Here is a 54,327-nt window from a genome sequence, read left to right on the forward strand (position 1 = left end):
GTCTTACTTTTCACCTTTAAAAAATTCATCCGTCCACGGCTCAACTTTTACAACCTCTTCACGTAATCTTTCTGCTAATTCTGTGATTTCATGTTGCGCGCCTTTCCCTTTTCTACGTTTAGAATAAAAGTCTAGTAAGCTACGTAAATTAACCGTTAAGACTAAGTTAGTACAAGCTGCGTTAGGCAGGACTGAGCGAGCATCCTCTTGGGGTACTCCTAAAGCAATTAAGCAATCGTACATATCTTGTATTTCTTGCATCATCTCATAGTAACGACTATTTAACCCCTTAGCTTTCACCTTCTCAGGTACTACACATTCGAAACCTTGGGAGCGGCTATCTAAGTTAAACTTAACGTAACGTTGAGATTGTACTGAGTAAGAGAAACCTACACGGTGACGTGTCAACTGAGCAAGTAAAGCTCTGCTAACTCCTTCTACCGCGAATGTATATGTTAGGTGCTCCAAAGTACTCGTATGGCCCGAACCTATAATATGTCTAATCAACCGATCTACTTCTTTGCCTTCGCCTTCTTTCGCTTTTCTACCGAAATACTTATCTCCTTCAAGCTCCACAATCTCACTAGGTTTATTTGGTGAATAACATGTGCGAATTGCTGATAAAGCAAGCACTTGTCCATCTGTGCAATATGCACTTCCTTCAAAGATTGGTAGTGAAAAGCAAAACTCCTCAGATAACTGTGTATGCGCTAGTAACTTTACATCCATGTTTGATTTCTCCATTTCATAATAAAATTTATAAATTTGATCTTGCTTTCGCTAAACGTTCCGCAGCTTGTTGTCTCTGTTCCTCAGACATCACACGAACTTGTTTCATACTCACTTGTTTTTCTTGCAATACACCTTTTACCGCTATCAGTTGCCCGTCCTCTTCTTCTAAGGTTTGTAATTCACATAGATTACTAAGTTTTCGAATGTGTTTAGGAACAGTAGAGTAAACCATCCACTCCTTTGTACTGTTGTCAAAAACTAGAGTTGTTTCTTGTTCTTCACGAGGATATGCCATTGTTTATTTACCTCCCCTTATTCCTGTTGATCCGAAACCGCCAACACCACGTTCACTTTCTGATAGCTCGTCTACTTCCACAAAATGAGCTGTTTCTACTGGTGCTATGACACCTTGTGCAATCCTGTCACCTTTTTTAATCTCATAATTTATACTCGCACATATTCCGTGTTCATCATTGATTCCTAGCGTAATTGAGTTTCCTAGATATGATGTATCGCTGACTATAACTCCTACCTCGCCCCTAAAACCACTGTCCACTGTGCCAAGAACCACTCTTAAAAACGTTTTTCGTGAAATTCCACTGCGCGGTCTCACTTGTAATTCGTAACCTGGTGGAATCTCAAAAGCTAATCCAGTTTTGATAATTTTAGTTTCTCCAGGTTGTATCAATACATCCTCTGCTGCTACTAAATCAAAACCCGCATCTCCTGGCTTCGCATATTTAGGTAATTGTACCGATTCATTTAATCGCTTGATTTTCACTCTTAATTGCATTTACTTGCCCCTTTCCATCTCATAACTAAAGTTTGTAGTCGTTCGCTTTCTTCTGTGTGATGCTTGTAATGTGATTGCGCCATTCTCAACTGAGCTTGTAAGTTATTAACCTCGCAAAACCATTTATTCGCTTGTCCCTTTTCATGTTCCAGCGCTTGCTCATATAACTCGACATGTTCCGCCTTCATCCAAACACCCCTTTATAGTCCTAATTCGGTTGCAAACTCTCCAAATTCAAATCCTACAAGTACCTTTCCGCTCGGAAATACCGTTACTGGTGCCGCGCTATACCCGTACTTATCAAATTCCGTCTTATACTCTACTTTTTCTTCAATGTTTTTGGTTTCAAATTCTACTCCTGCTGCTTCTAATCCAAATTTCACATGCATGCAGTTGGGGCAATTGTGTTTCGTGTAAACAATAATCTTATTTGCCATTCTTATTACCTCTTTCCGCTTCTTGTTTTTTATAAAACTCTTTTACTGCTGCTTCCCAATATGTGTGCTTGCAATCTGTTACTGTCATCGTTTTTCTCCCTTCGCCTCTGCTAATAGTTGAGTAATTTCATAAACACCGTTTTGTAATTCCATCATTATTCTTCACCCTCCTCGTAATCTGCTAATAAATCTGTTAAATACATCGCTGCGCTCTCCATTACTGTGCTACGTCCTCGATGATAACCAGCAAGTCCTAAGTCACCCATTTCGAATGCTTTATCAGCCTTTTCCTTACTTTCCTTTGACCCTTCAAATAATCCGTTTGTATACGTTTCTAACGCTTTTCTTAAATTACTCATTTATCCCACTCCTTTACGTTTATACAAGGGCAATCCCAACGGTTATCAGAATCTCTAATTTCTTTTGGTACAAAAAACACAAATTGCTGTATTCCTGATCTTATCCATTCAAACGTAGGATCTAATGTATCCAATATATTTTTATGGGTATACCTCATTTCTTTAATCGTTGCGTTTCTTTTATGCATTTCTTTCCAAAAATCCAAGTACCAGTCATATCTACTTTTATTTCCTTTTGTTTTGTATCGATATAATTGCTTATATCTTCTGCATCTCATTTCTTCTCTCCATCCCCTTTTAATAGCTCTGGATTCTCAAACCTATTACCAATCACTTCTGCCCAATTTCTCATTCTAAACAAGTACCAACCACCACAACTCAGTTCCATGTATTCGTTATAGAAAACTTCGTAATTTCCATCTATATCAATTGAGCCTTGAAAAGGATGATTACTTATTTTTACTATGTCCCCTTCATAAATCTCCTTACCATTCTTGTCTTTCAATCCTGTGTATTGCATGACACCATTTTATGTAAGTAAAATTGAAATTGGCGCATACTCTTCAAATGCTAAAGAATCTCCATCAATCATTTCATTATTTTCAAAGTCCCACTTACGAAACTTAATCTCTCTACTCATTCTCCCCATCCCCTTTTATCAAATTGAACAGCTCCTGCTCACTCATCTCATAAAGCTGCCGTCCTGTATCTTCTTCCTTATAAATCCCTTTTGTTAATAACACATCGATGTAAATTTGTTTCCTGTCCATTACCTCATGCCTTTCACGTAGTCTTCCTTTAGATCTCGAATTAACATAATTTCCTGCGGCCCCACTTCATGTCCTAGTGAGTTAACCTTCCTCGCATATACTTCGCTATACATCGTCACACGCGTTACAGCGATATACTGCCCAGTTCGTTTATGTGTCCAAAATCCATGAAGCTGTGCCCGTTCCTTGTGTGTCATGGCTTGTCCTCCTAACTAGATTGCTTGTCTTCCTAACTTGGATCTATATTTCTTGTTAACTTGCTTTGTAGCTGCTAAATCCATATCCCAATTCAGCATAAGAATCCTTGTTTTAAGAGTGCTATTGTTAATCCCGTTCTTTCTTGCTTTTGCATATATTTCTTTAGGGATAATACGTTTGTTTTCATTATTTTTCTCAGCAGCTTCTTTCGCTGTCATAACAGGTTTCGTTGCTGCTTCTTCTGGATTCCAATTATGCGTTTCTACCCTAGCTCTAAATGTGATGAACGAAATTCCATTACTTTCTGCTAACTTCACGTATTTATCATGCTTTTGGCGAAATGTAACTCGTATAGGTTTCGTGATTGCTTCTTCAATCGTCCATCCTAAATCTATACGTTGATTTACATTTACCTTACTAATCCCATTTTTCTCAGCAATTTCGTATTGTTCCCATGTAGGTACTGGCTTGTATTTCATCATTTATCCTCCTAATCTAATGCCATAATTTCTTTTAAAGTTCTATCTGAAATGTAAGTATCTACAATCTGTATATTTCCGTATTTCTTCTTTGCCATTCCCTCAGCTTCGCTCTCTGTCTTCGCTTCAAACCAACGTAACTTTTGCCTTTTATCTTTATCGAAGAAATCAACCGCATACGTTGGTATGACTGGAGTCTTCGCTAGGAATCGCTCTGAAGTGCTTGTAGCTTGGTAATCAAAACTCCCTACCACATCATCAATTGTTAGCTGTTTCATGCTCCCAGCCCCATTGGACGTTTTCGTATTACATTTTTTCTTGCTAGGTCCATAATCAGTAAAGCGACTTCATCGGGATCTCTTTGTAACTTCTCACCGATTGCAAAAACACTCTCGTTGTTCTTCCATGCTTCACGTACCAGCAAAATATCATCTTCATCCCAAAGCATGTCCAACTCCTCTAACGCCACGTATAAGTTACGACGCGAGTTCTTCATGTACTTTCTTTGCTGCGCTGCTATTGTGTAATCCTCCATTTGTAAATCCGTTTCTAATCTCGCCATCCCATTTCCCCTCCATTTGTAATTGATAAGCTATTTCCAAACGTGCCATAACGTCATGACGCCTTCTATCAACTTCCTCAGTACTGCGATTCCCTGCCGAGCAAATACATGACGCAAATTGATAGCAACCGTTCCCCATATCGTTTCTGATTACTCCAGTTCCTTCACATGCACACATCTTAATTTCCCCCTTCTATCTTTGTTATCGCTTCGAATATCGGATATATCTGTTGAGGTACCACCGCGTTTCCCAGAAATCTCAATCTATCTTCGTCCAATCTTGTGGCAGTCCCATCATCCATTCCACAAACTGTGGATTGATTTTCTTCCCAATATGTTCTGGAAAGTGTTCCCCGATGGATCCCGGTAATGTTTTTCCGTGTTTCCCGTTTGCTTCTGAAGGGCACAACTCTCGAATTGGTTTGTAATTTTGGCTTGTCGTTGGAGTGGCCAACAATAAATGTCCGGTATCTTTGATGTGGCGCGCCGACACTGACAGCCAGAAATACGAATGTCCTTGTCGAGTAGTTTTCTTTTTCCAAGTCGGAGAGCACGGTGTCCAAGCCCATTGTGACGTGTCCAGCAACATTTTCTCCAACGAACCAAGTGGGTCTAAGTTCTCTAATGAGTCGGAAGACTTCTGGCCATAACCATCTTTCGTCTTCTGCACCTTTTCTATTTCCGGCCATGCTTTCTCCCTGACAAGGGTATCCGGCTGAAATAACTCCAATTGAATCAACGTCAACACCTCCATCTATTAATGATTGTTTCGTAAGTTTGTATAAATCTGGGAAAATAGGAATGTTAGGATAGTTCTTTCTGAGTACCTTCTGATTGAACTCTTCTATTTCGCAAAAGGCTGCCGTTTCAATTCCAGCCCAATCCGCTGCCATGCTTATTCCTGCTATTCCCGAACACAGATCTAACATTTTCATTTCCTATCCCCCCTTTTAAAACGGTAATGCTTTTCTTCTGAAATCCTTTGTATCTTTGAAAACTATCGCTCTAAAATTATTGAAGATACGTGATACAATCCGCTCATCGTATGCACCCTCTAAACGCTCTCCTGTAAGGTTTGTCGTGAAGATAGTAGATTTACCTTGCCTTCCATCGAAAACATCGAATAATACCCTATTAATGAAGTTTGTCGCCTTTGTATTTGCATCTAGAGCTCCAAGTTCTGCTCCTAAATCATCGACTATTAATACTTCTGCTTGTACTAAGCTTCGAATGATTGAATCCTCGGTTAAGGAGGAATCTTTATTGAACGTACTTTTGATTTTCCGTAGCAATTCGCCAACAGTGACGAAGACAACTGACTTCCCTGCTCCTGCAAGCTTGTCTGCAATGGAGTAAGCAAGATGTGTTTTCCCCGCTCCACAGTTACCTGCCATAATCGTATTGAACACCTTCTCATTGAGATAATCCGTTGCGATAACCTTTGCGAGTTCAAGATTCTTTGCCCCTTCCTCGCTTGTAGGTTCATAGTTTTCAAAGTTAGCTTTCTTAATGTTGGAATCTGCAATCATACTTTGTTGATGAAACAAGAATTTCTTTTCATTTGCTCTATCCGCGTCATATTTTGCTTGCTCTTGTTCCTGGAGCTTCTTATGTTCATTAGCAAGGAAACAGCGGGGACACATGACCTGGCCATTAAATCGCATCATATTCACTCCATGTTCTTCACAAACATCAGAATCCATAGTCATATTCACCTTTTTGGCTATATCGGTTGGTATTGCCAGTGACGCTCTCTGCATTGCTCTTCGCTCCTTTTTTACGTTGGTATTCTGCCTCTAACGATTCCACATCATTTAAAGTTTTCACGTTGTTATTAGCCCACTGTTTCAAGATCCCCTCAGCATAGTTCCATTTTTTCTGTTGTTTTAATGCACGTTCCATAGCAGCCATAACGAGTTCTTCACTTGTATCTTTAATCCACTGATCTATGCTATCTGCCATGAATGGATTTAAAATTCCGATGTTACTTTCATAGAATGAGAAGGGATTCTTACTACTACTACTTATAGTTAAATTAGTATTGTTAAGATTAGTATTGTTAGGGTTCACCTGGTGAACTCCCCCCAGTTCATCTCCTGAACCCCCCCCGTTCATTTGGTGAACTCCCCCGTTCAAATTGTGGACGTCATTTATGTAATAAACGTTGGACATATCACCTTGTTCTTTAGATGAACGTTTCTCTTTTGTTACGTAACCTATCTCAATTAGAGTATTTAATGCTTTAATTACTGTGTTTTTTGACATACCTACTTTCTTGCCGATTGTTGGTAATGAAGGAAAGCAACTTCCTGTTTCTTGGTTGAGATGTCTGCAAAGGACCATATATACAGCCATTTCTTTATGTGTAAGCCTTACATCATCCGCAACTTCGTTATCTATCATGAAAAACCCGCGTCTTCTTCTGTCTATTAATGTCATTTAGTTCACCTTCTTCATCCAACACTCGTAGCTGACATTGTCCACGTATCCGATTGTTCTAAATTCATGCTTACCTTGAAAACTTCTTCCGCTTTGTTCGTAGAATTTTCCGTTCTTATAAACTGGTTTGATTGGTGTTAAGAAATCAAAACCTCGATCTATTAAATCTTTTGTAGCTTTTAATATTTCTTTTTGTGTTCTTCTTCTCACAGGTACTTTAAACATCAACCTCACACCTTTCGCATATGGCCATTCCGTTTTTAACTTCCAAAACCTTATAACCGGGATAACGCTTTGGTATGCGATTGATATACCTGCAAGCGTTCCTCTTAATCTCTTGTTCTGATTTTTCGTCCTCATAAACCCATGCTGGGAGGACGACGTTTGATATAATTTGTTGGTTCAGCATGGGTTTTCATCTCCTTAGTGAGCTGGTTGAGTGTAATAACTTTCCCAGTTGATTAATATTCCAATGGCTTCAGATGCTTTTTTGAATTCCATGTTTTCGAATGAATCAAATTTCGCATCTTCTTTTAATTTCGTTTCAACTGTCTCTTTTGGTTGTTTAGATATCACTGATACATGCGCTATCTTTGCGTGTATCATCTTTATTTGTTTTTCCGTTGCTTTACCATTACTATTGCCATTACCGTTATTCTGTGTCTTTTTTGGAGCTTGTCCGCTATTACTTTTTGGTTTTTCACCTTTCCCATAAGTAGCACTATTACCATCATCATCTTCACCAGTATTCAAGCTAAGGAATGCTGCTAATGAGTACCGTCTTGCATATGTGATACAGCTCCCTACTGCTTGTGGATCGTTTTTTACTGGTTTCATGGTTAGTTCATCTGACTCAAGCCATTCGCCACTCTCGTGTAAGAGAAGTGTTTTTAGTGTCACATTTTGACCGTCACCACTTGGTATTTGCATAATGCTTAATCCGTGTTTAGAAAGGATTGGTCTAATTTCATCTATAATCGTGTCTAGCGTTGCGTAATTGTTTTTAAAGAAAGGATTGTCAGCATCCTTTGCTATTTTGTTAACTTCTAAATTGAACTTCACTAGTGACTTTGCTAGTTCAACAATCGATTCGCTTTTATTCACTTAGATTCAGCTCCCTCTGTCATGATTTCTAATGTCGAAAGTGTTTCTTCTATATCTGCAATGGTTAATTTCACATCTACTATGCCTTCACGAAGTGAAATCTCATGTTCTTTTAAATTTTTCAGCTTATACTCGTAATCACTTAACTTCCTTTTCTCTACTCCTAGTGACTTTTGGAGCTCCTTTATTGCTCGTTTCAAAACGGAATCACCTCTTCTTGTTGACTAACTTCATATACTTCCATAAGTGCTTGTAATCCGTATTCATAAGCCACAACCATAGATAATGCTCCTGGTTCATTACTTTGCTTGTATCGTTCTATTAAACTCATAAGAATTTGAATTTCCATTTCAATTTTGTTTTGTAGGCTCATCTCACTCGCCTGCCTTTCTCGGCATAAACCCTAGTACATCAATTAAGTATTCCAAGGCATTTTCTCGTAAAATCACACTTCCATCTGGACCGACTAAAATATCATCACCTTGTAAGATTTCTACTCCACAATCATCTTCAACTGGAACTGGTTCATACTCTTGTGGATCACTTATTCCGTAACCGTTGTGCATAAACATTGGGTTTTCTATCATTTTCCATTCCTCCTTATTTACTTGGAAGAAACAGCTATGTTATAATAGAAGTAACATTTTTTTGAGCCATTTCTTTCCCAAGAGTCGATTAGGGGTAATCGGCTCTTTTTATTTTGTTTTGATATGGTATGTTAATATTTGTCGAATTATTTTGATTTTTATTTGTTTAATTAGTAGATTTTGAGTGCTATAATTAACGTATCATTGCCAGATCACTTAAAAGCGTCTCGCCCCAACGAGGCGTTTTTCCCTGTTTTCATAGGAATTCAACTACAATTCTGTTAAAATATAGTTACCGATATGTGTTACAACTTGCCTGTGCTTCTGTACGGGCTTTTTTGATGCTAGTTTTTAACTAGCGAATGCATCTTTCTCACTCCTTTCTGATGCTATGCGCATCATCATGACCAGAAGCGCGGTGGAGGGGTGTGGGTGTCCGCTCCCGATCATGATGACAAGCACAGTGCTTGTCTTTTTTTGGTATAATAAGGTTTGTCTGGACGATTATTCTAATTGGAGCTGATAAAAATGAAATTTCAAATTTGGTGCGATTGTAATAATTTATTTTCTGTAGAAATCCCTAGATTACTAAACAAAACGAAATTACAGTGTTCGAACTGCGATAAGATTTACTCCCAAGAATTACTTGATAAATTAAAAACTGTCGGTTCAACATTAGAAGAATATTCTTCTAATACATCTAACTCCGATAATGTCGCAGTAGAAATTAACGGTTACTTACTAACTAGATAAATAATTAATTATTTCGTCCAGACTTTAATTTAAGCGCTTGCTCCAAATCACTTAATATCTCAGTCTTTGATACTTTTTTATTTATTTTCTGATCCAACATATTAACTCGTTCAATTAGTTCTTCGATAGCTGCGTTCAAGTTTTTGATTTGTTCATTCATTTCTCATTTCTCCTTTATCAGTTATTTAGCTAGAGTTATATAGTGATACTTCTCGATGACTGCCACGCTGTTATGTAACCCTTTAGCTTTTAATGTGTTTATGATTCCAATTATTTTCTCTCGTTCGTATTCATCCCGCTGCTGTTTATTCATTGATTTACATCATTTGTCCGCATTTGGATTTCTTCCTTAATATCTTCAAAAAATTCAATTTCACCTTTAGCGGTTTTATGATATTTTATTTCGTTGTCTGAACCGACGCGCAACCTTTTGTTGTAACATTCTAATATAACTTGTGTAGTCGTACTGTGTTTTGAAACCCCTCTTAATCTCTCAGCAATTAAACCTGATTTATCAAATATTCTATTTGGATCAAAAGCTTTTAAACGATATAATGTATACAAAGATCTAGCTAGAGCCCCATTATTTTCAAGAGTTGTTCTTTGAATCAATTCTTCATAAAATTCTAAGAATGATAATAAAAAATCATAATTTACAAATTTCAACTGCCCATGCTTAACTTTTGATTGCGATTCTGTAATGCTAGTCGTATTAAAAGCTAAACAACAAAGCGTTCCAACTTTTACACTGTAGTTTTTAAGCAACTTTTTCATTTTTTCGTATTCCTCAATTCCTTCTTCAGCAAAACTGTTAATAAAGTCTTCCATTGTCCATTTTGCACTTGTAGTATTGATTGAGATAATTTCTTTTTTACCAGCACCTTGTAGGATGATAAATGGAACTTTCATTTTAAGTTTCCTTGCGATTTCTAACCGGTGTTGTCCATCAATAACTTCATATTTCTCATTAACAATAATCGGAACTAAAATTCCAATTGCTTTTATTTCTTCTGCTAGTTTTAAATTCTCTTTAATTTTTCTGTTGTCTCTCTTATAAATAAAAACATCATAATTAGTTGTTTCGAAAACTTGGTTTGCAATATTAAATTCCATATTAATTTCCCCTTTTTTAGTTACATAATTTAAATTGTTCGTTGCTCTTTATTCGTTCTTTGACCACCCTGTTCTCTTATCCCAAACATCTATCCGATAAACTAAGTAACTACCCACTGAAATGATTGTTCCTAAGATTGCTAGTGATGCTGGATTATCTAGCATTTACATCGCTCCTTCCATTGGTCTTTCTGGTGGATACCATCCAGATACGAACTTCATAGCATTCTGATAATATTTGCGTGGAATCTTATCGTATTTAGCCACTCCGAAGTGTTTTTTTAACGCCCCGTATACCGCTTGATATGACGCATTGTCGTAACCTTCTTCTTTTAGTTCGAACACACGACGTTTCACTTTACGCTGTACAGCTTCTTTGTTTTGTTCTGTTAACCAAACCTCGTTATCTACAAGATGTTTTACTTTACTTAGTTCCTCATCTGTTTGTTGCTGATGTTCTTTGATTTGCTTTAATTCCTTCATACTGTGGATCACTGCGTCTTCAATACTGATTGGTTGTTGCTGTATCTTTTTAATGCGTTCTTTCATGCGATTGAATTCAGTAATGTATTTCATTTTGATTAACATAGCCTTTTGTGTTGTATAACTCATTGTTACTAGCATGAATGCATCGAAATTAAGAATGTATTTATGTTGCAATCTATTTCGGCTATCTTGATATTCAATGAGCTCAAATTTGAGCGTATTAAAATCGATGCCTAATTCTTCAATCCCTTCGCTTTCCCTCAACTCATCCAATTTAGAGATTGTTTCAAAAATATCTCGTTTCACATTTTTGTGTTCTTTATCAAACATTCGAGAAATTGATAAGCTATCTGTTACAACCTCATTGCTTTTCATAAAAACAAACTCACTAACTGGATGCTGCATAACTTTTAATTGATTCATTTCCTTTCCTCCTCGTTCACTTTTTAAGACGTCTCGTTTTGAGACTCTTTTGTCAAAAAAATAATTCAATTAATCAACTCATCGATCTTTACATCATATAAATTTGCTAACAGGGATATTCTATGTAGGTTTGGTTCGCGCTTCCCTGTTTCAACTTGAGAATAAGAATTTCTATTTGTATAACCTAATGCCTGAGCTACTTCTAATTGAGTAAACCCTTTTGAATGCCTTAGGTTTTTTATCTTTTCAGTGTTCAATTTCATTTGGTTTCACCCTTTGTTCGTTTCGTTGTTTTGAGTATAACATAGGGAGTCTCATTTTGAGAACCCCTAAATTAAAAAAACTTAAAAATTTTTATGTTCTCTGTTATTTAACTAAAAAGTGTTGTCATTTTGAGAACATTTTTGTTAAATTTAATTATAAGAGAAATTTTTATATTATTAATAAGCTTAAAATTACTAATGACTAATAAGGGGATTAAAAAGATGGATTACAAACTAATTAGTAGACGAGTAAAAGAAATAAGGACGGATATACTTAAACTTAGCCAAAGAGAATTTGCTGAAGCATTAGGAATGCAAAGTAGATCGGCGGTATCAATGTGGGAAAATGAAGAAAGTGAAAAATGCCCATCTAAAAAGATGAGCTTAGAAATTGCCAGAATATCAAATGTTTCTGTATCTTATATATTAGGTGAATCTGATGAGAAAGACCCTAATATTACAGCAAAAGATGAATTAGAAGATCTTATGTCTCAAATAAGAACAAAAAACCCAGAAAAACAAAAAGAACTTTTAGAAATAATAAGAAACCTTGTTAAAATATCAGGCGATTGATAGCTTTAGATGCTACCAATCGCTTCTTTTATTTTTAATAACATTTCATATGAAATTGAATCCCCTTTTTGTGCTACATTCACGATACCACTTAATTCTGCTTTAATTTCCATTTCTACATCCTCAACTTGTACTTTTTCCATCCCCAACATCCTCCAATATCTATAGTAGTTTGTGAATCGTGAAAAGTGGAAAGTTTTTGTCGTTTTCGTCAAAATGTTTCCACTCCCTATAAAGCAGAAATGACAGTGCCGAATTCGACACTGTCATTTTAATATATATTTATTAGCCGCCACCTGGGCCTGGATCAACCATATACTTAGATATTTGTGCTTCATTAGCTTCTCGATCTGTAAACTGGAATGCTGTCACAGAAAGACAAGCTACAGCAGCGATAGATAAAATCGCTTTGATAAGCTTTGTTTTCAAGTGTTTCACCACCTTTTATATATGCCACAATTATAACATTTCAGGGCTTCTTTTGGTAGAGATATATAGAAAAAATCACCTGATTTAGAAAAACTTTCTACGGACATTTCTAAGTATTTTTTCCCTTCTTCTCCTCCAACCGCAAGACCCATATAATACAACTGAAAACTACTAAGACAACCATTTTCATTTTGTAGAGCTTGTAAAATTTCAATAGCTTTTTGATTTTCGCCTAGCTTTACATATAAAAACGCCTTTTCAGCTTTATCTAATTCTTCTGGATTTATAGTATGTAAGTCTTTCTTGTGATGTATTCTTAAAAATGAAAGCGTATTTAAAACTTTCTTTCTTCTTATTTCTAATTTCTTATTTACTGGATCTCCAATAATTTCTAATGATTTCTCCATATATTCTTTCGCTCTTTGATAATCAGAAAAAACATAGCTTTCCCCAGCTTTACAGTACGCCACTGCTTTAGTGCTAACATAACAATTCGTTTCGTCATTTATTATTTCGAAGCATAATTCACGAGCTTTATCTAAATTATTTTCGTGTAATTCCACGAAAATATTCATTTCTTTTATTCTCAATAAAAATGAACCCCTTAAGGTATGGCATTTAATTTTTAGAATGTCAGGTAATAATTGCTGGATATGTTCATTAACCATCTTGTAATTCCCTAAATCAAAAAAAGAGTATATTGTATTTAAAACTGATAATATTACCAATTCATTGTCTGTACACTTTTGCTTTTTTCTCATTTTATCAACTTTCTCAAAGAACATCTTAGGAGTGATTGTATTTTCGCTTCTTTCCCGCAAAGTTTTGTATAATGGAACCAAGTTTAAGTTTATCCGTACAGTTTTTGAATTCCCTTTTTTCTTTTCTTTTTCGTCTTCCTTGTTTTTAGGACTCGTTATCTGTTGCATTACCATATCTTGAAGTTCATATTCCCCAAACATATCTAATACTTCTAACGCTAACTTTAAATTTTTATGTGATAAATGGGGTATCATATTTTTTATCCATCTTCTACGAAACTCAACATCATTCGGATTGTATAATCTTAGCGCGTCTACAAAATGCATGAAATCAAATTTCCCTTTTGTTTTGAAATAACCATTCACCGTAGTATGCGTTACATCAAATCGTTTAGCTAATTTCCTGTTAGTATAACCGTTTGATTTTAATTTCTCATTCATATTAGTTAACAACTCTTGCACAACATTTGTCCTCCCTTTTTGGACAAAAAGACACGTAAACCCCAGTTTCTTACATATAAAGGAAAACGTGTCACTCTCACTCTAAGTTGTGTTATAATAGTTATGCACAAGATCCGCGACAATGTTCCCTAGACTGGTTAGGGGGCAGTGTAAGAGTGCGACCAACACTACTTACACCGTGGGTCTTTTTTCACGTCCGTTTTTTTGTTGTTTTCATAATAACACAAATTTCCCAAAATTCGGTCATGTAGTTATCAGATAAATCTTGAGAAAGTTAGGAAAACGCCATAGTACAACGTTTTCCTTGTGAAAAAATCTTATAAAAAAATAACTCATATGCATATTTTACCACCAAACAAACGTTTGTTCTACACGAATATTCAATTTCATTTAAACCTAACTTTTTATCTCATTTTGTTAGTATATCTGACTTTTGTGGTATATAGATGGTTGAATAACTATACTCGAATTATGAGAACATTAGGACAAACTATTAAATATTTTAGAAAAAAGTTGGGTTTAACCCAAGAAGAGTTTGCTGAGAAGTACGGATTTAGTCATGGACAGATAAAGCATTGGGAAACAGACAGACATCAGCCGGATGTCGGAAGTATTAAAACTCTCGCTTCAATTTTCCGTATCTCAACAGACACCCTTCTCAACTTCGAGAATGAACAAGATGATGCATTGCTCGCTTTACTACTTAGTGACGTCAAAAAAGCTTATGAGGAGCTTGACGGACGTCAGAAAGGGCGTTTCGCAAAGCAAGTTTCATTGTATGTGAAAATGTTGCAAAACAACAAAGACATATTGTGATTTGATTTCATTTTAGAAGAAATCTTTTCCATTATCTAGTGGTAAAATTTTACATAATATTACCAATTATGGCAGGGGAGCAATTTGCTCCCTTTTTTATTTCATTCGACAGAACATGACAAAATAGTTGTAACTACATCTGTTATGATAGTTTCGGAAATCTTACATTTGAGTACTGGAGGAAACAAAATAATGAGTAAAAAACTATTAACTGTATTTGCATGTAGCGCTTTACTTATGGGGTTAACGGCATGTGGATCAGAAGAAAAAGCATCGTCTGAACAAAAGACAACTGAACCGACTTACCAAAAAGAAAAAGAACTACCTAAGAAAAACATCGCTTTGAAAGATATGACTACAGATAAATATCTACAAAACTACAATAAAATAAAAGATGAGTTAGCTAGTCAAGGGATTCAAGTGCTACCTTTTAATCTTGAACTTGAAGAAAGCACTAAAACTCATCGTTTCTATTACACAAAGGCAGAAGACAATACAACAGAAGCTAAATGGGTTAGTGTGAATTTAAGAAGAGATGGTAAAACAATTGACAGTATGTTATACAATGGAGCGCCAGACCTTAATACCATTAAAGCTATGATAAAAGCTACAGGAGTAACATGGTCAGACAAACTAGATAAAATGGTTGAAGGGAAAGAATCCAATAAAGATAGTGAAAATATAGTAGTTGATGCTGTAAGAATATCTATTTCCGGAAGTCCTACCAATATCAATGTTTCAATCGATGCACCACCAAGTATTTAACTTAATTAACATCTAGTTAGGGGAAAGTGTCTTTTTTCTCAATGAACAATATAGATAAATATGGTAAAATGTAATTGGATGGGAGTCCAATACATATTATTAAAAGTAGAGTGGTTCAAGTCGGAGGAAGGCACCTTAGGGTGTCTTTTCTTTATATTCAAAATTGCATAAAAACAATAAAGCATATATAATAGATTAGCACTATTATTTCATGTATTATGTCAAAACCTTAGAGAAATATGAATAACCAACTAAAGATAGGCACTCAATGAGTGTCTTTTCTTTATGAAAAAATCCCCACACCATGTGCATTAGTTCTATTTTTTAATATAGTAATAGTGAAAAATATCTATACTAAACTTTGGGAATGTTTTGCATAAATATTATCAATTTACTGTATATTTCGTTAATGTTAAGATTTAAGTGTACTATGTTTGAACCATGTCCCCTAAAACAAGGTTTGAATAGTCATCTCAATACGCGAGAACAAACAGAGAAAAGGCACCTAAAGGTGCTTTTTCTTTATGAAAAAATCCCCACAAAAAATGCAGAGATTACATCAAATCTTCTATCATAGGGTCATCCTCATAACAAAGAGAACCATCAATTTTCTTCTTACAATCATCACAATAATCCCAAGTTCCAGTACCATCCCAATCAGAATAAACGCCGCTACTATCCTTACAACTACAATAATCTTCTTCTATATGGGATCACCATATCAAAAAAAGAAAATTGTACGTTTAGACACATTTTAACCGACTTCTGTACGTATAGATAGGTGTACGGTCAGCAAATTGGAAAATAACTACGTTAAACAAAATTTAGCATAATTTGATGTGAAAATTATCCCTTTAAGAACATTTTGATACACCACAAAATCATTTGTGTTGCATTAGAAAATGCAAAATTCATTTACAGCTCTAACACAAGTTATGCAAAATATAATGTTTTGAATGCAACGCAATTAAAAATCCTTTAGCGTGGTAAATTTCTAAAATGCTGATGATACTCCTGTTTGCAAGAACAAACCTCTTAATTTCCTGTGAGTAACAATAAAAAATAAATTCCAAACATAAGGAAGGAGTGGTGCTATGAAATCTGAAATCAAGCATATTCATCATGTAGGACATGTTGTAACAGATATGAGAGTTGCACTGGATCTGTACCGAAAGCTGGGTTTCATATGTCCTCCGCCAGCCTATCCGACGATAGCTGAAAAGGAAGACGAAGTGCCTAAACCATTGGGTGCAGCAAATACACATGCTACATTTCTCCATAATTTTATCGAAATCGTTACTATAGTGGAAAATGGAGAACGGATTCCTCAAGATGCGAACTTTGTGCCTCTTCAGGCTCCACCAACTGTACTTCCTCGAATTCTCGAAAATATCAGACGCACTGTTAATACTATTTCTAATTCCCTATCAAGATTCGAAGGAACACACATCTTGTGTTTTTGTACATCTAATGCGAAGGATTCTGCAGTTCAGTTCAATCAAGACGGTGTTGGGCATAGTGGTGTTAATGCTGTGCAACGTCCTATAGAGACAGAAGCCGGAACACAAATAGTCCCTTTGAACTATATAGAAATTGATCGGGAAGATGTGCCTGAAGGTCGTTTGGCTATCGCTGAGAATCCACCTCTAGAGATTTTGCAAACACAAGCCCATATGAATCATCCGAATGGAGCGATTGAGCTTGTTGAAGTAATTCTTTGTGTTGCTGATCCTGAGCTTGATGACTTCATCAAACGTTATCAGCGCTATCTAGGTCGTGATGCACAAACAAAAGGTGTGACAAGCATTTTTGACCTTAATGGTGCGTATCTAACGATTGTTCCTGAATCTCGACTGAACGATATTTTGCCAGGTGAAGTGACGCCTTCTTTGCCAGGATTTATAGGATATGCAGTTGCAGTACATGATATCTCGGCTACACGTAAATTTATCGAAAGAAATGGGTTCCCAGTGGTGGAAACAGCTGAGGGAGATATTTTCGTACCAGCTTTTGCATCACTTGGCACTGCTATAATCTTTAGACAAAATAGAGGATAGAGAAACCAGCCCCGAGAAAAAGATTTGAAAGAAAAATGAATTTAAACAACCGACTGCTTAACGTACAGGGAATCGGCTAAAATGGTTCCAAATTGTGTCTAAACGTACAATTTTCTTTTTTTGATATGGTGACCCCTATATACATAAAGCAATCACCTCAATAAATGTAATTTTTCGAAACTATTTTTTCACTTTCTGTATAAATCTTGTTATTAACGAATCAATGTTTTTCTTCATTACTTTACCATTTTTAGTTAAGAAAACAAATTGAGTGTTAGCATTCTGTACTCTTGTTATATTATAATATCTATTTCCTCTTAATTCCCTAACAGTTCCCTTATTACTAATATCATATTGTTTATCGTAACCAATAATTGGATACCATCTATCACCGTGTGATTTATCACTACACTCTTTACATAAATAACTTCTCTCTTCTCTGCCACTTCTGAATTTAGTGAATCTATAAAGGTAAAAATCATCTTCTTCTTTTTCTACTTTACACCACCAACAACATTCCAAAAGAACCACCTCTATTTTCCATAAATTTTAATTTATAAAATATGATAACATCCTGATATCAATTTTTGTTGACGAAAATATAAAGTTGTTCAAATAAATTTCACGTACTATACCCGTTGTATAAAACCAGATTCCGCAATAAGGCCTATTCTACCATTCGTCCCATTATCCTCTAACCAAGTAAGTTATAATTCCCTTATTTATTCCTCTATCTTAGTGAGTCATTCCCCCAAGAGTTAAACACTCTCAAGTTTTTCATCTTTTCTTCGTAATTAAGCTTGACTGAAGATCTTAAGGGTTTTTATCATGTGGGAACGATTATGGAATACGGCTGGAAGGCAGATTTATCCCCTACTTTGAAAGATCACAAAAAAGTAATCAATCAAAATAGATGGATAAGCGTCTTGTTTTCGCCATGCGGTCACTTATAAGGTATCCGTATGTATAGACCCTGTTCACTCAGCGATTTTCACCGCATACACCCTTTTTCTATGGCTTGTCCTTGTAATATCGTCCCTACACGACAAACTGAATGTACTCCCTAGCACCGTAATGCTAACGATAACCACCCGAACCTTTTAGAGAATCGTCCCTAGGTAAGTTCTCACCTTCCCTCACCAGAAGAACAGGATTTCGATGAGGGGTGCTGTTTTTGTAGGCGTATACTCTGTACCCCCTGCACGACCAACAGCTAGCCACGCCGTAACACGTTCCCCCTATATGTATAGCAGCACGGAATTACGGCTTATCAGTTTTTATTAACGTGGTTTCAGGCAATTCCACGCGAACAAAAAACAAAAAAGGCATCTCCAATACCTAAATGACCTGTACATTCACAAGACTTCTAGGTTTAGAGATGCCCTATATATATCTTTTGACTACAAAAAATACAATTCTAGCATTTACTAGTTGAATTTTAGTCAAATCATAGATAAAATGGGTATATCAAAGAAGCCTCGTGAAAAGGCATAGTTGTTTAAGGATAGTGGTGGTACACTACTTAAACGTTAACACTGTCGGTTAATACAGTTCATTTCTAGCCAAGTGGTGGTACACTAGCTAGAACAAGTCATTCCCGCTAAAGGTTGGTAGCCGTTAGCATATGGGAGTGGCTTTTTGTTTTTTGTTCATATTCAATTGTTTTTAATTTTGCTCGTTTGATTTTCACGATCTTTGTTTATGTAAAATATCAAATTCTGTTTTGTTTTGTAGATTTATGTTTGTTGTTTATTACGTTACAACAAGCTTTTTTGTTTGTAAATACCTCTATGAGCCTGTTACATTCCCCTCTATATAAAATTCTAATTTCATTTTTATACTTTTATAAATTTATACTTTTATAAAAATCTAGTTTTTCAAAAATAGAATGATAGTTTTTTTATACTTTTATATTTTTATAAAATTATAAAAGTATATTTTTATAAAAAATACGCTAATAAAGCTTGATAATATAGCATTTTGAAAAAAGGTTTTAAAAACTATCATCCATTTACAGCTTAATTTTAAACTTTTTATAAAAATATAAAATTATAAATTTATACTTTACCGTTGGTTTGTTGTGTTATAAAATCAAATTATAAATTTATAAAAGTATAAAAAAACTTTTTTTACGAGGTGACGGAAAATGTGCAAGGTTATCACAACTGGGAACTTCAAAGGTGGAGTTGGAAAGACTACCAACGCTGTAATGCTAGCTTATACTTTCGCAAAATATGGAAAGAAAACCTTATTAGTAGATTTAGACCCACAAGCAAATGCAACTGATTTATTATTCAACACGATGAAAAAAGTCCATTCAATTGAACCGGAATTCAAAAGAACATTAGCTATGGCTCTTATAGATGCAAACTTACAAAGTGCTTTGATTAATGTGCTTCCTAACTTAGACTTGCTTCCTTCTTACGAGGATTTACAAACATATGAGAAGTTCCTATTCAGAAATTTTGAGGATGATTTCTCACAAGATACTTATTTCGCAAAACAATTAAGTACAATCAAAGAAAATTACGATTACATATTTATTGATGTGCCGCCACAATTAAATAAATTTGCAGACAGCGCCTTAGTCGCTAGTGACTATGTAATGGTTATTTTGCAAACACAAGAACGGTCATTAAAAGGTGCTAAAAAATATATTGAACATGTTTTTTCACTAGCAGATGATTATGAACTACCATTAGAAATTGTTGGAGCGTTGCCTGTATTAATGCAAAACGGCAATGAGATTGATAAGGATATCCTACAGGAAGCAGAAGAAAGTTTCGGGAAAGCGAATGTATTCAACAATATCATTAAACAAATGGCTCGTTTAAAAAGATTTGATAGAACAGGAATCACTTATAATATAAAAGATGTACATGATAAAAACGTTCATACTGTATATCAAAACATTGCCGGGGAACTTGAAAATAGAATTAGTATTTTGGAAGGAATGAAATAATCAGATGACTAACAATCCGGGTAAGGGAGAATTAGAAATAAACAAAGAAGAACTTGGTTTTAGAAAACAACATCAAGAAAGAAAGAAAAAAACTGAAGCTTCTATCACAGTTACACCAGAGAGCAAAGAAGAGCAAAAACGCAGCTTCCCTGAAAGTGATAAACTTTTCGAAAAACCTAAGAGAAAACTCACTACAAAAGAGTTACCAAAATCTTTCCGTGTTTCATTAGAAACACACACAGCGATATCAACACTTGCTACAATTGAAGATATGAAAATTTACGAAGTAATAAATATGTTAATCGAAGAAAAAGTCGCTTCATTGCCTACGCCAAAACAAAAGTTAGTAAGAAACGCTGTAAAACAAGTGCTTGAAGTAAAGAAAAGTCAAGAATAGGTATAAAGTACAACTTTATGCCTATCTACATAAACGCATTTATAATTTTATAAATTTATAAAATTATAAAATTATAAAATTATAAAAACTAAATCAGGAGTGGTCATTTTGGAAAGTAAAAGTAAATCTTTTGTAGTAACCGTGACACCTATTATCGAAAGTTCAGATTTACCTATGCAAAGCGATCAAACTAACACGAAAAAGGAAATACAAACCTCAGAGAAGCCAGATCAACGTTTAGTCCCATCTAAAACAGCTAAAATTTCACCTGCTGTTTTGTTAAAGTTAAATACCCTTAAGCCGTTTATTCAGGAACAAGAAGGTATGGATAAAACATCAATTAACAACATTATTGATATGTTGATTGGACACTATATAGATGCCAACTTAAAAGATCGGCATTCTGAAGCATATAAAGATATGTACAAGCGTCTTTATGAAGTATTAGATAATAAATAAAACCTTTTAAATAGGAGTGGTCATTTTGGATAAAAAATACTTGGTGACTGTAACACCTGTTCTAGATGATTCTAAGCCACAAAAAATGAATTCATTGTCAGCAGCAGATAGAAAAAATATAAAAGTATCACCAGAAACACTTGATAAAATAAAAACCATTTGCACAATGAAAGACATAAAAAATTATGAACTTATTGATAAAATATTAGATTACTACATTGATAATAAATTGAATGCACATGAGCAGAACATCCTAAATGACATAGTTTCTGATAAAAAATAAGCCCTACATATGTAGGGTCTTTTTCATATTGCTCTCACCAAAACCGCCACCGCGGCTTTTTCTTCTCTCTTGCAGCAGCAACTTCTTCCCGATATTCCTTCATTAATTTCTTCGTTTCCTGAATCTCCCGCAATGTTTTCATGAGGTTCTCGTCTCGTTCTTCTAATCGTTTTTCAACTCGTTCGTTGTGCGCTTCTATGCTTGCTTTAATTTCCTCATTGCTCTGCTTAGCCTGCTCACTCAATCGTTCTTCCATCGCTAACATACTCTGATTCATTTCTTGCGCCATAACGCTGTATTGTTGCTGTAATTGTTGTTGAATATGAAATGGAATTAAGTCTGTTTCCTGCGGCTTCTCATTATTAATGATATCTGGATTGATACTTTCTAGTTGCTGTGCAATCATCTTCGCAGCCTTCTCTAGCGTCATACCGTCATGTTTGTTAAGCTCAATCAGCTTCTCAATCACCATAACATCATGCTCTGTATATTCTCTTCGGCCACGCTTATCCTTTTTGACTGTATATCCCTCTCGTTGCAACACTTCCATGTACTTTCTGAGCGTACTATCACTTATTTCTAGCCTTTTGTATACTTCACTAGCAGAATAAACAATCTCGTCCGTCATAGCGTCACAACACCTCCTAATGAGAGTATTCCATGAGGTTTTATAAATTCCTGCAAAGAAAAAAGCCCTCGAATTACAGGGCTTCTACTTTCTCATTTGCTCTTTACTTTTTAAAACATCCTCTTTAAAAAATAGTCGATCTCGAACCATTTCTTTGATTGGTGTTATTTTTTCTTTCTTTATCATTAAGTTTAAATTCTGCCTTGTACATCCCAGGATATCCAAGGCTTCAGATGTGTTCAAGATCTCATCATTAATAAACTGAATCAATTCTTCTTTTGTTTCAAATTTATACATCTTTTTTCTCCTTGATAAAAGTAGTTATTAAGTTAAAAATCATCGCTGCAAACGCCAGTGTACAAAGTGTAATGTAAATATAATCTAATGTTCGTAAGCTGTTATAATCAATCTGATATAAAATGAATCCTAAAACCACAACAATCGGTAAGTTACTAAAAATGATTTTTTTCATAAGATACAGTGGAATGTGTTATAATAATCTTAGGTACTAGGGAGGTTTCCCTCCCCAGTGATTTAGTTTTCGGAGTCGTCTTCTTGGTGGGAGCGACTCTTTTCTTTTTCTTCCTTGATTTTGTAGTAAATATCTAAGGTGTTTTTAATTCCGGAAGATAGTTGTGAGTAAATGGTTACGAATGCTGTTATGGAACCTAAGATTACTACCCAATCCACTTTGTTCACCTCCTTTTCTTTATACTCTTATTATACACTGTTAATTGACTTAAGTCAATTAAATTCATGAATTAATTGGTATTTTTGTTATTTTTGTTATTTTTTATATTGCTTTCGCTATTTCTACAAGCAGCCTCATAAACAGCGGTATCATTTGGACTACTATATAGCCGATTCCCGCGCGTGAAATCAAGCTAAATCCACGTTCTTGGCTTCCTACCATAATGAACAAGCCACCACATAAAGCCACAACAGATGCAATTGGATACGACACTGCTTTGATTAAAAAGATAACTGGTTCAAATGCATTTACAATTCTGTTGTACAGTTGACCATCTATATAATTCTTTATCTTCCCATCATTTGATTGAACATCTTTAAATACTTCGTTCACATCACTTCCGGGTTCAGCTGCAAAACCATGAGGTATATCTATAACGTTACTGAATATAATAGCACTACCGATTACTAATGATACACGCACTGCGATAGGTGCGTATTTTTTTGCTTTCTTTTTGAACAAGCTCCATTTTTTCTTCGCTCCATAATTTCCGCTCATAAAGTCCTGTATGCTCATTGTCTCAGTTGCCATATGGACCATCCCCCTGTTTTTAATGGAAATCAGTAACCGTAAATATGTTGCAATCTAATCCCTCGCACAGCTTTTTTAATTGATTCCTGCGGTATTCGGTTGTTGTATACCAAGTGAATTGAGGTAGTTTATCAAACACATTACAGTCAATTAACTTTCTATATTTCTGCATCTTCACACGATTTGCACTCATTTTCTGCTCATGATCTATCTCTACAATGTGATACCTTCCATCATCGTTAAATAAAGCATCTGCAATTATAGAAACAACTCCCTTCACATTCATTTTCACTTCTTGTTTCCATGAAGCAGGACAGTTATAGGCGATATAAATATCATTTCTCATGATATAGTGCCGGAATTGATTAGAACGCTTCAAAACCTTCTTACTCCCAATACGCTCACGACCTTCTTTGTTGAGATAATAAACTTTTTCTGAATCTCTAAAGCTAGATACATATTCTTCAAGCTCCTTCATAACACGTGAAGCGTTTCTGTCTCCGCCAAGATTGTGCAACACTTGTATTTGCTTCCTAGTCAAGAATCCCAATTTCCTCAAGCTCGAGAGAATATTGTCCGTTCTTGTTTCCTTCATCGCTAGTTTTTGCATCTTCATGCTCCTTTCTCGCTCTAATATTGACGTGTGGCTTTATAATGATATCTATTTGCTTGTTATCGATATAAACAGTTTGTAAGACCTTCTTTTCATTGGTTTGGTATATAGCTCTTCCCTTTATGTTGGGAAGACACTCTGCGCCGCCCTCATCCAATACGGCACGGCTCCCTGCTTCCGTTTGTAATCTAAAGCAAACACGAGCACCAATGTTTTGTCGTAGTTGTGATGGTAAGGCTTCATTCGTCGGATATTGAGTCGAATATAGCAACCTCATCCCTGCTGCTCTCCCTCGTCTTCCTATATCAACAATGATGTCCCTGCACTCTTGGTATGGCGTCATGTCGGCAGCTTCATCTACAATGACAAAGTATCGCGTCGGATCCTCCGCTTCTTTTATATCTTCGTATCCGTTTTCTAGTAAGTATTCGTTTCTTTCATTCAGTTTGTTTTGCAATTCTCTTAGAGTCTCAAGGGCTTCCTCGGGGTTCTTCGCAATTGATTCGACTTGATTTAAGAATCGGTACCGGTTAAAAGATAGACCACCCTTCAAATCAATAAGGAATAGCTTTGTATTCTCCGGTTGGTTGCGTACAAGAGATGTAATAATAAGCTTGAGTACATTCGATTTCCCCATGTCTGTCATCCCTGCTGAGATCATGTGTGCAATCTTATCGAAGTCGTGTTTTACTAATCCATCTCTTGTAAAACCAATTGGCACTTCCCATCCTCTACACTGCTTTATTATTTCTTCCTCAAATTTCACAAAATCAGGAATTCCTTTCTCATAAACTCGTATTTTTAACAAACCATCGTAGGACAGCTCTATTTCCTTTCTAACGCATTTCTTCTTGTTTATGATGTTTCGTATTTGTTTTAAGAAATCTTTTCTAAAACGAAAAGTTTTGAAGTCTGATAGCTTGAAATCGTAGACTTTGCTCTTATGATTCAGTCCGTCCTCTAAATGCTGCATCTTTTGTTCGAAATCGGAGAAGCTAAGGCCCAAGGGAATCCTATACGCATATTCCACGCCCCAATCATTTCTTGTTTTACGAAGCAGTTGTATTGTTCTGGTATCTTTCCCCTCTTTCACTCGTAAACCACAATTAGCACAAATCCTTTGAATCTTAGAGGCATCATTTGTTGCTCCTTTTTGGTGCATTTTTGAGAATAGAATTACACCACCGACCGCAGCTGAACTTACTAACTCAAATATCAAAGGTCTGCACCACCCCTCAAGTATGTTTTGGTAAAAACAGTCCCTGTAGATTAGAAGAGAGAATAATAGCTATGAATCATTGAAAATAGTAACCTCGCAATGTCCGAAGCATCATTCTGTGAAAGAATTCTATTTCGAATAGGCGAAACGAAGTTTTATAAGGCTATCAAATTAGAACGATGAATCGTAATTTGTTTGGTATGGTAAAAGGTATTCTCTATCGCTTGACCAATATGTAAAAAACTTTTTCCTCTACGCGAATATTTTTTTACGTATGTGTCCACAATGTTGAAAAACATAAGTTTAGGAGTGATAGAGGTGTTTTGGAAATTTGGAGGGAAGCAGAGGACGCGTTTAGGTAAATTTCTTGATTCGAACGGATATAACCAAAACGACTTAGAAAAAATAGCTAAATTGAGTAGGCCTACTGTTTCAAAAGCTTGCAATGATAAAGAATACATACCTAGCCCAACTGTTATGAAGAAAATACTTCAGGCGATCAGGAAAATAAACCCGAATGCTAAGTCTACTGACTTTTGGGACATGTAAAACGATGCTACCGATATTACCGAAAATGACATAAAAAATAGTCCTACTTTTACAGTGGACTTGTTGGTTAGCTATAAGCGCGCGTTACGCTATTAGCTATATGCGGGGGATATGCTTTTGTTGCGTGTACATAAAGAATAATTTAAAAACAAAAAAGCCGACTCCACAAAAGGAATCGGCTGGGCATTACTTAATATCAAAATGCTTTTCTTCCACAAATGTTTGGTTTCCGATATCAATCCATCCGTTTTCACGAGAATAAATATCTAATGGAGCAGCACCATCAACCTGCCCTTTAAAACTTCCATCTGGAGCACCTGGTTTCGAATATGTGTTAATTCCATAACCTGCTGGATATTTAGAGTATGCTTTAAACCATTGCACATCAAAATGTTTTTGTTCTGCCCATTGTTGTCCACCAAGGCAAATCATATTTTGGTCACCACCATACCAAGCGCCAGCAAGAATTAGATATGGTGTTTTATCAGAAATACGTCCGTTATAAAATCCAGATACAGGTTTTGTATATAAATTGACTCCATATCCTTCAGGATATTTAGAAACAGCGATACCGATTCCTGCTGAACGAATCGGTTTGCTCTCCACAGTTGAAGAAGAATTGTTGTTTCCTGCTCCTTCACGTAGTACATGATTGTAGTCGAAGCAAGGACAATCTTTCCACTCATACCCTTTTAGATCACTATGACCTTTTATAGTTTTAAGCTGTGGATATGTCTTTTGTAAATGTGATACCAACCAACATAAACTACGTTTTTGCGCCGATGTTGGTTCCTGTGTACGGAAATCACCGGTTAAGCAAATCCCAACGCAATATTTATTATGATTCCCTACATGATAAGACATAACACCAATACTATGATTTTGCTTAATTGTACCATCTTGTTCAATTACAAAATGATAGCCAATGCCCGGCCAACCTAATGTATCAACATGATAACGTGCATACGCTTCTGCGCTACCTGTTTTTGTTAAACTGTGATGTACAATGATATGTGTTTTACTAGATGCACCGTAATCTTTGTATGAACCATTCGAACGTAACTTACCTCTCATATTTAGAATGTTCATTACTCAACATCTCCTTTTGGGTTTTCGTCATGATCTGACCAAATACCAAGTGCGATACCAACAGATAGTAAATAAGGCGCTAACTCATCTAAGAAACTCTTTGCTTCTGGCATCCCAAATCTCGTAAATAAGAATCCAAGTAAAGAAAAAACCGCAACCCATGTCTTCCAGTTGCGGAATCGTTTTTTGATATTTTCTTTATTCATATTTAATTCGTCTCCTTTTCTACATTATCTAAACGTTTGTGTGCTTGCTTCGCGCTTTCCTCAACCCTTGTAACTCGTTCTCCAAGTGCAATCATTTGTTTTTCACTCGCTTTTAAATCAATTCGAATATCATCCACACCCTTACGGATATATCCTAATTCAGCTCTCATTTCTGCACTCTGTTGCCCATCCGATTTAATTGCTTTTGTTTTATTCAAAGAGTATGCGAAGTAGCTAATAGCAAGGGATAACACCGCGATTAGTACACCAATTTCAATTGTCATTGTTTACCTCCTTTCAAAATAAAAAAGCCTGCTTCTGCACGCTTAGTTGTAGCTAACACCATCTCGTAATAATGTTAATCCTATATTTTGAGCTACATTTTCAAACATCACTCGGTACCCAGTGTCATTTGGGTGTAATCCATCAAAAAGCAATGAATCTACTGTAACACCAGTATTTACTGCATAATCTATAAACCATTTATAGTTTGAAACATAGCTCATGTTAAATTCTTTAGCTATCGAAGCAATCGCTCTGTCTACATCGTCCATTTTAAAGTTCCTAACAGCTTCCATATCATTCGCTACAGAAACAGGGTTAGCGGACATAATTACAATATCTAATCCTAATCCTTGTACATACTTAATAATTTCACGAAGATATGCTTTAGTAACAGCTGTAGTTTTAAAGTTATGTCGGTCATTTGTACCGATTTGCATAATAATTAAATCATCATCAGCTTCAATTAACTGTGTTCTATTTTGATACAAGTATTGTGAATGTTTACCACTGATACCGAAGTTTACAACATCAACTGTTTTTGGTATTTTCAACCCTTGAATATACACAGTATTTGCTGTTGAACTAGCATTCTTCTTATTCGCTTCACGAATTTCAAATGAATGCTTCGTAAGTGTTAATCCTGTAATTTTAAATTCAACATTGTCTGCATAAGCTGCTGCATAAGTGTCTAACTCTCCCCATTTTGCTCCATCAATAAAAATATCCATAATACCTCCACCAGTTAAACTAGCGTACATTACAGATAAGTGATCACCATGAAAATCAAATTTGATTCCATTAGCAGTAGTAGTATTTGTAAAACGCACTTGCCATTTGCAACTAGCGTTGTTATTTTCACTCATTGTATGTGTATTTGAGGAATAGGAAAGACCAGGGTCATTTACCGCAACATCTACATCTTTATTATATTCACTTAATACATGATCTCGTAACATATTTGCCCAACACACAGCGGTCGTTACGTTTGTTTTATATCCAGTATCACCGATTATTTTATCAGTTGCTGAGTATCCAGTGCCACACAATCCAGCTGTGATACTATCTCCAATCAATTTGATTTTTGTTTTTACAAATGGGTTACCTAGATGTTCAGCGATAACTTTTGTCGATTGCACTACAGTTCTTTTATCTTTTTTGCCAAATGTGTTAACTACGTTTATATACTGTGCATTAGGACCATATATTTTATTTTTAAAAATATAAAGTAATATCCGCTTGTTTTGTGTATTAGCAGTCGAAAACTTTTCAATCGATACTGTTACGGGATTAGTTGAAATATCAACAACAAGCATATGAGCTGTTACAGACTGTTCACTTGGAATTAATAATACAAGGTTTTCTTTTGTAGTACTTGAATTTAAGTTCAATGTGCGCTCTTGAATCATTGCATAGCAGGCAGGTTTAATTGTTAGTATTAACTTTTGGAAGTCCACATCTATAAATCCTTCATTGACAATTGTAGCAGTTGCTAATTTTAACTTAGTATAATCAACAGCATCTGTAGCTAATTTTTCTTTTGTTACACCACCATCTTGAGGTGTGGCATTTACAGGCGTTGTTCCAGCCATCATTTGTTTTACTTCGTCTGATAAGTTAATCTGTTTGATTTTATTTGCATCAGAAGATGTATCTAATCTTGTTGCTGGAATCTTCTCTGTTCTTGCTGCATTAACATCATTAGACAAAACTCCAATTTGATTTGTATTTTCTGTTGATTTAGCAAGTGCTGCTTCTGCTGTTTCTTTTGATGCAACAAGAGCAGGTAAATCTACTCCATCTAACTGCTTACCTGCATCAATAGCTTGCTGAATCAATGGGTAATCGTTAGTTGATTGAATTGTTTTATCAGACATTAAGGATTTGTCAACGTAAAAAGCAAACTTTTGCGTTTCTAATCTTTGTGTTTCTCCTGATCTGATAACTAATTGTCCGATTACTTTACCTACGGCTGCAAGTGTTTGACTACGTAAAATTAATTTCACTTTACCTTTCACAGCGTCAATAACCGAAACATTCTCTTGATATACCAGGTTTTTATCTGATTTTTCGAATGCAATTTCTACAGTTTTTCCAGTTAAATTTAAAAGTTCTTTTTTATGAGTTATATTGATTGTTAACTCTGCTGAGTTTAAATCATTTTGCGAAAAGCGAATTTCTTGCAACTCTTGATCTAAGGTTTGATCTTTACTTTCCATCGTGTCTACTGTGAGTTCTCTTGGTTTTAATAAGTCTTCACTCATCTTCTCACTCCTTTTTGCAAAATAAAAAAAAGACCAGCTATTGCTGCCCCGTTTCTGTTGGATTTCCAGTTGTTGGTGTTTCTGTTGAATTTGCATTATTAATTAAGTTTTGAACTAAAGCTTCTAAAGATGCCATTCGACTATTCATTGTTGATATTTCTATGTCTTTGGCTTCCAACTTTTCTTTTAATACTGTTATTTCTGCTTCTTTCGCTTCCAGTCTCTCATTTAATTTTGCAATTTCTTGGTCATGTTTTTCTTCAAGTTCTTGCACTGATTTAACTGTTAATGCCGACGTAGAATATAAATGAGTACCTGTTCCATCTTTATCGATAAATACATCGTCACATTCATCAACAACAAAACCGAAATATGTTTTGATGTCTTTTGTTGTTAAAGGAGGATCATTAGGGTCTTTATTCTCCCTCATCTCATAAAGTAAATTTACATCACCTTTATAATTGAATGCTCTAACCTTAGCGTTTCTGATTTTCTCTAAAGCTGAAAAAGGAACATCACGAATATTTGATTTGTATTCTCGTAATGACGGACTGATTATATGCGCTTTGACACCACCCCAACCATCACCTACAGAGTCAGTCAAAACTTGAACAACATCTCTATAGCCTTCTACCCTGCTGTTTCTCAGTTTTACTGTCGGCAACCTCAATTCTACATCTGAATTACCTCCCCAATCCTTTACAACTAGTGACGTATTGTACAATCCAGTTTTTCCACGTCTGAAATACCATTCGCCAATTCCAGAGTAATAAACTTGCATATCGTTAGCATGCAAAACACTAATCCCATTTCTTTGCATTTCCCAAAAAACAGATTTATAAGTAACTCCATTTATAACTTCGTCAACAATTCCTATATTTGCAGAAGCTGATGGCCATCCTGCGCCCATTTGCGTCATTTGTAGTGTGCCTAATATAGTATTAACGGTATTATCTCCACCAAGAATAAGAGTAGGTTGCACTGATCCATCTGTTCTTCTGTGATAACCAACATACAAACGAACGACTCCACTTTCATACAGACGCATAAACTGGTCATCTAAACTTACATAGTTGTTGGTATTAGATGTTTTGATTTGTAGACCGCTTAGTAATTGACCAACAATCCATTCAGCTTTTACTTTACCCACTAAATCAATTAATTCGGCTTTGATTTTTATCGTCTCAGCTGTTTGGTTTATTTCCGAAATTACATTCCCTTTTTTAACAGTGTTACTAATTTCGGTTTCAGTAATTTCAATACGACCTTCCATCTCTTTTACATAAGCATCTTTTGCGAACTCGCCATTAGCTTCTTCTTTGGAGTAAACTTCTGTTTTCTTTGCTGACAGTTCTATTCCTTGCTTATTTAATTCGATTGCACGATCAATACTTTCTATTTTTGTATCGTAGTCTTCTAACGCCACTTTTTCAGCGATTTTATCAATCAATTCATCACGGTTAATCGTATCGTTAGGGTTTGGCAAATGAACCGATGGAACAGAACCACGTTGCAATTGTGGTTTCGCAACCCACATTAAGCCGTTTTTCGCAACGAGAATTCGAATTCTAACTTTTGCACATCCAGTTGGTGCAGTTTCTGTAACAGAATAACGTTGCCAATCATTGTTTTTGTCTGGTTTGATTTCCTTTGTAACTTGTGACAACAACTGTGTAGCATTCCAGAATTCTATTTCTAACGAGGCTTTATCGTCGATAGATGCTATATCATTAGCAAATGTATAAACGGATGCTACGAACTGTTCTGAAGGCTGACATGATACATATTCGCTATAAATGCTACTGTTTTTAACAATTTGTCCTACTGCATAGAATCTCATAGTATTAGCATTTTCAAATTTCTTATTAGTATCTAATGACCATGCTTCTTCATTTACAACCCAGTATTTTGCATCTTTTAACCATTCGCTGTTACGAATATCGTTAATTGTACCGATTTTATCTAAATAATCACTTACCTCAGTAATCGAAACCTTTGCTCTAACTTCTTCAGAAAGTGCATTTAGTTCAGTTGTAGTAACCGCTCCAATTTCCTCTGGTGTATTGACACCGATTTTATCCCAACCTTCACCTGTCCAAATGTACAACATAGAAGGAGTTTCACTTGTATTACGCCAAAGTGTTTTGCCAGGTTCTAAGTCAGTTGTAGGTGGATTGTTACCATCTTTTATTGTTGTTTGGTAATTATCAAGATTCTCTAGCACCTGTTCAGCAATATCTTTTGCAGATGCGCTTTCTTTTTTTACAACATCTACTGTCTCATTCGTTTCTTTCAACGCTTTATCTAACGCATCTAACAGCTCTCTAGATGCTTTCCCTGCAAACATGGCCATAATACGGTCATACATTTTATCTAAACGACTACGCATGTCCTCTAATTCACGGAATTCACCAAAGTAATATACATCTTTCGTTGGATCAGTATCGCATTCGTCTGCTGCGATAAGTCGAGATTCAAGGAATAACGGTGGACTAAACTTTGTATCCTTAATGCGAACAATATCGCCTTTGTGTACTGCTTCGTGAGATAAACCAAATACTTTTTCAAGGGCGATCGCATCAACCTCATACAAAACTGATGTACTGATTCTTTTCTTAAGTTCCATTTTGGTTAGTTGCAGTAATCTCTCCGCTGTCATATCCTGGTCTTCTGTCTCTGGTGTATAGATATCAAACATGTGTGTACCATCTTTGCTCCAACGTTGTAATGCATCATAATCCGCTGTATAAATCTTACCGTTATTTACACTTTCGAATGTAAGCCACTCGGTTTCTCCTGTTTGTTCATTCTCCTTAGACGGACCAACACCAACAAGAGCTGTAACAACATTTTGTGAGTTTTCAATACGACGGATACCTTGCAAATCCTTACTAAGAACAACTTCTTTCCCATTATCGCGACCGACTTTTTTAACCATATCTACATATCTGCCAACGATATACGAACCTTGAATTTCAGTTCTAAATCGTATTTCTAACTCGAATGTAGATGCGATTTGTTTCAGTAGGTCTAAAGGGTTGGTAAATTCTTTTATATGAATTGTGCGGAAACTAGTGTATTCCGCAATACCCCGCTTCCATTTTGTTCCGTTAAGAGCAAAATCAAGTGCTTGATTTAACGTGTAAGCTTGTAGTGTTTGTGGCTTAATATAGTTTGATTTTTTGAGTTTCGTATGTTCTCCTAGAGCAATCACTCTTTTTGATCGATTAACAGAATCTTGTTCCGCTTCAGTGATAACATAAGAAACAAAAGAACCATCACGTACACGCTTCACTATCAAATTTTGTTGCATAAGTGATGCAGCGATTTTGGTTCCATCCATTGTTGTAAATTCAAGTATATCAACATTATTTTTAAGTTCCCATTTCCGTATATCATTCCAGTAATCTTGCTCTTTAATGACTCCTATAATTTGTTCTGTTTTAAAATCTACAATGAATAGCAGATTACTATTCCTACTCATAAATACCGCTCCCTATATGTTACTTCAACTTCTCCAATGTCTGCTGGTAAAATAGAAATCTCATTTTGTCCTTTTTCAATTGTTATATAATCGGTCATAAAGTCTTTTGTATAAATAGCATCTTTACCATTTATCGTTATACTTGCGTCTGTTGTATCTACTTCTACAACATCACCAGTTTGCATGATGTACGGAACATCTAATTCTGTTTTCAGATTAAACTTCCACACTTTGATATCATGTACAGCAGCCTTAACAGATGTATCTGTACTATAAGAACCAATATGAACCATTATTTGAGCGACTTTGTTCATGTATTTATTTTCAACATCTGTATATGTTAAAAATCGAGCAGAATCATGAGTTCCTTTACTTGTTAATTTCGTAATGTACCCTTCCCAATAGTTGCCCACTCGAACAATTCTTAAAATTCCATGGAAATTATTCCATGTCCACGAATAATCTCCAGTTTCAGCAATTATATGATGGCCAACATTTATCGCTCCAGCTCTTACTTCTCCTTGGTTCTGTGTAACTGTACGGTACGAATCTGACATTGCCATTTTCCCAATGATATTACTGTTTTCATCTAATAGATAGATTTCTACACGACCAATATTTTTTTGGGACTCTTCGTTGAAACAATCTACAACTGCTTCGATAATAAAATCTTGTAACGGTTCTGTAAGGCTTCGCTTTGCTGCTGGACCATGCCAATCAGAACCAGAACCAAAACTTCCTGCCGTGAACTTTTCTCCATCTACTTTAATTGCCCCAGCAATCGCTCCACCATCAACTTTAGCATTTGAATTGTTTAGTTCAGACCATCCTATAAGTGATTTCATCTCATCATGTAAAATAAGTTGCTCTCGTTCTACTGTCCTCTTCTCTAAAGAGACTGGATATCCCATGCGGAAATATTGATCACCATTTTTATTTATGATGTCTAAAAAGGTAGATGGATTTGTTACTGTGATTTTGAATTTTGGTTCAGAACGCTCAGTCCCTTTGTTATCAATCGTTGCTTTTAATTGATAGTTATCTAGTGCAAAATTTATAGCTTGTTTGGCTCCTAATTTATAAGGCATTGGACAAATGAAAGTTAATGTACCTTTGCCTTTATACACTAATTCTTCAAGGTCCGATGTACCATCTAACATAGCTAAATAGGTTCTGTCTGGCTCGTCGTCAAAGATTAACTCACATGGTTGATCTGTAATTAACCAATTCGCTAAATCCTCTTTGATTTTCTGTAAATCGCTTTGGTTTTTAGCCTTAATCACAAAAGGAACATCAATCCGACGTTCCTCAGTTGTTGTATTTAACAAGTATCCACCTGGTCTATGTGCTACTTTTAATATATCTCTTTTTATAGGCGCCCAGCTCGGACGGCTAAACCCTAATAATGTAAAAATATAGTCTTTTCTAATGTCATTGAATGTGAAACTTGATCTACTTATAAGATCACCTCCAAACTCTAAGTGTTTTAAAATTGTTTTAATAGATTAGCGTTGCGTTCATTGATGTCTTTTATGTCCCCAGCCAGTAATTCGCCTACAATCCTTTTATCCATTACTAAATATGTGGGACTATTATTTGCCGATGTTGTATCAACAACGAAACCTCTATCAGTACCGTTCATTTTTTCTTGCGTTGCTGACTTTCCACTTCCGTTTGTATTTCCATCATTTGTAATCATTTGAATTTCAGGAAGTGTTAATAAATTCCCTAATAACCCTTTTACTTGTGGAAAAGCTAGTTTAAGACTGTCACTGATAGGTCCACCGAAATCTAAATGGTCAAGATCACTTAAAGGTCCTGTTTTCGCTGGAGAGAATGGTAAGAAATCACGTGCTTTTTGTGCAAGGTCGCTTACTGCATCAGTAACCCAACTCGCTGCACTTTTTATCCCTTTTGCCATCATCTCAATTAAGCCTTTACCAGCGTTGAAGAAGGTATTTCCTAGTCCATTTATAAAGCTAACTACTTTATTAAGTGTCCTGCTCACGCCTGTCACAATACCGTCTAGTTTTGAAGATACCCCACTAACAATACTTTGCCATAATTCGCTGAAGAAATTTTTTATCATGCCACCCCAACTATTCGCAAAAGCAGTCACCTTTTCTAATTTTGAACCGAAAAATACATATATTTCAGCTAGAGCATCATTCCATACTTTTTTGATATCGCCCCAAAATTTAACAAATGGTTTAACGATGTCACCTGCAAATTTACCAAGCCATTTCAGGATTCGCCCCGCTCCCCAAAGTTGTAGCCAACCCCATAGTAATTCAAGGGCTCCGTTCCAAATTTGTTTCACACTTTCCCACATTTTCGACCAATTTCCAGTGAATAGAGCTGCGAAAAAATTAATAATTCCCGTGATTACATTAAGTGCTCCCTGAATTACTGATTTAATCGCTTCCCATGTTCCAATCACGATTTCTTTTATAATTGGCCATAAAACTTGCATAATTGAAACGATGATAGGCATAACAGTTTGGATAATTGAAAGTACAAAATTCCATACATTTTGTGCTGCTTGCATAATCATCGTACCGTTTTCAGTCCACCATGTTTGGATTTGTAATAAAATTTGTTGGAAATACGTGGTCATAGCCGTCCAAACTGGAATCAGTATCCCATTTAGAATGAAATTCCAAACAGTCATCGCAGTGGTTTGTATCATCTGCCACCCAGTTATAACCGCATTTCTGAATCCTTCACTTGTATTCCATAGATAAATCAATCCAGCAACTAATCCAACAATTGCAGCTGATACTACCCATACAGTTGCGCCCATCGCACCCAATCCTGTAATTAACGGTCCAATAACCATCCAAATAGAATTCCAAGCAGCAAGCATTCCATTCCATAACCCTATACCTATTGCTAAAGGGGATAATATAAGTGTTAATGCAGGAACTAACATGATAATTGCTTGTATAATTAGTGCTAATGTCGGATGTGCTTGATTGAATAACGTCACAAGTTCAAAGAATTTAGCTGCAAAATTTACTATTGGAGTCATAAGCATTCCGAAAGCATCAACCATCGGCTGAATCGCTGTAACGAAAGCGCCTTTCATTCTTTCCCAAGCTAATCCTAAAGGGGTTAATGAATCTTGAAGTTCCTTTATTTTCTTGTCAGTTTCTTCTTTTAATGCCGCCAACTCCGTTGTCGCTTGTGCTTTCGCTAAACTCATTTTTTCTTTCCATAGACCAACATATTTAGTCAATTCTACATCAGTCATTTGAGATATAGCTTTTACTTCTTCAGCAGATTGTGGTCCCATTTGAGCAAGGTAATTAGAAAACTCCGTCCCTGCTCGTTGTGCTATACTAGCTAGATTATCTTTCCATCTACCTAATATCCCTACTTGCTCCTCAAGATTCTTCGTTAATTTCTGTCCACTGGTCTTTTTCATTTGTACTTCTTCAAAAAGATTCCATGCTTCCATGATTTCTGAGGTTCTTTGTTTAACCGCATCCCTATATGCTGTTAAAGCTTCTTCTTGTTTCTTATATACTTCAGATGGATTTGGTCCTTTAGCAGCTTTAAATAAACTTGCATATAAAATAGCACTTGTAGCCGCAGCGGCCAGTGCTACCATTTGAAACCTCATTAACCCTTGTGTGATCATCATGGTCATATTTTGCAAGTCTTTCATTTTAGCTGTTGGTCCTAACATTTTTAGAGCTAACACTGAAGCGTTACCTGCATTAGCCATTCTGTTCAATGCATCTGCTGCACGTAATCCTGCACTATTGATTGTGTATAGAGGGTTTGCCATTCTTACATAATTTTCACGTATACGAGTCGCTTGAGTGGTCATATTCTGCATGTAACCTATTGTCTGTAGCATACCCATCATAGCTAATCTATTTCCATTTATAGCTGCGTCTGCTGCTGCCTTTTGTGCTTTGCCTACTTTTTGAACTTCTGACAAAAACTCTCTAGTTGTACCAGTGTAATTTTTAGACGCTTGTGCTAATTTATAATATCCATACTCTGTTTCCATCATGGAGTTATTATGCTGTAACATCGATCGAGATTGCTCTCTAAACCCTTCTCTCATCTCGTTATACATGTCTCTTTGACGTTGCGTCATAGTGCTATACATCGCTTCTTGTTCTCTTCTTTGCTGGTAATAAGAACGAGAAGTTCTGTTTGCTGCATCTTCAGTGGCATCTGCCATTTGACGTGTCGCTTGTTCTTCAGCATACCTTGCTGCTGCTAATTGCCTTGAACTTTCTGTCGCTCTTCTGTTGGCATCCGATGCCATATTAGCCGCATCAGTTGCCGTTTCACCCGCTCTTCTTGCTGAGTTACCTATTTCTTCGTAAGAGCGTCTTGCCTCTTCGCTTGTTCTACTTAGCTGTCTAGTGGTTTCTGCGTGAGCTTCTCTACCAGCTTGACCCATATTTTCGCCCACACGTTCTAACTCTCTATTTACTTCTCTAACATCACGACGTATGTTACTACGATCCAACCTGGTTTCTATTTCGACTCTTCCATCTGCCAATTACCTCACCCGCCTTCTATCTGTGCCTTTTGCGCTTCCATTTTCTTTTGAAACGCTTCAAATTCTTGTTGTTCCCTTATTTCTTTAGCTTTTGGAAGTTCGTACATAGCTTTCATTTTCTTGATACGCTTCCGTTCATCAGAATTGTGTTTATCTTTAGGTGGTATTTCACAAGTTCGGTAATATAACGCTTGTCCTATTGGCGATTTACTTGAAAGATTACGAAAAAGAGCGATAAATTTGTTCCATTGCATTTTTCCTTGTTGTTCAATTAAATCGATATTATAGTCAAACAAAAAAGAGGAAAAAATCCGTTCTGCGTCCACTACAAAGTCGATAGTAGGAATTGTCGGCTTCTTTTCCTCTTCTTGCTTTTCTTCTTTCTGTTTCATTAAAGTCTTCAAATCAATATCTAATCTATCTTTTAAAACGTCCATAAGCAACTGCGCTTTGTACTCACCATTCAATTGATTTAAAGCTACTTTATCGACAATCAACATATTTAATGCAATATCAGGTTTTACTTGTTCATTGATACCTTCATCATCAAATAGTTCGAATAATAAAAGCACGTTATCAAAAGCAAGATTTAACTCTAAACGAACGCCATTCCATATATAAAAGTCATATTCACGTTCGGTTAACTTAAACATTATTTCTTCACGTTACTTAGGTATTTATTACGTGCTTCATCAGCTTTCTTTTGATTCTCCTCAAGGTAAATGCTATTTAAGTAATGAACAAGTCCCATTAGATTTGTAGATGATTTACCTGCTTTTTCATAAAGTTCATCAAAAGTGCCTTCACCTAAGAAAGTCTCAACAATATCCTTTGTAACTTCTTTTTGCTTTTGAGCCGTTTCTTCAAATTCTTCATCTGTAGCAGTTTCATAGTCCTTTATAATTTCAGTTACTTCTTTAATTTCTTTATCAAATCGCTTAAATGCTTTTTGATATTTCGTCAATGCCTCATCATTAAAATCCACCTTATAAAGCTTTCCAGCTACATCAACTTCCTTATAAGTCTTTTCAAATTCAAATTTAAATTGTGTCATATTCATTCTCCTTTTTTAGATAAATAGAAAAAGAGCCGCATTAACGACTCTCATCAAGATGTAACAGGTGCTTTTGTAAACGTTGGTACTCCATCAAAGCTAATAGTGAATTCAATTTCCCCTTTAGAGTTGGCGTCCCCACCTGGAGCTTTAATGTCTGATATTGTTGCGGGTCCTTCCCACTTATCTCCGTTTGGTTCAGTAACAGTGAATGTTGTTTTACGCGCTGGACCATACTTATTAGTCAAACTGAAAATGTAATCCTGCGCTTTATCACCATAGCTCCGGTGACCTTCGAAGCCGTAAGATAACATACCGCCTGTAACGTCCCTTTCAGCAGAACCGTTCCCATCGTAGTAATATGTTTCTTCTGACTCTTCATTGTTATCCGGATCAACAGATGTAATCCCTTTTGCGATTCTAGCTTTTATTAAGGTTTCAGTTTCTGTTTTAATCTCAATCTCAAATTTATAACCGTGATTTAATAAAAAACCTTGATTCATATTATCAACCTCCTATTTCTAATTCCGTAGTAAAAAGCGCGGTGTATATATACTCGTTCGCTGCTGTCTTTTCAACGAAATTAGGCTCCACATACACATTAAGTCTTCTTAGTGTATAGGAGCCATCTATAGCGTTGAAAACACGCCTATGAACGTTATTTAGTTCTCTTGTAATAAATTCAACTGTATTGTTTGCTTCTAGTTGGTTACTGCTTTTTGCGAGTATCTGAATTTGTTTATTGATGATTTCACTTTCGTAATATTGCTCTCCTGGTGCGGACGGAATCATCCTTATAGCAATACTTTTTCGCGGTGTATCATTTACCCCTATATCTAATAGATCAACTTTTATAGGAGCAAATAGGATACTTGGTGGCAAAGTAGCGATTAAATGCTTCTTGACCGATTCTATTAGCCATATCATGTTTGCCCTCCTATAAGTTCCGTTTAATCTCGTTTTCTACGATTCTAGCCCAATCCGTTACATTTCTAGCTTTGGCTTCCTCGAACCATAAACCTCTGGCATTATGATTGACGTCTTGTGAGAAATTGTACTGGGGGTTGTAATACAACCTCCGTGCATAAGGAGTATTCCATTCAATATGACCCTCTCCAGGCCTGCTAAAACGGATTGATGATCGTTCCAATTCACCTGTATCTTTTGGAATGTAGTAATTACTATCTTTCAGCACCTGCTGATCTAATGCAAATTGCGCTTTATCTGATGCTTCAAGTACCTTACTTTCAATTGCTTGTGTATCCAATTGAATATTTACTCTTATCAAACTAATAGCACCTCCACATGATGAAGACTGCTTCTATCATAAAAGTCATTGACTTTACTAACGGTCATTTCTTTACCGTTGAATATAACTTTAGATTTCTCTTTAAAAGTTATTGGCGTCGAATGCACTGCATCATGAAATAACAGCGTTTGCATTACTACACTGTCACCATTTCCGTTGGATACAAATGTCTTTTTAGGTTCCACTCGTACCCTTTCAATCGTTACAGCAGGCTTGTAGTTATCACTACCACCCCAAGCGTCATCCTCACCCTTATACTCCAAATACGCAACTGTATGGATTAATAGTGAACGTCTGATTGGTTTAGCCATGTACACACACACCTGAGTAAAGTAATCCGGTCGGTCGTAAGTAATCGACTACAGTTATTGCATAGCGATCATAATAGCTTGGTCCTTCTGCTGCTCCTGCGCTCATTCCATTCTCTGAATAAGAACCTACAGAAAACCCTCCGCCACCTTCACTTACAGTTGCAGAAGTTTCTCCATTGATTGCTAAGAATTCAACTTGTGCAGCAGTTGCTTTCTTAACTTGTTTCTTAATAAAAGGTGTTAACGTATCAAAGTTAACACCTTCTAATTTATAATTAATGATATGGTCAATCTGATCACTAGCACGAGTGATTAACCTATCTAGTAGTGCTATATCCGATACCGTAGTACCTTTGTATTCATTATTGTAGTAATCAGCATCTATATATGCCATATGATCACCTACTTAGCAGCAGACTTTTTCGGTGCTTTTAAATCAGCCAATTCTTTTTTCAGCTCTTCAATTTGGTCAAGTGCTTTGTTGTATTCACCTAACGTGACGTTGCGTCCACCCGTCGCACGTTTGATTACTTTACCTTCTTCGGTAATCTGATCAAACCCATCATTAAGATAGCTAGGGAGAAAGTCTTTTTCGATGTGCAATACTTTATTCAATCGTTGCACTTTTACCGTGTTACTCATTTAACACCATTCCTTTCGTAATAAGAAAAAAGAGAAGCTGTAAAAACTTCTCTTTATGCAGTAGTGATATTGAATTTAACACCTGCTACTTTTGCACCTAAGATGAATACATCCCAGTATTTACGCTCGTAGTAAAGGTATTTGCCACCAGTAGCAGCACTTGGTTCATCTAAGTCAACGAACTCGTATTTTTGCGGAGACACAACCGCTAAAGGATGAACTAAAATCATGTTGATCTGTTTTGCAGCAGCATCTGGAACAGCACCGTTCGTAAAGTTGTAAGCTGTTTTCATGCGAGAAGACGGAACAGTAACGATTGTCACGTCGTCTAAAGAGTAAACATTACGGTTGATGTCTTTTCCGCCACCTGCAACTTCTAACGTGCGTTGGATTCCTTCTGCTTCTTTTAATAACTTTTTAACAGCAGGAGTTACATAAAGTAAACGACCATCTTGTGGTACTTCTGCTTCATCCTGTTCTAACATCATTTGATCAAATACACCTAAGATGTTTGCAGCAGTCAATACCGTAGCATCTGCTGTTTTACCTGCTCCAGTGAATTCAGAGTATAATTTTGAAGCCATGTATTTATCATGCTCAGGGATACTCTCTTCGTTAAGGAATACACGTGTAATGTTAGCGATAGATACAGCCATATTAGTTTCGTCAATGTCTACTGGATCAACTAAAGTACGGAATTCACGGTCATGACCTAAAGTTTTAGGTTCGAATGAGTTATCAACACGGCGTGTGTAGTTTCCTACAACATCACGGTTAACGTCTGTGTATCCGCCTACTTTGATGCTTGGAATTTGAATCGTTTTAGGGCCTGTCCATTTAACGACATTGTTATTAGGTGTGTTGTATAACGCACCGAATGCAGACCCCTGTGCAAACTTTTGTACTAATGCCTCTTGATATTGTGCAGCGAAATTTAATGTAGCCATGAATAAATCACTCCTATTTTTATATTATTTTAGATTCCTTTAAATGCAGCTTTCCATTTTTCAGCTTCAGTCAACGTTTGTTTCTGATGCAGACCAGTTGTAAATGTAGGCTTTGGAGTTCCTTGCGGTTCTTCCACTACACCTTTAAAATGAGGAAACTCTTCAACTACCATTTCGATAGCTTTCGTAATGTCTACATCATCACTAACCTTTGTTTTCGCTAGAGTAATAACAGCATTTAAGTTCTTTTCTTCTGTGATACCTGATTTAATTGCAGCGTTTTCCGCTTGCAAATTAAAAAGAGACTCATCTTTTTCTTTCAATTGAGTCTCAAAGGTTGTTAACTTTTCATTTGTCTTTTCTTGCTCTGTTTTAAGAGAATCTTGGTGTTCTTTCCAACCTTTTAACGATTGTTTAAGCTGATCTAAGTTCTCTACACCAAGTTTCTTTAGTAACGTTGCTTCCTGCTGTTGTTTAGCTTCGTCCATCTGTTCCTGTGTAAAGGTAACAGTTGGTTCTGGAGTTACTGATGGCGTAGTTTCTGGTGTCACTACATTTTGCTCACCTCCTTCCGGTGTAACTGGTGGATTATCTCCCCCTTCAGAGAAGAACTGCATTCCGTCTAATCGCAATCTAAATGGTTTTAACATCTTAATTCCTCCTATACAATACTTTCTCGGTTATATTGGCGTTTGCGCTTCGTCTGATTAATGAACTCTCTCATATTAGCTTGGCGTTGCGAAACCTTATTCTTCGCTTCTTTCACACCTTCCGCATCGCCTAGCGCTTCCATAACCTTTACTTCTTTCTTAGCTTTCCTGATTTGCCGTTCTAAGCTTCGTTGTTGTTGGCTTTCCTTATACGCCTTATCGTTTTCTGCATAATCGTATGGTTCATATGTTTGTTTTGACATACCTTCGATGAAGGGGTACTTATTATGCCGGCAATTGCAACCTAGTAAACCGCTTGCTTCACCGTATGTTGTCGTTGAAAAAGCAGGATATTTCTTGCTTTTTCCGCTCATCGAGTAAATCTTACCTTGATATGGAGCACATCCGGGTCTAGCGGATAAATGCGAACTTACTTCGCACAAATCAACTTTATGTTGCTTCATACGCTCGTCCTGCATCTCATTCGCTACATTATTGCTTGTCGATCTACAGACAAGATTCACGTATCCTTCTGTAGACCATCGTTTCCCCGCCTTATCAATAAAAGCAGGAATACCTTTCTGAGCCCATTTAGAAACAGTCTGCCTAAGAGCTTGTTGCGGCGTTATAACACCACTAAGCACTTTTCCTACCGTTTGATTTAAAACATCAAGATAGACTTGTTGAGCCTGATTAAGCATCGTTGTATTAACGAGATTAAAAGTCTCTAATGCTTGCCGCTCGTATGCATTCAGAATACCAATTAAAGCAGCACTTGTTTGTGCTACAGGAGCAGCGGCTAATAAGCCGGATTGTACGGCTTTCTTATAAATACCTTCATGTTGTTCGACTGCGGTATACCCGGCTGTTTGTAACATCGTGCGTACTTCTTCAACTGTTTTACCACTATGTCGAGCGATGGTATTGATTTGTTGTTTATTTAAAACACCTAATTTATTTAACTGAACCATTCTCCAGTGTTGATATTGTTCTGCATTTTCAGCAGTTAGCAGCAACTCAATATCGTTTTTAAGTATTTTGGCCATGTTTAAAAGCAACTCTTCTTCAATCGCGTTGTAAATATCAACTACGAATATAGAGAGCTGCTGTAATTTCTCAGGAGGTAATGCCATGATTACTCAACTCCTGGATCATTATTTTTCTGTTGATTCCCTTCCAATCCGAAGAAATCAACATTTTCAGGAAGGGCCATTCTATTCTCTTCCGTTATTTCTTCTAACATTTGAATTGCTTCCTCTTCAGAAACACCGTGGATTTTCATGATCGCTTTCTTCTTACTGGTTAGATTGTTCGTAACAAGTAAGATTTGCTTATTAATCTCTGCTGTTTGGTCTTCTGCAATAGAATCATCAAAAGTAACAGTAACTTCGTATTTATCAGTACTTTCGAACTCATCATATAAAGCAGCGATTTCAATTATGATATCAACTAAATCACGAATACCATCCTCAATGACCGTTTCATGTGACTGCTTCGTCCTGAATGTCTTGGAGTTTTCACTTACAACCTCTGTCGCAGTCTTAACTCCTTGTCCATCAAAGCTAAATGCTCCAGCTGAGAAGCCAACTTGCATCGATACATAGTTTAATAATGCATTGATAGCAGCGGTATGCTCTTCTACACGCAATTCCACTGATATATCTTGTATCTGCTTTGCACCATCATCGAAGTTCATTGCTTCATATACCTCGTCAGTAGCATCAAAGTACCTCTGTGGTATGCCTGTTTGTGGATCTATAACGGTCCTGATTGCAGAAGTAGGTACCATGATTCTTTTCTTACCTAAAACAAACTCACGTTGGAAGCTATCAAACGCGATATCAAGTGATTTCAGCGTACTTAGCGCGTTAGCATAAAGTGAAATTCCAAGTGGTGAACTTAAATCCAAGTTGTTAGCTGTATTCGGTTTGAAGTAAACAAACATCGGTTTAGATAAATTCTCGATACGTACTTCTTCTTCCAAGTCAGGATATAAGGTGGATAAAGAAACTTTTACACCTAAATCACCTTGGTTTTTACTCTCATACAGTTCGTTTTTAATTACATACTCTTTACCTTCTACTAAATGCCATTCAAGTAACGTGTACTTCTTATCACCTTTAGAAATTTCATTTACAAACACACCTTCAGTAATATGTTTGTTATCCCACGCAATAGGAATGAAGCAGTCCGCAGTTACATAGGAAAGTTTAATACCTTCGTCCCAATAAACTTTAATAACCATTCCACCCAAAGCAAATGTGTACTCTAGATACCTTTGAAACTCTTTAATGAAATTATTATCGTCTAGGACATTCTTGATATTATCTGATAGTGCTTTATCAGAAATGTTAATTGAGCATTTCTCATTAAAAATAAGAGCAGCCATTTCCTGCGAGATGACTTTCGCCATGTTAAGCGATGCCATCTTTCTGCTCTTCTGCCCTTCAATCGTATGATACTTAACGTCATGCCAATCACCATAATACCCACTATATAAAGCTTTCCACATATCAATATGTTTGTAAGATTCTTCATTTACAGGTATATCTTTTTTATCAGATATCTTTTTAATTCCTTTGATTAGATTCAACTTGTACATCCACCTCCTAACCGTATCAATAATAGCCTTGAACATATTCTCACCACCTTAATGAAGGCATAATAAAAAGCCATCCATTAGGATGACTTATTCCAATATTCTTGTTCTGCTTTTAATCTCGCTTGTTTCGCTTCTTCTATATTATCAAAAGAACCTAATTGTATTCTTTTTTTACCCATATAAATAATAGCTTTGTACTTTCCACTTCTTGTTTCAAAGTACACGCCTCTAATACCTGATTCATTATCATGTCTAACTCTTTGGTTTCTCTGCTGTGTTTTCCTGTCAGCCCAAATGCAATTTTCAGGATAATATCCTTTATCGTTATCAATGCGTTCGATAGAATAATTCGGAAAAGGCTTTTCTCCCATGTCAGCAATAAAATTATCGAATGATAGCCAACGATCACAAACGGTTATCCCTCTATCTTTATAATCTTTAAACGATTCATGTTTTTTATAGGTACATCTAGTTATCATATTATGCCATGAACTGTACTCACTTGACGCCTCTCTTGCACTGCTATGACCATGCTTTATACGAGCACATCCGCATGATATTGTAGCTCCTGTAGTCAAATGACTACTTCTTACAATAACTTCATTTCCACAGTCGCATTTACACAACCACATAACTCGTCTACCTTGATTATCAGCTCTTTCAATAACCGTTAATTTTCCGAACGCTTTTCCACTGATATCGTTAAATCTCATATTAACAACCTCCCCAGATTGTTCCCCATTTATATAATATGGACAGGAAGGTGGGAGCCTTCTTTTCGCCCCGTCGAGCTAGTCCATATGTATATTATACCACGTATCGCTTGTAGAAGTAATTCACTCCATACCTAAAAATATCCATACAGTGGTTAAAATCATCTATCGGATTCCCGTTGTTATCACGAACGTACATACCAACTTCTTTCGTGAAATGATAATGATCGTACGTTTCGTTATCAACTAAAAAGAACTGCTCATTCGTCAAAACGTTTTGTGCTCTTTCTATACCTACTGAGATACCTTTAATTGAACCCTTAATATCTTTAGCGTTATTATCAGCAGCTCTTGTATAAATGGCAAGTAGATGTAGTTCTTCTCTTAATGATTTACACGCAGGGTCAACAAAAACTTCGGTGTAATTCATTTCAAATTTGTCTACACACCACTTAATGAATGGTTTCAATTCTTTCGCATAAGTAGACATCGCTTTAACTTGACCAGTTTCTCTTCCACTATGGTAGTACAATGCGACTAGATTGAGTCTGAATTTATCTCGGTACCTAGTTACGATATAACATGCCATTGTAGTAGCGTCACTATTACCGCCATCTGCAACAAAATACATTTCGTACGGTTTCCCTAATAAAGTAGCTTGTGTATTTTTCTCCATATCAAACATAGAGTAAATTACACCTTCGGGCATCACTCGTTTACCTTCCCAATCTCGAGCGTAGAGATATGGGTTACGCATTAATACTTGTTTTATTTCATCTTTCCGCTCTTGCGTAAGTATCGGATTATCATTTGGAGTCCAATGTACCCATCTTGTATTTTGCACATCAAATACTTCTGATATAACAGGATGTTGTGGTGCAGGAGGATTCAAATCAGCTAAATGAAAACGATCTCGGGCGGCAAAAGTACGCCTAAAACATTCTTGTATCATACTCATATGCAATAGATTTATTTCACAAAATACTACACTGCCGAGCGACATACCTGTAATCGCACCTACACTATTACTTTTAGCGCCGCCCTTATAATAAACACGTTTAATCCCGTTAGGAGTGTGTATTTCTAAGTGAGAACCACGTTCGTCATGCTTAACTTCTGCAAGGTTTCCGAATATATGCTGTAATCCCGTTCCATCTCCATCAATGAACAAACGATGCGCCTGTTCTTGGTTGTATGCAACTATCAAATGATTAGCATCTCTAGTGTTTATCAGATATCGAGCATATCTAAAATGTCCAGCGGTGGTTTTACCTGAGCGTAGCTAAGGTGTGCCTTCATTAACTTCTAGTGTGTAATTAAAAGGCGCTTTAATCACCTGCAATTGCTTGTCACTAAACTTAATTTTGGACACTATGACCACCCCCTTTTTTATTCTTCTAAAGCATCCATTAACGATTCTAATAATGTTGTATCTTTCTTTTGACCTTTGAGTTTAGCAGCACGTTCTTTAGCAAAGTCTGTATCAGCTTTAAGTTTCTCGATTTGTACTTTGTGCATTTCTTGCTGCATTCGATGTCTTTCTTCTTCAATTTGATGCTTAAAGTTGTCAGGAACCAAATCAAAGTATTGAGCCAATTTATCTAATGCTTTCATCTTGTCAGCAAGCTTGATGGAAACACCATCTCTTCCCTGTTTTACTTCGGTAATAATCGACCCATCAACCACGTCATGATCTTGTAAGTCTACAAAATTCATCATTCTTGTAATTGGAGTTCCATCTTCACTTTCAAACTCAACTTCCCTTTGCCCAAAAGTCACATAGTTAGTAATGTCAGCAAATGCAATCTTAATGTACTCTTTCAGCACATCCATCGCTTCTACAAATACATTCTCAACTAACTCACCTTTAAGTTCTTTTATATAGGAAGCAACTCGTTCTCTCCGCAGTAGCCTACTGCTCTGTACATGAGCGCTCTCTTTAGCATATCCAGCCTTTATTGCAGCTTGTGTACCATTAAAGTATTTAACGAAATACAAACAAAAGAGCCGTTCCTTTTCGGTTAGCTCTTCATCTTCTAAAATCTCTTTTAGTTTTTCTTTTGTCTTGGGATTTTTAACATTAGTAACGCTCCTTTTCGCAATAGTAACGTTACCATTCATTTGCTCATCCCATTTATCTTGTGATTTCCACTTTCTGATTTGCGAAGAATTCTTTATATCGAGTTCCTTCGCAATCTCAACGAGTGTTTTTTCACCTTTACTTGCTTTATATATTTCAAACGCTTTGTCTCTGTCCGGGCTACGTTGTCGTGCCATCTACATCTACACACCTCCTATTCAATCCAAGTACCCAAATGTACTTTTTTATAAAACTCTTTCTTCCATTGTTCTTTATCCACTTCATGTAAACGTCCATATGATTGGACTGTCATCATTTCTCTTGTGATTGGAACAGTAATATTAATACTCCCTGGTATCCCTGCATCCAATGCGATTGCCATTTGTTTAGCTTTCTGACTGCACTTCACACAGAATCTATCATTTGTTCCATCTTCCATATCAATCCACTTGTGTTTACACTTCATCTATCACTCACCTCATGGTAATCCCTAAATTAATTATTGTAATTCTAAATATTCAAATGTATAATGAATTGAGCCTGCTATATTTTTTTTAGATCGATCACTCATTTGTCGGAAAAGAGCCCATCCTCTAGTGGGTTCTTTTTTTCTTTACAAAATAAAAAAGCAGCTGTTAAGCTACTTATTCAATAACATCTATTTCTTTCACACCATAAAACCCAACGTAGTATACATCGTATGAACAATCTCTTTTAGCATCTTTTATTTCCTCGTCACTTAATGATTCTCTTTCTTTAAGAACGAGACCAAACTTTTCAACTGCTTTATCTTTATTTAAGAAATGTCCGAATGACTCATAATCTTGGTTATATTCATCCGAGAAATCCTTATACACTTCATATATCTTCAAGTGCATCAACTCCTTATAACAAGGATATCACAAAATAAAAAAGCAGCGGATTCGCTACTTCTGATTAATTGTAACTTTATCTTGTTTTCTATTTAAATTAAAATATATTCAAACAGTAAATAGATAGTAAGTGTAGAAAAGAGTTTATTTTCTATTGTTATACTTTAATTTCTTTTATATGAAAATGAATTTTAAAAGAAATTAAAATCAGAATTAATATCTATATTTTTGTTTGATTTCACTTAACTTCAATATCACAATTTTCATTTGTCGCTACTTCCCAATCATCTTCTAAAATACCACTAATCGTAAATAAGATATCTTTTGTATCTAAGAAGTCGATAACTTCACCAGTTTTCGCGTGTATTTCGATTTTTCCATACTTGTATACCCAATATCCACGCCATACTTTCCTCTTAATTGGTGTACCTGCAATAAATGTTGCAAATAATTCTTTAAAACTCATCATTCTTCCTCCTCATTTCTGTTCGTTGAGTTTGTTTGTTTTGTTAAATCGATACACAACTATTAACTCTATTAAATCAATAGATCTGATTATAACATTCTAAAGGTTAATACATATAATAAAGTAGATTACTAGAAAGGAGGCGTAAACATGGAAAGTTGTATTTTATTCGTAAATGGCCAACCGTTTTTAGTTGTCAAAGTTGCTGGAATCGAAATTGCTAGAGCAGAGATTTCTCTTGATGTAGCATTATCTTTAATAGTATTAGGAATTCCAATTTGTTCTTAATGAATTGAGGTTGTTTTTAAAAGAGGGCTTCGGCTCTCTTTTTTACATTATAAATCCATTCTTTATCTTTCCTTAACAACAAATAAGACGCTATACCGATAACAGCAGCGCCTAGAATAACTAAAATTGCTTTAATCATTTGTTTTATACCTGTCCACTGACGTGCCGTTCCAAAATAATTTTGGTGCATTAATAGATTTTCCTAAATTAACTACAACCTTTTCTAAACGTTCGAATGCATCTATACACTCATTAGCAGCAGTAGTCAATTCTCTAGTATTATCAATTGCTTCTGCGGTATCCAAATCAACTTTAACAGATACTACATTCTTATTTTCATTCTCCATAAGTTCTTTTATTCCAGCTTTCATGTTAACTATATAGCCTTTATCCTTAGTGTATTCATTTATAAAATCGTACAACTTACTAACTGCAGACTGTTCTTCTAGTGTGCATTCGCCTTCAATAACAATTTCAAACTGGATTTTTCTTTCGTCCATCATTCATCATCCTTCCTATTTCAATATCCGTTTTATCTAATAAAAAGAGCACCCGTTTCCGCGAGTGCTCTTCAAGGGATTGCGAGAGTCCTCATTAACACAAGATAAAGCAGTTAAAGTTAATGAGGTACAAGCAGTATATGCTTGTACAATTTAATACGTGAATCAGAGCACCCAACTCAATGGATGCTCTCAACGGGAGAGGAGGGGTTAATATTGAGCAAAAAGCGATCAACTTGTCCCATACTCCAATATATGCTCGCACCTCTTAAAATGTGAAAGAGAGCACTCCCCCAAGTAAGTGCCATCCCTAGACATGGGGCAACATGTCGGAAACCTTTTCTATACATTGTATAGTTATATACTCGTTCACATTCCTCATCATTATGTAATTTCTATATAACAAAGAAAAAAACACCCGTTATGGGTGCTATCAATTATTATCATTATAATTACGTTTTAATATAATATTTAATTCTCTTTCTGGTTCCTCATTTTTCGGATGTCGATAATACTCTAATTTATATTTCTTTACATCATAATTAAAGAGGCCAATCTTAATACTTTTTGTCTCTTTCAAAACCGCCATTAAACTAGCTACATCCTCATTCTTCGCATCAAGAATCATTTCTCCTGATTCATTCCTAAAAAATACTCTCATACGATCATCCCCTTTCTCTCTATCTATTCGACAGAAAACAGGAAAATCCTACAAAATAAAAAGCCCTATCACTCCTACTAATAACCCAAGTGGAACTTGAGCCTTCGAAGTGATCAGGCTTTATAAAGGAAATGGGGAAAGAGAGATAACAAATGGCAATAAGTATCTCTTCAAGAATAAGATTACTCTCATTCTTTTCTCGATCACCGCAATCATCATCTAAGCTACACGCTTTGTGTCAGTGACCGAGAAAAGAGCGAAAGCTCTTTATATCCTTTAATTTGTATCCAAGACGTATCATTTCTTCCGACGCCTTGCGTGAACCGACACAGTTTCAGGGGGACAGAGGGGATGGTCTCTGCTGTATCGGCTCAAACAAAGAGCGGAAGCTCTCTGCCCTCGTTTGGTCATTAATAAGAATCGTGAGTTAATACTAATAATCAATTGAGGTTTATATGTATACTGTTTTAGTTTTTTTAGAATGCAAGCGTCACTCAATCATGAGCAACCACCCCCATTCCATTTTCAAATGTAGAAATCATAAACACGGCATCTAGTATAGTAATTATATTTACTATCAACTCAGGGGACGACTCCTAAGCTGAATGATAAATATAATATATAGGAGTACTCTTAACCCCTAGCCCCGCTGACTACCTACGCAAACAGAGTGCATGGTGATCTACGAAAGCATCACTATACGGCAGCCCGAGTGCGTCCTGTTCTGGTGGAACGCTTATTCACCAGAAGGGATTGTGTTCCCCTTCTGATAATAAGTTTACCGTTGATTCAATTTCCAAAAACTCCCCAAAAAATCCGTTATTTCTCTGCATTTTCTCTGCCATTTTTAAATGATTCCTAATGTAGTAGCAATCAGTTTGATAGCGCTCTTTTTCTTCTCATAAAAGTATGAATTTTTCATCATTAATTCGTTTTGAACAAACGAGTCCTTAACTGGTTTATTGTTTAAAAACTTCATTGTAATGATATTTCTTTCATCATCATCAAGAATGTTATTTAATGCTTTTTCAATTTGCTGTACTTTCATTTTGCTTGTTGTTCTTGAATTACGTAACTCAGGAAACAGACTAATTCCTTCTTGTTCCACTTCATTATTGAATCGCATCTTCAACGCTCTGTATTCTTTCAAGATGCTCACGACCTCTTTCTGCACCTTTTTATCATCGATTTCTGGTAATAAAGATAATTGTTCCAAGTTGAAATCCCCCTATTTCAATTTTGTTGTTTTCAATTCACATAAGGTATGTGAAATTTTAATGCCTATCTTCTGAATAAGGGAACGATGCATAGCGCCCCCACCATCCACTCTGCATGGTTCCGTTATCCATTAATTTTCAAAGTCATTATACGTAAAGCTTTCAATAATCCATCTTGGGTTTTCGATATTACCTATCATTACTTTTACCTCTATGTGCCTTTCACGATACGAAACGCTTTGTACTGTTGGATTAAGAAACATCTTTTCAAACCAATATAATTTACATTTTGAAAATACAATTTTTTCGTTTTTAGGATTGCCTAATATGCTAATATGTTTTTCCATCTTCACACCGCCATTTCATCAACATATCGTAAATAATCCACTGGTGCTCTTTCCGTCTGATCTACTAAGTATCCATAAACATCAAAGTCTGCTCTTGGTATAGACTTCTTGCCATTCGGTTGATGAGACATCCTTACATAAGATTGAATCACTGATGCTGGTACTAGAAACACCGTCTGGTCCTTGCTAAACTCTATAAGGAAGAAACACACCGCTCCCATCTTCTCGGCTTTCTCCAGGTAATCTAACTGATGCTGCGCAATGTTACTTAAATCGAATCTTGTAAGGCTCTGTGTTGACTTCGCTTCAAATGCTACAGCTCGTCCTTTATACACGCCGTCATAGTCCACTGTACTTTTAGCTTCATAGAATCCGTTTAGTACTCGTCCACCTGTACTTTTTAAAACCTTCACAGGGGTCGGACGCTTGTTTATAAGCGCCACTCCCTCGCGTTGGTACATTTCATTCGATAGATTGATAAGCTTCTCAAAATGCATTCCACGGTTTCCTAGTCCCATTGTTAACACTCCTAATCTATTAATTTATTTTCTTTTAACCAAAAGAAATCTAACATTCCTTTAGCGTCGCTTTTATGAACAGGCATTATATATTTTTCACCGTTTACCATTACTGTTAACTCAACGCACTGTTTTTCCTTGTTCCATCCATAAGAAGCCATTTCGACAATTTTATGATCCACTTTTAAACCACCCTTTTTCTTCAGCTTCCCTTATTAATGATTCTGTTGTAATGTCAGTTTTACCAACTATATTTTCGATACATTTGTTAACTGTCTGTATTTGCAATTCACTTAATCCACGAAAAGGTGCGTCTATCATAGACATTGACAAACTCAATATATTCTTCTTGATCTGTTCAAATTGTTCTTTCTCTTCCATTCTCCTAACCTCGCTTTCTATAAAAGGATTATTTTGTTCAAATTTTTGATAGATGTTAATATTTTCTATAAAGGAGGTCTACTAATGAAAAATTCCTGGAAGAAAGTTTCTTTAATTGCTTTCATAGTAATTGTCCTTTTAATAATTTTATATTTTGGTGGTATGTCACTTTTTTGGAACCAACCCTGAATAAAACTTAATATTCCGTCAATACTGTAGATATAATCTTTCTCCGACCCCCATTGGAGCCTGAGCAGTTAGCTTTTGCTAGCCGCTCTTTTACTTTCTTCATCCCTTACCATTCTCTTTAAGGAGATTAATACATCGTCCAATGTTTGTTTATCTCCTATGACATCCCTGTTTATTTGAATGTGCCAAACGATATTTTCTAATTGTGTTTTTATATCCATCTCAATCACCCCCTTGAATAAATCCAATATCTTAGCATATAATATCTATGCATCGAATCATCATTTTTGGAGAGAGCAGTTAGCTTTTGCTAGCTGCTCTTTTATTTGCTTCATCAATTGCAAAAGTTATACTGTCTGGCGCCCATCCGGAATTCTTGTCCATAAAATTATAAACCGCTTGTTCCGTCCATCCTCTTGAAAGAATTTCTTTGCATCGCAATACCAAATCTTCATAAGTTGGCATGTTTTTTCTTGTAAAAACTATATCTTGGATTTCTTCGAGACTAACGTCTAATTCCTCACACAACCGATCCAAATGATAATTACCGGTATCATACATCCAGGAGTAATCTTTCCCTCGTTCAGAAGCATCTACTATTGTTTTAGCTATCAATTCAATTACTTTTGTTTTATCCATATCCATTCCCCTTTTCTACAAAGTGATTTTTGTTATATTCCCCTATCTACCGCATCTGTTGCTTTTTTCGTCAACTTGTAATGGTAATGTCTTAATCTTGTTAATTCTTCCTGTACTATCTCTATCCAACCGGATTTATGAAGTGCTTCTCCTGTTCTTCTCCCAACTGGAATTCTAACTCGTTCTAAATCCTCAGTTTCTAGCCAACATTTAAAATCAGCACCTTCATTCGTCACAAGATATAAATTGTTATCACGCATCTGTAAAACAATTCTCTGCTGCGGAAGCGAAAGGTTTTTTAATCGTAGTAACATTTCCTATTCCCCCTAGTTTTCTAT

General features: G+C 36.0%; 81 protein-coding genes and 2 pseudogenes. 10 read left to right on the forward strand and 73 right to left on the reverse strand.

What is annotated here, in order from left to right; genetic code table 11:
• Positions 1-3 precede the first annotated feature (3 nt).
• The 27 genes from thyX to LOK41_RS21815 form a co-directional block, all read right to left on the reverse strand.
• Positions 4-729 carry an FAD-dependent thymidylate synthase gene (thyX, locus tag LOK41_RS21685; protein ID WP_241818238.1) on the reverse strand — a complete coding sequence of 242 codons (726 nt, stop codon included), beginning with the start codon at positions 727-729 and terminating at the stop codon, positions 4-6.
• Positions 730-757: 28 nt separating this feature from the next.
• A complete protein-coding gene (locus LOK41_RS21690; protein WP_241818239.1) occupies positions 758-1,027 on the reverse strand; it encodes a hypothetical protein in 270 nt (89 codons plus the stop codon).
• Positions 1,028-1,030: 3 nt separating this feature from the next.
• Entirely contained in the window at positions 1,031-1,525 is a 495-nt protein-coding gene (dut, locus tag LOK41_RS21695; protein WP_241818240.1) for a dUTP diphosphatase, read from the reverse strand.
• On the reverse strand, positions 1,516-1,713 hold the full coding sequence (locus LOK41_RS21700) for a hypothetical protein (RefSeq protein ID WP_241818241.1): 198 nt from the start codon (positions 1,711-1,713) through the stop codon (positions 1,516-1,518). Before LOK41_RS21700 ends, dut begins: the two co-directional genes overlap by 10 nt.
• A 12-nt stretch (positions 1,714-1,725) precedes the next feature.
• Positions 1,726-1,962: a glutaredoxin family protein gene (locus tag LOK41_RS21705; protein ID WP_241818242.1), complete on the reverse strand. Its 237-nt coding sequence runs from the start codon at positions 1,960-1,962 to the stop codon at positions 1,726-1,728.
• Between the two features lie 155 nt (positions 1,963-2,117).
• Positions 2,118-2,321: a glyoxalase gene (locus LOK41_RS21710; RefSeq protein ID WP_241818243.1), complete on the reverse strand. Its 204-nt coding sequence runs from the start codon at positions 2,319-2,321 to the stop codon at positions 2,118-2,120.
• The gene (locus LOK41_RS21715) at positions 2,318-2,599 is read right to left on the reverse strand and encodes a hypothetical protein (protein ID WP_241818244.1); all 282 of its coding nucleotides are present in this window, start codon (positions 2,597-2,599) and stop codon (positions 2,318-2,320) included. Before LOK41_RS21715 ends, LOK41_RS21710 begins: the two co-directional genes overlap by 4 nt.
• Positions 2,596-2,826, reverse strand: a complete 231-nt coding sequence (locus tag LOK41_RS21720; protein WP_241818245.1) for a YopX family protein — start codon at positions 2,824-2,826, stop codon at positions 2,596-2,598. The genes LOK41_RS21715 and LOK41_RS21720 overlap by 4 nt, the downstream gene beginning before the upstream one ends.
• 127 nt (positions 2,827-2,953) lie before the next feature.
• Positions 2,954-3,091 (reverse strand): Fur-regulated basic protein FbpA, encoded by a 138-nt coding sequence (locus tag LOK41_RS21725; protein ID WP_241818246.1) that lies wholly within the window; start codon positions 3,089-3,091, stop codon positions 2,954-2,956.
• Positions 3,091-3,288, reverse strand: coding sequence for a hypothetical protein (locus LOK41_RS21730; protein ID WP_241818247.1), 198 nt, complete (start codon positions 3,286-3,288; stop codon positions 3,091-3,093). The genes LOK41_RS21725 and LOK41_RS21730 overlap by 1 nt, the downstream gene beginning before the upstream one ends.
• Before the next feature lie 15 nt (positions 3,289-3,303).
• Positions 3,304-3,768, reverse strand: coding sequence for a hypothetical protein (locus tag LOK41_RS21735; protein WP_241818248.1), 465 nt, complete (start codon positions 3,766-3,768; stop codon positions 3,304-3,306).
• Between the two features lie 11 nt (positions 3,769-3,779).
• Entirely contained in the window at positions 3,780-4,046 is a 267-nt protein-coding gene (locus LOK41_RS21740; RefSeq protein ID WP_241818249.1) for a hypothetical protein, read from the reverse strand.
• On the reverse strand, positions 4,043-4,330 hold the full coding sequence (locus LOK41_RS21745) for a helix-turn-helix domain-containing protein (RefSeq protein ID WP_241818250.1): 288 nt from the start codon (positions 4,328-4,330) through the stop codon (positions 4,043-4,045). Before LOK41_RS21745 ends, LOK41_RS21740 begins: the two co-directional genes overlap by 4 nt.
• Entirely contained in the window at positions 4,245-4,508 is a 264-nt protein-coding gene (locus LOK41_RS21750) for a hypothetical protein (RefSeq protein WP_241818251.1), read from the reverse strand. Before LOK41_RS21750 ends, LOK41_RS21745 begins: the two co-directional genes overlap by 86 nt.
• A gap of 1 nt (position 4,509) precedes the next feature.
• Positions 4,510-5,265: a DNA cytosine methyltransferase gene (locus LOK41_RS21755; RefSeq protein ID WP_241818252.1), complete on the reverse strand. Its 756-nt coding sequence runs from the start codon at positions 5,263-5,265 to the stop codon at positions 4,510-4,512.
• A 15-nt stretch (positions 5,266-5,280) separates the two neighbouring features.
• Positions 5,281-6,039: an ATP-binding protein gene (locus LOK41_RS21760; protein WP_241818313.1), complete on the reverse strand. Its 759-nt coding sequence runs from the start codon at positions 6,037-6,039 to the stop codon at positions 5,281-5,283.
• A complete protein-coding gene (locus tag LOK41_RS21765) occupies positions 6,023-6,769 on the reverse strand; it encodes a DnaD domain protein (protein WP_241818253.1) in 747 nt (248 codons plus the stop codon). The genes LOK41_RS21760 and LOK41_RS21765 overlap by 17 nt, the downstream gene beginning before the upstream one ends.
• Positions 6,770-6,994: a hypothetical protein gene (locus LOK41_RS21770; protein WP_241818254.1), complete on the reverse strand. Its 225-nt coding sequence runs from the start codon at positions 6,992-6,994 to the stop codon at positions 6,770-6,772. It abuts the gene before it with no gap.
• The gene (locus LOK41_RS21775) at positions 6,987-7,178 is read right to left on the reverse strand and encodes a hypothetical protein (RefSeq protein ID WP_241818255.1); all 192 of its coding nucleotides are present in this window, start codon (positions 7,176-7,178) and stop codon (positions 6,987-6,989) included. The genes LOK41_RS21770 and LOK41_RS21775 overlap by 8 nt, the downstream gene beginning before the upstream one ends.
• Positions 7,179-7,192: 14 nt before the next feature.
• Positions 7,193-7,873 (reverse strand): ERF family protein, encoded by a 681-nt coding sequence (locus LOK41_RS21780; protein WP_241818256.1) that lies wholly within the window; start codon positions 7,871-7,873, stop codon positions 7,193-7,195.
• Positions 7,870-8,073: a hypothetical protein gene (locus LOK41_RS21785; RefSeq protein ID WP_241818257.1), complete on the reverse strand. Its 204-nt coding sequence runs from the start codon at positions 8,071-8,073 to the stop codon at positions 7,870-7,872. The genes LOK41_RS21780 and LOK41_RS21785 overlap by 4 nt, the downstream gene beginning before the upstream one ends.
• Complete coding sequence (locus LOK41_RS21790) at positions 8,070-8,246, reverse strand: hypothetical protein (RefSeq protein WP_241818258.1); 177 nt, start codon at positions 8,244-8,246, stop codon at positions 8,070-8,072. Before LOK41_RS21790 ends, LOK41_RS21785 begins: the two co-directional genes overlap by 4 nt.
• Before the next feature lies 1 nt (position 8,247).
• Positions 8,248-8,460, reverse strand: coding sequence for a YqaI family protein (locus LOK41_RS21795; RefSeq protein ID WP_241818259.1), 213 nt, complete (start codon positions 8,458-8,460; stop codon positions 8,248-8,250).
• Positions 8,461-9,217: 757 nt separating this feature from the next.
• On the reverse strand, positions 9,218-9,373 hold the full coding sequence (locus tag LOK41_RS21800; RefSeq protein WP_241818260.1) for a hypothetical protein: 156 nt from the start codon (positions 9,371-9,373) through the stop codon (positions 9,218-9,220).
• 149 nt (positions 9,374-9,522) lie between these two features.
• Positions 9,523-10,326 (reverse strand): ParB N-terminal domain-containing protein, encoded by an 804-nt coding sequence (locus LOK41_RS21805; RefSeq protein ID WP_241818261.1) that lies wholly within the window; start codon positions 10,324-10,326, stop codon positions 9,523-9,525.
• Between the two features lie 165 nt (positions 10,327-10,491).
• Positions 10,492-11,235, reverse strand: a complete 744-nt coding sequence (locus tag LOK41_RS21810; protein WP_241818262.1) for a Rha family transcriptional regulator — start codon at positions 11,233-11,235, stop codon at positions 10,492-10,494.
• 65 nt (positions 11,236-11,300) lie between these two features.
• Positions 11,301-11,498 carry a helix-turn-helix domain-containing protein gene (locus LOK41_RS21815; protein WP_241818263.1) on the reverse strand — a complete coding sequence of 66 codons (198 nt, stop codon included), beginning with the start codon at positions 11,496-11,498 and terminating at the stop codon, positions 11,301-11,303.
• Between the two features lie 222 nt (positions 11,499-11,720).
• On the opposite strand from LOK41_RS21815, the gene LOK41_RS21820 reads away from it, so the two are divergent.
• Positions 11,721-12,071, forward strand: coding sequence for a helix-turn-helix domain-containing protein (locus LOK41_RS21820; RefSeq protein WP_241818264.1), 351 nt, complete (start codon positions 11,721-11,723; stop codon positions 12,069-12,071).
• Positions 12,072-12,076: 5 nt separating this feature from the next.
• On the opposite strand, the gene LOK41_RS21825 is transcribed toward LOK41_RS21820, so the two are convergent.
• The 3 genes from LOK41_RS21825 to LOK41_RS21835 form a co-directional block, all read right to left on the reverse strand.
• Positions 12,077-12,214 (reverse strand): hypothetical protein, encoded by a 138-nt coding sequence (locus tag LOK41_RS21825; RefSeq protein ID WP_241818265.1) that lies wholly within the window; start codon positions 12,212-12,214, stop codon positions 12,077-12,079.
• Positions 12,215-12,356: 142 nt separating this feature from the next.
• Positions 12,357-12,500: a hypothetical protein gene (locus LOK41_RS21830; RefSeq protein WP_241818317.1), complete on the reverse strand. Its 144-nt coding sequence runs from the start codon at positions 12,498-12,500 to the stop codon at positions 12,357-12,359.
• A 5-nt stretch (positions 12,501-12,505) separates the two neighbouring features.
• Positions 12,506-13,702 (reverse strand): AimR family lysis-lysogeny pheromone receptor, encoded by a 1,197-nt coding sequence (locus LOK41_RS21835; RefSeq protein WP_277818725.1) that lies wholly within the window; start codon positions 13,700-13,702, stop codon positions 12,506-12,508.
• A 492-nt stretch (positions 13,703-14,194) separates the two neighbouring features.
• On the opposite strand from LOK41_RS21835, the gene LOK41_RS21840 reads away from it, so the two are divergent.
• The 3 genes from LOK41_RS21840 (at position 14,195) to LOK41_RS21850 (ending at position 17,361) form a co-directional block, all read left to right on the forward strand.
• On the forward strand, positions 14,195-14,539 hold the full coding sequence (locus LOK41_RS21840) for a helix-turn-helix domain-containing protein (protein WP_241818267.1): 345 nt from the start codon (positions 14,195-14,197) through the stop codon (positions 14,537-14,539).
• Positions 14,540-14,731: 192 nt separating this feature from the next.
• On the forward strand, positions 14,732-15,304 hold the full coding sequence (locus tag LOK41_RS21845) for a hypothetical protein (protein WP_241818268.1): 573 nt from the start codon (positions 14,732-14,734) through the stop codon (positions 15,302-15,304).
• 1,094 nt (positions 15,305-16,398) lie between these two features.
• Positions 16,399-17,361 (forward strand): VOC family protein, encoded by a 963-nt coding sequence (locus LOK41_RS21850; RefSeq protein WP_017150271.1) that lies wholly within the window; start codon positions 16,399-16,401, stop codon positions 17,359-17,361.
• A gap of 180 nt (positions 17,362-17,541) precedes the next feature.
• On the opposite strand, the gene LOK41_RS21855 is transcribed toward LOK41_RS21850, so the two are convergent.
• Complete coding sequence (locus tag LOK41_RS21855; RefSeq protein WP_241818269.1) at positions 17,542-17,883, reverse strand: NUMOD4 domain-containing protein; 342 nt, start codon at positions 17,881-17,883, stop codon at positions 17,542-17,544.
• 1,624 nt (positions 17,884-19,507) lie between these two features.
• Between LOK41_RS21855 and LOK41_RS21860 the strand changes: the two genes are divergently transcribed.
• The 4 genes from LOK41_RS21860 to LOK41_RS21875 all read left to right on the forward strand — a co-directional run bounded on the left by LOK41_RS21860 (position 19,508) and on the right by LOK41_RS21875 (position 21,462).
• Positions 19,508-20,323 (forward strand): ParA family protein, encoded by an 816-nt coding sequence (locus LOK41_RS21860; protein WP_241818270.1) that lies wholly within the window; start codon positions 19,508-19,510, stop codon positions 20,321-20,323.
• Between the two features lie 4 nt (positions 20,324-20,327).
• Positions 20,328-20,720, forward strand: a complete 393-nt coding sequence (locus LOK41_RS21865) for a hypothetical protein (RefSeq protein WP_241818271.1) — start codon at positions 20,328-20,330, stop codon at positions 20,718-20,720.
• A gap of 108 nt (positions 20,721-20,828) precedes the next feature.
• Positions 20,829-21,179: a hypothetical protein gene (locus LOK41_RS21870; protein ID WP_241818272.1), complete on the forward strand. Its 351-nt coding sequence runs from the start codon at positions 20,829-20,831 to the stop codon at positions 21,177-21,179.
• A gap of 25 nt (positions 21,180-21,204) precedes the next feature.
• Complete coding sequence (locus LOK41_RS21875; protein WP_241818273.1) at positions 21,205-21,462, forward strand: hypothetical protein; 258 nt, start codon at positions 21,205-21,207, stop codon at positions 21,460-21,462.
• 34 nt (positions 21,463-21,496) lie between these two features.
• Here LOK41_RS21875 and LOK41_RS21880 read toward each other — a convergent pair whose 3' ends face one another.
• From LOK41_RS21880 to LOK41_RS21910, 7 genes are all read right to left on the reverse strand, one after another.
• Positions 21,497-22,090 (reverse strand): DUF3967 domain-containing protein, encoded by a 594-nt coding sequence (locus LOK41_RS21880; protein ID WP_241818274.1) that lies wholly within the window; start codon positions 22,088-22,090, stop codon positions 21,497-21,499.
• An 84-nt stretch (positions 22,091-22,174) separates the two neighbouring features.
• A complete protein-coding gene (locus LOK41_RS21885) occupies positions 22,175-22,387 on the reverse strand; it encodes a DNA-binding protein (protein ID WP_241818275.1) in 213 nt (70 codons plus the stop codon).
• Complete coding sequence (locus LOK41_RS21890; RefSeq protein WP_241818276.1) at positions 22,380-22,562, reverse strand: hypothetical protein; 183 nt, start codon at positions 22,560-22,562, stop codon at positions 22,380-22,382. The genes LOK41_RS21885 and LOK41_RS21890 overlap by 8 nt, the downstream gene beginning before the upstream one ends.
• A 62-nt stretch (positions 22,563-22,624) precedes the next feature.
• Positions 22,625-22,780 (reverse strand): hypothetical protein, encoded by a 156-nt coding sequence (locus tag LOK41_RS21895; protein ID WP_241818277.1) that lies wholly within the window; start codon positions 22,778-22,780, stop codon positions 22,625-22,627.
• A gap of 103 nt (positions 22,781-22,883) precedes the next feature.
• On the reverse strand, positions 22,884-23,372 hold the full coding sequence (locus LOK41_RS21900; RefSeq protein WP_241818278.1) for a hypothetical protein: 489 nt from the start codon (positions 23,370-23,372) through the stop codon (positions 22,884-22,886).
• 19 nt (positions 23,373-23,391) lie between these two features.
• Positions 23,392-23,967, reverse strand: a complete 576-nt coding sequence (locus LOK41_RS21905) for a replication-relaxation family protein (protein WP_241818314.1) — start codon at positions 23,965-23,967, stop codon at positions 23,392-23,394.
• Positions 23,906-25,204, reverse strand: coding sequence for an FtsK/SpoIIIE domain-containing protein (locus tag LOK41_RS21910; RefSeq protein WP_241818279.1), 1,299 nt, complete (start codon positions 25,202-25,204; stop codon positions 23,906-23,908). The genes LOK41_RS21905 and LOK41_RS21910 overlap by 62 nt, the downstream gene beginning before the upstream one ends.
• A 318-nt stretch (positions 25,205-25,522) precedes the next feature.
• Between LOK41_RS21910 and LOK41_RS21915 the strand changes: the two genes are divergently transcribed.
• On the forward strand, positions 25,523-25,753 hold the full coding sequence (locus LOK41_RS21915; protein WP_241818280.1) for a helix-turn-helix domain-containing protein: 231 nt from the start codon (positions 25,523-25,525) through the stop codon (positions 25,751-25,753).
• Between the two features lie 186 nt (positions 25,754-25,939).
• Here LOK41_RS21915 and LOK41_RS21920 read toward each other — a convergent pair whose 3' ends face one another.
• The 25 genes and pseudogenes from LOK41_RS21920 to LOK41_RS22040 form a co-directional block, all read right to left on the reverse strand.
• Positions 25,940-26,842 (reverse strand): peptidoglycan recognition protein family protein, encoded by a 903-nt coding sequence (locus tag LOK41_RS21920; protein ID WP_241818281.1) that lies wholly within the window; start codon positions 26,840-26,842, stop codon positions 25,940-25,942.
• Positions 26,842-27,048 (reverse strand): hypothetical protein, encoded by a 207-nt coding sequence (locus LOK41_RS21925; protein ID WP_241818282.1) that lies wholly within the window; start codon positions 27,046-27,048, stop codon positions 26,842-26,844. Before LOK41_RS21925 ends, LOK41_RS21920 begins: the two co-directional genes overlap by 1 nt.
• A 2-nt stretch (positions 27,049-27,050) precedes the next feature.
• Complete coding sequence (locus LOK41_RS21930) at positions 27,051-27,332, reverse strand: hypothetical protein (RefSeq protein ID WP_241818283.1); 282 nt, start codon at positions 27,330-27,332, stop codon at positions 27,051-27,053.
• 42 nt (positions 27,333-27,374) lie between these two features.
• Entirely contained in the window at positions 27,375-29,594 is a 2,220-nt protein-coding gene (locus LOK41_RS21935; protein WP_241818284.1) for an SGNH/GDSL hydrolase family protein, read from the reverse strand.
• Between the two features lie 37 nt (positions 29,595-29,631).
• Entirely contained in the window at positions 29,632-33,078 is a 3,447-nt protein-coding gene (locus LOK41_RS21940; protein ID WP_241818285.1) for a phage tail spike protein, read from the reverse strand.
• Positions 33,075-34,580, reverse strand: a complete 1,506-nt coding sequence (locus LOK41_RS21945; protein ID WP_347269351.1) for a distal tail protein Dit — start codon at positions 34,578-34,580, stop codon at positions 33,075-33,077. The genes LOK41_RS21940 and LOK41_RS21945 overlap by 4 nt, the downstream gene beginning before the upstream one ends.
• Entirely contained in the window at positions 34,565-37,603 is a 3,039-nt protein-coding gene (locus LOK41_RS21950; RefSeq protein ID WP_241818286.1) for a tail length tape measure protein, read from the reverse strand. The genes LOK41_RS21945 and LOK41_RS21950 overlap by 16 nt, the downstream gene beginning before the upstream one ends.
• 5 nt (positions 37,604-37,608) lie before the next feature.
• Positions 37,609-38,256 carry a Gp15 family bacteriophage protein gene (locus LOK41_RS21955; protein ID WP_241818287.1) on the reverse strand — a complete coding sequence of 216 codons (648 nt, stop codon included), beginning with the start codon at positions 38,254-38,256 and terminating at the stop codon, positions 37,609-37,611.
• Positions 38,256-38,657 (reverse strand): hypothetical protein, encoded by a 402-nt coding sequence (locus LOK41_RS21960; RefSeq protein ID WP_241818288.1) that lies wholly within the window; start codon positions 38,655-38,657, stop codon positions 38,256-38,258. Before LOK41_RS21960 ends, LOK41_RS21955 begins: the two co-directional genes overlap by 1 nt.
• Positions 38,658-38,710: 53 nt before the next feature.
• On the reverse strand, positions 38,711-39,160 hold the full coding sequence (locus LOK41_RS21965; RefSeq protein WP_241818289.1) for a phage tail tube protein: 450 nt from the start codon (positions 39,158-39,160) through the stop codon (positions 38,711-38,713).
• 4 nt (positions 39,161-39,164) lie between these two features.
• The gene (locus LOK41_RS21970) at positions 39,165-39,584 is read right to left on the reverse strand and encodes a minor capsid protein (RefSeq protein ID WP_241818290.1); all 420 of its coding nucleotides are present in this window, start codon (positions 39,582-39,584) and stop codon (positions 39,165-39,167) included.
• A gap of 10 nt (positions 39,585-39,594) precedes the next feature.
• Positions 39,595-39,945 carry a minor capsid protein gene (locus LOK41_RS21975; protein ID WP_241818291.1) on the reverse strand — a complete coding sequence of 117 codons (351 nt, stop codon included), beginning with the start codon at positions 39,943-39,945 and terminating at the stop codon, positions 39,595-39,597.
• The gene (locus tag LOK41_RS21980; RefSeq protein ID WP_241818316.1) at positions 39,942-40,277 is read right to left on the reverse strand and encodes a putative minor capsid protein; all 336 of its coding nucleotides are present in this window, start codon (positions 40,275-40,277) and stop codon (positions 39,942-39,944) included. The genes LOK41_RS21975 and LOK41_RS21980 overlap by 4 nt, the downstream gene beginning before the upstream one ends.
• Positions 40,270-40,671 carry a head-tail connector protein gene (locus tag LOK41_RS21985; RefSeq protein ID WP_241818292.1) on the reverse strand — a complete coding sequence of 134 codons (402 nt, stop codon included), beginning with the start codon at positions 40,669-40,671 and terminating at the stop codon, positions 40,270-40,272. Before LOK41_RS21985 ends, LOK41_RS21980 begins: the two co-directional genes overlap by 8 nt.
• A gap of 8 nt (positions 40,672-40,679) precedes the next feature.
• Positions 40,680-40,919, reverse strand: coding sequence for a hypothetical protein (locus LOK41_RS21990; RefSeq protein WP_241818293.1), 240 nt, complete (start codon positions 40,917-40,919; stop codon positions 40,680-40,682).
• Between the two features lie 53 nt (positions 40,920-40,972).
• Complete coding sequence (locus tag LOK41_RS21995; RefSeq protein WP_241818294.1) at positions 40,973-41,866, reverse strand: capsid protein; 894 nt, start codon at positions 41,864-41,866, stop codon at positions 40,973-40,975.
• Between the two features lie 29 nt (positions 41,867-41,895).
• A complete protein-coding gene (locus LOK41_RS22000) occupies positions 41,896-42,516 on the reverse strand; it encodes a D52 family tumor protein (protein WP_241818295.1) in 621 nt (206 codons plus the stop codon).
• Between the two features lie 11 nt (positions 42,517-42,527).
• A complete protein-coding gene (locus LOK41_RS22005) occupies positions 42,528-43,649 on the reverse strand; it encodes a phage minor capsid protein (protein ID WP_241818296.1) in 1,122 nt (373 codons plus the stop codon).
• 2 nt (positions 43,650-43,651) lie between these two features.
• Positions 43,652-45,154, reverse strand: coding sequence for a phage portal protein (locus tag LOK41_RS22010; protein WP_241818297.1), 1,503 nt, complete (start codon positions 45,152-45,154; stop codon positions 43,652-43,654).
• A 41-nt stretch (positions 45,155-45,195) separates the two neighbouring features.
• Positions 45,196-45,831 (reverse strand): AP2/ERF family transcription factor, encoded by a 636-nt coding sequence (locus LOK41_RS22015; protein WP_241818298.1) that lies wholly within the window; start codon positions 45,829-45,831, stop codon positions 45,196-45,198.
• 94 nt (positions 45,832-45,925) lie between these two features.
• Positions 45,926-47,203, reverse strand: a pseudogene (locus tag LOK41_RS22020) (PBSX family phage terminase large subunit).
• Positions 47,204-47,220: 17 nt separating this feature from the next.
• Positions 47,221-48,108: a terminase small subunit gene (locus LOK41_RS22025; protein WP_241818299.1), complete on the reverse strand. Its 888-nt coding sequence runs from the start codon at positions 48,106-48,108 to the stop codon at positions 47,221-47,223.
• 17 nt (positions 48,109-48,125) lie between these two features.
• On the reverse strand, positions 48,126-48,377 hold the full coding sequence (locus tag LOK41_RS22030) for a hypothetical protein (RefSeq protein ID WP_241818300.1): 252 nt from the start codon (positions 48,375-48,377) through the stop codon (positions 48,126-48,128).
• 178 nt (positions 48,378-48,555) lie between these two features.
• Entirely contained in the window at positions 48,556-48,783 is a 228-nt protein-coding gene (locus LOK41_RS22035) for a hypothetical protein (RefSeq protein WP_241818301.1), read from the reverse strand.
• 238 nt (positions 48,784-49,021) lie between these two features.
• Positions 49,022-49,249 carry a hypothetical protein gene (locus LOK41_RS22040; protein WP_241818302.1) on the reverse strand — a complete coding sequence of 76 codons (228 nt, stop codon included), beginning with the start codon at positions 49,247-49,249 and terminating at the stop codon, positions 49,022-49,024.
• 150 nt (positions 49,250-49,399) lie between these two features.
• Here LOK41_RS22040 and LOK41_RS22045 point away from each other — a divergent pair, with 150 nt between their 5' ends.
• Positions 49,400-49,537 (forward strand): DUF3956 family protein, encoded by a 138-nt coding sequence (locus LOK41_RS22045; RefSeq protein ID WP_241818303.1) that lies wholly within the window; start codon positions 49,400-49,402, stop codon positions 49,535-49,537.
• A gap of 131 nt (positions 49,538-49,668) precedes the next feature.
• On the opposite strand, the gene LOK41_RS22050 is transcribed toward LOK41_RS22045, so the two are convergent.
• From LOK41_RS22050 to LOK41_RS22095, 10 genes and pseudogenes are all read right to left on the reverse strand, one after another.
• Positions 49,669-50,037 (reverse strand): hypothetical protein, encoded by a 369-nt coding sequence (locus tag LOK41_RS22050; RefSeq protein ID WP_241818304.1) that lies wholly within the window; start codon positions 50,035-50,037, stop codon positions 49,669-49,671.
• Between the two features lie 433 nt (positions 50,038-50,470).
• Positions 50,471-50,698, reverse strand: coding sequence for a hypothetical protein (locus LOK41_RS22055; RefSeq protein WP_241818305.1), 228 nt, complete (start codon positions 50,696-50,698; stop codon positions 50,471-50,473).
• Positions 50,699-51,545: 847 nt separating this feature from the next.
• Positions 51,546-51,914: an ArpU family phage packaging/lysis transcriptional regulator gene (locus LOK41_RS22060; protein ID WP_241818306.1), complete on the reverse strand. Its 369-nt coding sequence runs from the start codon at positions 51,912-51,914 to the stop codon at positions 51,546-51,548.
• 132 nt (positions 51,915-52,046) lie between these two features.
• On the reverse strand, positions 52,047-52,262 hold the full coding sequence (locus LOK41_RS22065; protein WP_241818307.1) for a hypothetical protein: 216 nt from the start codon (positions 52,260-52,262) through the stop codon (positions 52,047-52,049).
• A 14-nt stretch (positions 52,263-52,276) separates the two neighbouring features.
• A pseudogene (locus tag LOK41_RS22070) lies at positions 52,277-52,780 on the reverse strand (Holliday junction resolvase RecU); the annotation flags it as partial.
• A gap of 11 nt (positions 52,781-52,791) precedes the next feature.
• Positions 52,792-52,962 (reverse strand): hypothetical protein, encoded by a 171-nt coding sequence (locus tag LOK41_RS22075; protein WP_241818308.1) that lies wholly within the window; start codon positions 52,960-52,962, stop codon positions 52,792-52,794.
• Positions 52,952-53,161, reverse strand: a complete 210-nt coding sequence (locus tag LOK41_RS22080) for a hypothetical protein (RefSeq protein ID WP_241818309.1) — start codon at positions 53,159-53,161, stop codon at positions 52,952-52,954. Before LOK41_RS22080 ends, LOK41_RS22075 begins: the two co-directional genes overlap by 11 nt.
• Before the next feature lie 257 nt (positions 53,162-53,418).
• On the reverse strand, positions 53,419-53,571 hold the full coding sequence (locus LOK41_RS22085) for a hypothetical protein (protein WP_241818310.1): 153 nt from the start codon (positions 53,569-53,571) through the stop codon (positions 53,419-53,421).
• A 79-nt stretch (positions 53,572-53,650) separates the two neighbouring features.
• Positions 53,651-53,989: a hypothetical protein gene (locus LOK41_RS22090; protein WP_241818311.1), complete on the reverse strand. Its 339-nt coding sequence runs from the start codon at positions 53,987-53,989 to the stop codon at positions 53,651-53,653.
• Positions 53,990-54,021: 32 nt separating this feature from the next.
• Positions 54,022-54,303, reverse strand: a complete 282-nt coding sequence (locus tag LOK41_RS22095) for a hypothetical protein (protein WP_241818312.1) — start codon at positions 54,301-54,303, stop codon at positions 54,022-54,024.
• Between the last annotated feature and the right edge of the window lie 24 nt (positions 54,304-54,327).

Origin of the sequence: Bacillus sp. TL12, from assembly GCF_022625245.1 — a bacterium.
Taxonomy (GTDB): domain Bacteria; phylum Bacillota; class Bacilli; order Bacillales; family Bacillaceae_G; genus Bacillus_A.

Bases quoted from the DNA above. Each gene is read 5' to 3' on its own strand.
- LOK41_RS21715 (WP_241818244.1), bottom strand. From the start codon at position 2,599: ATGAGATGCAGAAGATATAAGCAATTATATCGATACAAAACAAAAGGA.
- LOK41_RS21900 (WP_241818278.1), bottom strand. From the start codon at position 23,372: ATGGCAACTGAGACAATGAGCATACAGGACTTTATGAGCGGAAATTAT.
- LOK41_RS22095 (WP_241818312.1), bottom strand. From the start codon at position 54,303: ATGTTACTACGATTAAAAAACCTTTCGCTTCCGCAGCAGAGAATTGTT.
- LOK41_RS21765 (WP_241818253.1), bottom strand. From the start codon at position 6,769: ATGACATTAATAGACAGAAGAAGACGCGGGTTTTTCATGATAGATAAC.
- LOK41_RS22040 (WP_241818302.1), bottom strand. From the start codon at position 49,249: ATGAGTTTTAAAGAATTATTTGCAACATTTATTGCAGGTACACCAATT.
- dut (WP_241818240.1), bottom strand. From the start codon at position 1,525: ATGCAATTAAGAGTGAAAATCAAGCGATTAAATGAATCGGTACAATTA.
- LOK41_RS21735 (WP_241818248.1), bottom strand. From the start codon at position 3,768: ATGAAATACAAGCCAGTACCTACATGGGAACAATACGAAATTGCTGAG.
- LOK41_RS22000 (WP_241818295.1), bottom strand. From the start codon at position 42,516: ATGTTAAAACCATTTAGATTGCGATTAGACGGAATGCAGTTCTTCTCT.
- LOK41_RS22005 (WP_241818296.1), bottom strand. From the start codon at position 43,649: ATGGCATTACCTCCTGAGAAATTACAGCAGCTCTCTATATTCGTAGTT.
- LOK41_RS21840 (WP_241818267.1), top strand. From the start codon at position 14,195: ATGAGAACATTAGGACAAACTATTAAATATTTTAGAAAAAAGTTGGGT.
- LOK41_RS21960 (WP_241818288.1), bottom strand. From the start codon at position 38,657: ATGACACAATTTAAATTTGAATTTGAAAAGACTTATAAGGAAGTTGAT.
- LOK41_RS22015 (WP_241818298.1), bottom strand. From the start codon at position 45,831: ATGAGATTTAACGATATCAGTGGAAAAGCGTTCGGAAAATTAACGGTT.
- LOK41_RS22090 (WP_241818311.1), bottom strand. From the start codon at position 53,989: ATGGATAAAACAAAAGTAATTGAATTGATAGCTAAAACAATAGTAGAT.
- LOK41_RS21805 (WP_241818261.1), bottom strand. From the start codon at position 10,326: ATGGAATTTAATATTGCAAACCAAGTTTTCGAAACAACTAATTATGAT.
- LOK41_RS21990 (WP_241818293.1), bottom strand. From the start codon at position 40,919: ATGAGTAACACGGTAAAAGTGCAACGATTGAATAAAGTATTGCACATC.
- LOK41_RS21690 (WP_241818239.1), bottom strand. From the start codon at position 1,027: ATGGCATATCCTCGTGAAGAACAAGAAACAACTCTAGTTTTTGACAAC.
- LOK41_RS22030 (WP_241818300.1), bottom strand. From the start codon at position 48,377: ATGAAGTGTAAACACAAGTGGATTGATATGGAAGATGGAACAAATGAT.
- LOK41_RS21860 (WP_241818270.1), top strand. From the start codon at position 19,508: ATGTGCAAGGTTATCACAACTGGGAACTTCAAAGGTGGAGTTGGAAAG.
- LOK41_RS21795 (WP_241818259.1), bottom strand. From the start codon at position 8,460: ATGATAGAAAACCCAATGTTTATGCACAACGGTTACGGAATAAGTGAT.
- LOK41_RS21790 (WP_241818258.1), bottom strand. From the start codon at position 8,246: ATGAGCCTACAAAACAAAATTGAAATGGAAATTCAAATTCTTATGAGT.
- LOK41_RS21865 (WP_241818271.1), top strand. From the start codon at position 20,328: ATGACTAACAATCCGGGTAAGGGAGAATTAGAAATAAACAAAGAAGAA.
- LOK41_RS22050 (WP_241818304.1), bottom strand. From the start codon at position 50,037: ATGGACGAAAGAAAAATCCAGTTTGAAATTGTTATTGAAGGCGAATGC.
- LOK41_RS21880 (WP_241818274.1), bottom strand. From the start codon at position 22,090: ATGACGGACGAGATTGTTTATTCTGCTAGTGAAGTATACAAAAGGCTA.
- LOK41_RS21705 (WP_241818242.1), bottom strand. From the start codon at position 1,962: ATGGCAAATAAGATTATTGTTTACACGAAACACAATTGCCCCAACTGC.
- LOK41_RS21970 (WP_241818290.1), bottom strand. From the start codon at position 39,584: ATGATATGGCTAATAGAATCGGTCAAGAAGCATTTAATCGCTACTTTG.
- thyX (WP_241818238.1), bottom strand. From the start codon at position 729: ATGGATGTAAAGTTACTAGCGCATACACAGTTATCTGAGGAGTTTTGC.
- LOK41_RS21995 (WP_241818294.1), bottom strand. From the start codon at position 41,866: ATGGCTACATTAAATTTCGCTGCACAATATCAAGAGGCATTAGTACAA.
- LOK41_RS22055 (WP_241818305.1), bottom strand. From the start codon at position 50,698: ATGAGAGTATTTTTTAGGAATGAATCAGGAGAAATGATTCTTGATGCG.
- LOK41_RS21745 (WP_241818250.1), bottom strand. From the start codon at position 4,330: ATGGCGAGATTAGAAACGGATTTACAAATGGAGGATTACACAATAGCA.
- LOK41_RS21955 (WP_241818287.1), bottom strand. From the start codon at position 38,256: ATGTTTAAGTTAACCGAACGTGAATATGACTTTTATATATGGAATGGC.
- LOK41_RS21885 (WP_241818275.1), bottom strand. From the start codon at position 22,387: ATGTATAAATTTGAAACAAAAGAAGAATTGATTCAGTTTATTAATGAT.
- LOK41_RS21810 (WP_241818262.1), bottom strand. From the start codon at position 11,235: ATGAATCAATTAAAAGTTATGCAGCATCCAGTTAGTGAGTTTGTTTTT.
- LOK41_RS22025 (WP_241818299.1), bottom strand. From the start codon at position 48,108: ATGGCACGACAACGTAGCCCGGACAGAGACAAAGCGTTTGAAATATAT.
- LOK41_RS21825 (WP_241818265.1), bottom strand. From the start codon at position 12,214: ATGGAAAAAGTACAAGTTGAGGATGTAGAAATGGAAATTAAAGCAGAA.
- LOK41_RS22085 (WP_241818310.1), bottom strand. From the start codon at position 53,571: ATGGATATAAAAACACAATTAGAAAATATCGTTTGGCACATTCAAATA.
- LOK41_RS21815 (WP_241818263.1), bottom strand. From the start codon at position 11,498: ATGAAATTGAACACTGAAAAGATAAAAAACCTAAGGCATTCAAAAGGG.
- LOK41_RS21760 (WP_241818313.1), bottom strand. From the start codon at position 6,039: ATGACTATGGATTCTGATGTTTGTGAAGAACATGGAGTGAATATGATG.
- LOK41_RS21820 (WP_241818264.1), top strand. From the start codon at position 11,721: ATGGATTACAAACTAATTAGTAGACGAGTAAAAGAAATAAGGACGGAT.
- LOK41_RS21935 (WP_241818284.1), bottom strand. From the start codon at position 29,594: ATGAGTGAAGACTTATTAAAACCAAGAGAACTCACAGTAGACACGATG.
- LOK41_RS21740 (WP_241818249.1), bottom strand. From the start codon at position 4,046: ATGAAACAGCTAACAATTGATGATGTGGTAGGGAGTTTTGATTACCAA.
- LOK41_RS21775 (WP_241818255.1), bottom strand. From the start codon at position 7,178: ATGCTGAACCAACAAATTATATCAAACGTCGTCCTCCCAGCATGGGTT.
- LOK41_RS21800 (WP_241818260.1), bottom strand. From the start codon at position 9,373: ATGAATGAACAAATCAAAAACTTGAACGCAGCTATCGAAGAACTAATT.
- LOK41_RS21930 (WP_241818283.1), bottom strand. From the start codon at position 27,332: ATGACAATTGAAATTGGTGTACTAATCGCGGTGTTATCCCTTGCTATT.
- LOK41_RS22065 (WP_241818307.1), bottom strand. From the start codon at position 52,262: ATGGAAAAACATATTAGCATATTAGGCAATCCTAAAAACGAAAAAATT.
- LOK41_RS21835 (WP_277818725.1), bottom strand. From the start codon at position 13,702: ATGAATGAGAAATTAAAATCAAACGGTTATACTAACAGGAAATTAGCT.
- LOK41_RS21920 (WP_241818281.1), bottom strand. From the start codon at position 26,842: ATGAACATTCTAAATATGAGAGGTAAGTTACGTTCGAATGGTTCATAC.
- LOK41_RS21755 (WP_241818252.1), bottom strand. From the start codon at position 5,265: ATGAAAATGTTAGATCTGTGTTCGGGAATAGCAGGAATAAGCATGGCA.
- LOK41_RS22080 (WP_241818309.1), bottom strand. From the start codon at position 53,161: ATGGAAGAGAAAGAACAATTTGAACAGATCAAGAAGAATATATTGAGT.
- LOK41_RS21850 (WP_017150271.1), top strand. From the start codon at position 16,399: ATGAAATCTGAAATCAAGCATATTCATCATGTAGGACATGTTGTAACA.
- LOK41_RS21980 (WP_241818316.1), bottom strand. From the start codon at position 40,277: ATGGCTAAACCAATCAGACGTTCACTATTAATCCATACAGTTGCGTAT.
- LOK41_RS21965 (WP_241818289.1), bottom strand. From the start codon at position 39,160: ATGAATCAAGGTTTTTTATTAAATCACGGTTATAAATTTGAGATTGAG.
- LOK41_RS21750 (WP_241818251.1), bottom strand. From the start codon at position 4,508: ATGTGTGCATGTGAAGGAACTGGAGTAATCAGAAACGATATGGGGAAC.
- LOK41_RS21985 (WP_241818292.1), bottom strand. From the start codon at position 40,671: ATGGCATATATAGATGCTGATTACTACAATAATGAATACAAAGGTACT.
- LOK41_RS21725 (WP_241818246.1), bottom strand. From the start codon at position 3,091: ATGGACAGGAAACAAATTTACATCGATGTGTTATTAACAAAAGGGATT.
- LOK41_RS21925 (WP_241818282.1), bottom strand. From the start codon at position 27,048: ATGAATAAAGAAAATATCAAAAAACGATTCCGCAACTGGAAGACATGG.
- LOK41_RS22045 (WP_241818303.1), top strand. From the start codon at position 49,400: ATGGAAAGTTGTATTTTATTCGTAAATGGCCAACCGTTTTTAGTTGTC.
- LOK41_RS21770 (WP_241818254.1), bottom strand. From the start codon at position 6,994: ATGTTTAAAGTACCTGTGAGAAGAAGAACACAAAAAGAAATATTAAAA.
- LOK41_RS21730 (WP_241818247.1), bottom strand. From the start codon at position 3,288: ATGACACACAAGGAACGGGCACAGCTTCATGGATTTTGGACACATAAA.
- LOK41_RS21905 (WP_241818314.1), bottom strand. From the start codon at position 23,967: ATGAAGGAAACAAGAACGGACAATATTCTCTCGAGCTTGAGGAAATTG.
- LOK41_RS21890 (WP_241818276.1), bottom strand. From the start codon at position 22,562: ATGAAAAAAATCATTTTTAGTAACTTACCGATTGTTGTGGTTTTAGGA.
- LOK41_RS21700 (WP_241818241.1), bottom strand. From the start codon at position 1,713: ATGAAGGCGGAACATGTCGAGTTATATGAGCAAGCGCTGGAACATGAA.
- LOK41_RS21940 (WP_241818285.1), bottom strand. From the start codon at position 33,078: ATGAGTAGGAATAGTAATCTGCTATTCATTGTAGATTTTAAAACAGAA.
- LOK41_RS22010 (WP_241818297.1), bottom strand. From the start codon at position 45,154: ATGTTCAAGGCTATTATTGATACGGTTAGGAGGTGGATGTACAAGTTG.
- LOK41_RS21710 (WP_241818243.1), bottom strand. From the start codon at position 2,321: ATGAGTAATTTAAGAAAAGCGTTAGAAACGTATACAAACGGATTATTT.
- LOK41_RS21845 (WP_241818268.1), top strand. From the start codon at position 14,732: ATGAGTAAAAAACTATTAACTGTATTTGCATGTAGCGCTTTACTTATG.